Raw genomic sequence first — 57,671 nt, 5'->3', positions numbered from 1 at the left:
CGTGTGGAAGCACGGATGAGAATTCGGAAAGTACGGATACCGGCACAGAAACGCAAGAAACCAGTTCAGATACAGCTGGAGAAGAAGCAGTAGTTGAAGGAACTGTGTCAGGTGACGGCTCTTCTACCGTTGCGCCGATCATGGAAGGCATTGTTGAAGAATATGCAGGAGCTCAACCGGATGTTCAAGTGACAGTCGGTACATCAGGGACAGGCGGCGGATTTGAGAAGTTCATCCAAGGCGAAACAGATTTCTCCAATGCTTCGCGCCCAATTAAAGAAGAAGAGGCTGCCAGCCTTGAAGAAGCGGGAGTTGAGTATACGGAGTTCCAATTAGCTTTTGACGGTTTGTCCGTTGTGGTCAGCCAGGAAAATGACTGGGTGGAAGATCTGACCGTGGAAGATTTGAAAAAACTATGGATAGAAGACGGCACTTCAAAAAAATGGTCGGACCTCAATCCGGAATGGCCGGATGAAGAAGTGGTCTTTTATGCACCGGGAACAGACTCTGGAACATTTGATTACTTCAACGAAGTGATTCTTGAAGATGAAGACCTTGTCAGCTCAGCTACACTTTCTGAAGACGACAACACATTAGTGCAAGGGATTCAGGCAGATCCAAACGCTATCGGATTCTTCGGCTATGCCTATTACGTAGCGAATCAGGATACACTGAAAGTTGTTTCGATTGATGGAGTGGAGCCGAACAATGACACCATTGAATCAGGCGAATATTCCCCATTATCACGTCCATTGTTCACCTATGCGAACAATGCAGCATTGACCGAAAACGAAGCAGCTTATGATTTCATGAAATATGCACTTGAAAATGCTGGAGCTATGGCAGAAGCAGTCGGTTATGTAGCTTTGCCGCAGGAAGATTACGACAAAGGCTTAGCAGATTTAGAAGCATTGAAATAAGAACAAGATCCAGTGTAGTTTAGTCTGAGGGTGAGCAGCCACTGCTCGCCTTTTGGGGTTGAAAGGGGATTCTATATGCGACCATCTGTGCAGGAAATGATCGCGCAGTCGAACGGCAAGAAAAACAAGAAAGTGATCGAAAAGATCATTCCAATTATTTTATTTCTCATCGCTTCAGTCTCGGTTTTGACATCCATCGGCATTGTTTTGACATTGATTGTGGAGACCGTTACATTTTTCACCCGTGTTCCATTTTTTGATTTTATCTTTGGCACCACTTGGCTGCCATTTTCCAATAAAGAAGCCCAATTCGGCATTTTGCCATTAATCGTCGGTACCTTGAAAGTAACGTTGATTGCTGTCATCGTCGCAGTGCCGATCGGCATTTCAGCTGCCATCTATTTGAGTGAATACGCCAGTGAAAATGTCCGGCGTATCCTGAAACCGGTTCTTGAAGTATTGGCTGGCGTTCCGACGATTGTCTATGGATTCTTTGCATTGACTTTCGTGACGCCGGTGCTGCAGGCAGTATTCCCGGAAATCAAAATTTTCAACGCCATTTCACCGGGGATCGTTGTCGGCATCATGATCATCCCAATGATTGCGTCCTTGTCGGAAGACGCCATGTCTTCTGTACCGAAAAGCATCCGTGAAGGGGCATTGGCGATGGGCTCGACTAAATTTGAAGTAGCCTGGAAAATCACAGTGCCAGCTGCGCTTTCAGGAATTATTGCATCGGTGGTTCTTGCGGTATCCCGGGCAATCGGTGAGACCATGATCGTTTCACTTGCGGCAGGTTCCACCCCAAGGCTTGATGGGGATTTTACCGGGTCGATCCAAACGATGACCGCCTATATCGTTCAGGTTTCCAAAGGAGACGCTGGATACGGAACGACCATTTACTATTCCATTTACGCTGTAGGATTCACGCTGTTTGTCTTTACGATGGTGATGAACATCCTTGCCGGCTACGTCTCGAAACGTTTCAGGGAGGAATACTGATATGAGATACATTGAACAACAGACCGTCGTCAAACGGATGAATGGCCGATTGATTGCCAACAGCATCTTCAAATACATCTTTCTGGCAGCGACGCTGATCGCCTTATTGGCATTGGTGATTCTGCTTTACCGGATTGTGACGCAAGGGGCGGGGCACTTATCGATCGAATTTTTGACCAACTTCGCTTCCCGCTTCCCCGAAAAAGCCGGCATTAAAGCGGCTCTCGTCGGATCCTTATGGCTGATGTTAGTGGTGGCGCCGACTTCCATCATTCTTGGTGTCGGTTCAGCCATCTATTTGGAGGAATACGCAAAACAAAACCGCATCACTACGTTTATCCGCATGAATATCTCCAATCTGGCGGGGGTTCCGTCCGTGGTTTTCGGTTTGCTGGGACTGACCATTTTCGTCCGTGCACTGGCACTCGGAAACAGTGTATTAGCCGCCGGTTTTACCATGAGCCTATTGATCTTGCCGGTGATCGTCGTGGCGTCGCAGGAAGCAATCCGTTCTGTGCCGGGTGAATTGCGTGATGCCTCTTACGGCATGGGTGCAACAAAATGGCAGACCATCGTCAAAATCATCTTGCCTGCCGCAATCCCGGGCATTTTGACTGGCAGCATTTTGGCGCTGTCGCGGGCAATCGGTGAGACAGCTCCTTTGATTGTCATCGGCATTCCAGTCATCATTCAGTTTTTGCCAGCAGGTGTCATGGATACATTTACCGCGTTGCCAATGCAGATTTATGATTGGTCCAGCCGTCCGCAGCAGGAATTCCAGACAGTGGCAGCAGCTGGGATCATCGTATTGATGGCCGTCTTGCTGTTCATGAATTCCATTGCTGTCATCATCCGCAACAAATTCGATAAACGTTATTAAGGCAAATTATGTGGAAGGGGTTCTGCAAATGACCACCATGGTTACTAAGAAACCACCAATGGAGAACACAATGACCGAGTCTGCAAAAAAGGCTGTCTATGAAACAAAGCAACTCAATCTTTGGTATGGCAGCAACCATGCCCTTAAAAATATCGATTTGGAAATTATGGAAAATGAAGTGACTGCTATTATCGGGCCTTCGGGCTGTGGCAAGTCGACCTATATCAAAACCTTGAACCGCATGGTAGAGTTGGTGCCTTCAGTGAAGACATCCGGCGAAATTCTCTACCGCGGACGAAATATCTTCAACCACGACTATGGAGTGGAAGAACTTCGCACGCGGGTGGGAATGGTTTTCCAAAAACCAAACCCATTTCCGAAGTCAATTTATGACAATATTGCTTATGGGCCGCGCATCCATGGCATCAAGAATAAGAAGATTCTTGATGAAATTGTCGAGAAAAGCTTGCGCGGGGCTGCCATATGGGACGAAGTGAAAGATCGTCTGAATGAAAATGCTTATAGCATCTCCGGCGGCCAGCAACAGCGGATTTGCATCGCGCGCGCCTTGGCAATCGAACCTGACGTTATCTTGATGGACGAACCAACTTCTGCGCTCGACCCAATTTCAACCTTGAAAGTGGAGGAATTGGTTCAGGAGCTGAAAAAAGACTATAGCATCATTATTGTGACGCATAATATGCAGCAGGCCGCGCGGATTTCAGACAAAACCGCATTTTTCCTCAATGGGGAAGTGGTCGAGTATGACCATACAGACACGATCTTTTCGAATCCTTCGGACAAACGGACGGAAGATTACATTTCAGGAAGATTCGGTTAATGACAGGAGGCGGAAATTTTGTCGGTACGTGAAAAATTCGATGTTGAATTAAAGACCGCACAGGAAGAATTGATTGTTTTGAGTACGATGGCGGTCAATGCCTTGAGCAAATCCATGGAAGCATTGGTGACGCAAGACGTCGATGCAGCGCTTGAAGTGATCGAAGACGATAAAGACATCAATCAGATGGAAGAGTTCATCAACGACCGGGTTATTTTATTGATTGCCAAGCAATCTCCAGTTGCCACCGATTTAAGGCGCTTGATTGTGACGATTAAAGTGGCTTCGGATATGGAGCGTGTTGGGGATTATGCAGTCAATATTGCGAAAGAGACCATTCGCATCGGCAAGCAGGAGTTGCTGCCGCAAATCGGGCATATTCAGCAGATGCAGAAGTTGGCTGTGGCCATGCTGCGCCAGGTCATTGATGCATTTGTCGAAGAAGACATCGTCAAAGCAAAAGAAATTGCCGAACTCGACGATCAAGTAGATGAATTGTACGGTGATGTGATTCGCAGGCTGATGCGTGAAGGCGGAGAAAACCCCGAGAAGCTCAGCCAAATCACCCAATTGGCGTTTATCAGCCGCTATATGGAACGGTCGGCTGACCATGCCACCAATATTGCGGAACAACTGTTTTACCTGGTCCGCGGACAGCATTACGATTTGAATAAATAAGAGAAAGCATTATCTGCAGGCTTAGCGTTCTTTTAAATGGCCTCTGCAGTAAGAACAGTTGCCGGGAGTAAAAAGCTCCTGGCAGTTTTTTTATTTAAAAGCTTCAATTTAGTGGGATTTTACAGTAGACTTTGCTTTGAAATATGCTATAATAATTAAGTCGTATAGATCACGCTTATTTATAAATGATCTTTGAAAGAATTAGGAGGGATACCGATGCGTGTTAACATCACTTTAGCTTGTACAGAATGTAGCGAACGTAACTACAGCACTGTTAAAAATAAGCGCAACAACCCTGAGCGTCTTGAAATGAAAAAATATTGCTCACGTGAAAAGAAAATGACAGTACACCGTGAAACAAAGTAATAACATTGATTGCCAAAACCTGCAGAGGTTTTGGCTTTTTTCTTTGTAGAGGAGATGGTGCTGATATGGAAAAAATTTCACAGCGAAAAAAAGTACTCGCTTTGCTCAATCAAATGACAGAAAAAGAATATAGAAGAAAGTCTGAGGCGATAATCAGCCGGTTATTGGAGGATCCTGCATTTTTAGCAGCGGAAACCATCGGCATGACCATTTCTGCATATCCAGAAGTTGACACACTCGATTTAATGGAAAAATGCTGGGCAGCAGGCAAAAAAGTGGCGGCCCCGAAATGCCATCCGGCTACGAGGGGAATGGATTTCCGGATCATCGACAGTTTGGATCAGCTCGAAGTTGTTTACATGAAGCTGCAGGAGCCGATTGTTTCAGGAACTGTGTACATAAAACCGGAAGAAATTGATCTGTTGATCGTACCGGGTGTCGTCTTTTCGAAGGAAGGTTATCGAATTGGCTTTGGGGGAGGCTATTATGACCGTTTTTTGGCCTTTTACAAAGGGGCGACTCGCTCTTTAGCCTTCGACTGCCAGATAGCGGATGCGATACCAGTGGAAGTTCACGATATGCCTGTACAGGGAATATACACCGAAAGCGGTTTGATTGATACGGGGGCGGTGGACAAATGAAAAACTTATATGATGTTATGCAGTTACTGAAGCGCTACGGCACGATCATCTATACAGCTGACTATAAAGCGGATCTTGAACTGATGGAAGATGAAGTCAAGGAACTGTATCGCATGCAGTTTATTTCGGCTAAAGAATTCGCATCGGCCATGCTTATTCTTCGCCAGAAGAGATCAGAATATGATAAGAAATAAGTTCGGTTAACGAAACTTATTCGTAGTTCATTCGTCTAGAATAAGGGTGATTACTTCATATGCTATTAAAAATCTCTTATACTGTATTATTATGATGCAATCTCAACTACTTTTAGTCAACCGAATAAGGAGGCTGTGCGGGAATGTTGAAAAAAGAATGGCCTAAGCATTCAGTACTGGCAATAGCCATTGTCGCAACATGGCTAAAAACATACATTGTTTATAAGACCAGTTTTTCGATCACCATTGACAATGTTTTGCAGGAATTCATCTTGTTTATCAATCCTTTGAGCATGCTGTTGTTCATCTATGGGATATCACTGTTCTTTAAAAGTGAAAAAGCCAAAAATCGTTATTTGATTGCTGTAGCAGCTATTACATCGATCGTCCTTTATGGAAATGTCGCCTTTTACCGGTTTTTCAATGATTTCATCACCTTGCCGGTATTGTTTCAGACTGAAAACTTCGGCGATTTGGGATCAAGTGCGGCTGCCAGCATTTTTTGGACGGACCTCTTGTATTTTGCAGACTTGGCCATCATTTTGCTTGCGATCAAATTCATTTCAACCAAAGCGGGTATAGCTGCTTCTACATCGGTCCAGCGCAAAGCCTATTATGTCTTGGCGCTAGCGGTCCTGTTCTTTAACTTGGGGCTGGCTGAAGCGGAACGTCCTCAATTGCTGACGCGCAGCTTCGACCGGGAGATGCTGGTGAAAAACCTGGGGATGTACAATTATCATCTATACGATATTTACATCCAATCCAAATCTCAGGCCCAACGTGCTTTAGCGGACGGCTCTGAATTGGTCGAAGCCAATAACTATGTGCGCGCCAACCAAATCGACCCTTCAGAAGATATGAAAGGCATTGCCGAAGGGCGCAACTTGATTGTTGTGACATTGGAATCACTGCAGAGCTTCACCATCAACAGTGAAATGAATGGACAGACCATCACGCCATTTTTGAATTCGCTGACAGAAGATGAAGATACGATTTATTTCGAGAATTTCTACCACCAGACGGGATTGGGGAAAACTTCGGATTCGGAGTTCTTGCTTGAAAACTCCCTTTATCCATTGAGTGGTGGTGCGGTTTTCTTTACGCACAGCGGGAATACCTTCAATTCCATGGCTGAAAGCCTCGGTGAAAATGGTTATTCAACAAATGTACAGCATGCCAATACGAAGAGCTTCTGGAATCGTGATATTATGTACGAATCGATGAATATCGATAAATTTTATGATATCGAAAGCTTTGAAATTGGCGAAGGCGAAGCGGTCAACTGGGGAATGAAAGATATTCCGTTCCATGAGCAATCGGTCGAACACATGACTGAAATGCAACAGCCTTTCTACAGCCGTTTGCTGACATTGACGAACCACCATCCGTTTACATTGGATGAAGAAGATAAATTGATCGATGAATACGATTCCAATTCAGGAACCTTGAACCGTTATTTCCAAACATCGCGTTATTTGGATGAGTCAATCAAAGTCCTGTTTGAAGAGTTGAAGGAAAAAGGCCTATACGAAAATTCGATTATCGTCATGTATGGGGATCATTACGGAATTTCCGAGAACCATAACGAAGCCATGACCCAATACTTGGGAGAAGAAGTGACGGATTTCACATCTGCTGAATTGCAGAAAGTACCTTTCTTTGTCCACATTCCCGGATATGGGGAAGGCTATGTTGACGATGAAGTCGGCGGCCAGATCGACATGCGGCCGACAATCATGAATTTGATGGGCATGGACACGTCGAAAGATATTCAGTTTGGCGGCGACTTGTTCTCTGAGGAGCATGAAGAATTTGTCATCTTCCGCGATGGACGCTTTGTGACAGATGAAGTCGTTTACGCAGGAAATGTCTGCTATGACAAAGAAACCGGTGAACCGGCTGAACAGGAACTGTGTGCACCGTATATTGAGCGGGCGTTTACCGAACTCGAGTATTCCGAGTCGATCATCAATGGCGACTTGCTGCGTTTCTACGATGAAGAAGACGGGCAGTTGACCACGATTCCAGACGTCGAACTGGAACAATAAAAAGAGAGAGCGCTTTGCGCCCTCTTTTTTTTTTGAATGAAAAAAGCCGAGCGTTTGACGGCATCGGCTTTTTCTTGATTAATGAAGTGCTGGTGGATAACCTTGCGTGATAAGTGTTGCAATAGTGAAGCCGCCAAAAATTACTAACGTCCCAAAGTTAAAAAGAAAACCGAGGATTTCTTTGTTTTTAAGCGTTTGTAATGTGCCGACAGCTGCAAGAATTGCAATAAGGCCAAAAATAACTAGTAACATCCAACTCATCGATGACACTCCCTTCAACTTAAACAGCCAGTGCCGCTTTGTTCTCTTTATATTGTAAAGATATTCCGCTGTTTTGTCGAGGACAAAAAGTGTCAGTATGTTGACAGTCCTTCCGGTGCATCATGGTATAATTGGGCAGAGGTGAAAGAAAATGCTGAAAATCGACCAAATGGAGCTGGGACCTGTCCAGACCAACTGTTACATCATCTCGGATGATCAGAAAGAATGCCTGATTTTCGATCCGGGAGAAGAAAGCGCAAAGATTCAGGCGCTGGTTAAAAAGAAAAACTTAAAACCGATCGCCATTTTGCTTACGCATGCCCATTTTGACCATATCGGGGCAGTGGATGATATACGGGAACATTATTCGATTCCGGTCTACCTCCACCATCTGGAAAAGGAATGGCTAAGCCGGCCGAATTTGAACGGATCTGGAAAATACGGAGCGTTGCCGGATTACCGTATCAAAGACGCGGATGTATTATTGACTGATGAAAAACACCTGCAAATCGGCTCATTCCATATGGACATCTTCCATACGCCTGGACATTCCCCGGGAAGCGTCAGTTTCTCTTTTGGAAAAGAAGGCTTTGCCATAGTTGGAGATACACTTTTCCGCGGAAGCATCGGACGGACAGATCTTATCGACGGCTCTGAGAAAAAACTGCTGCAGTCCATCCAGGACTCGTTGCTGACACTTCCCGAGCATATGATTCTATATCCAGGTCACGGCCCGGAAACGACGCCCGAACAGGAAATGAAGAGCAATCCGTTTCTTCGTGGATTGTAAGGCATGTAACTAAAAAATAAAAGGTGCATCGGATTTCTCCGATGCACCTTTTATCATTGAATTCGTATTGATTAGTGCCCAGCACCAGGAACGTGGATGAACGTAGAGTAATAAGTGAAGCCTACGAAAAATACTGTCAAATAGGCGCCAAAAATATACAAATACATGCGTTCAGAAATATTTAAGAATCCAAGAAGAACAAAAAATCCGGTGTTAGCGACCATTAATAAAGATACTTCAACCATATCGCCTACATAAAAGAGAACTGCAAATATACCAGTCCACCATCCCATTAACTTGAACATATTATTCATGGGTAATCCCTCCTTTGCCACAACACAATAATCTCTCATTCATTATATAGGATAGGCAGTGAATGTGTAAACAGCGAGTTGGTCTTTCTTTGTGACAAACACGTGTACGGCTGTTTTCATCATTGTCAGGATTCTCACAAAAATTTGTGGATCCGATTTCAGAAGCCGTGGCTGACTGCTTCAAATCTCGGATTTGGCGTGAATCCGGGGGGCAAAATTTTATTTTGGCCAAAACTATTCCTTTCTGAAAACCAGCTGGTTATACTATGTGGGAACAGAGAGGCAGCCTTTGTTTAAACCGAAACAGGAGGTGGATATGCAATCGATTATTGAACGCCGCTGCGTTGATCTTCTGCACGATGCGGCAAAAAACAAGACCACGGACATCCACATCAAACCCGAACCAACCTGCTATTCCGTCACTTACCGTTCGTTCCAAAGCCTGCGGCAAGTGACACAACTCCCCTTTGATCTGGATGATCGCATGATCGCTTATTTCAAATACCTATCCCTTTTAGATATGAGTGAAAGAAGAAAACCCCAAACCGGTTCATTCCAACTTCCCATTGACGAACTTTCCTATTACTTTCGCATTTCAACTTTGCCTTCCGTTTTGACGAAAGAGAGCATTGTCATTCGGATCATGCCGGACGATGCTGCTCAATCCCTCGAAAAATTGGCGGCTTTCCGTGACTCTGCCCGCATACTCGAAAAATTGTCCGAAGCTTCACAAGGACTTATTTTACTGACCGGGCCAACGGGCTGCGGCAAATCGACGACACTTTATTCGTTGCTGAAACATTGCGCCGATAAATTGAACCGCAACATCATCACGCTCGAAGATCCCGTCGAACGGAAAAACCAGGCAATTCTGCAGATCCAAGTCAATGAAAAAGCCGGCCTAAGCTACGCTGCAGGGCTGAAGGCCATTTTGCGGCACGATCCTGACATCATCATGATCGGAGAGATACGTGATGCAGAGACAGCGCAGATAGCCGTGCGCGCTGCTTTGACGGGCCATCTGGTCTTTTCGACCATTCATGCCAGGCATTCGGTCGGCTGCCTGCACCGTTTGCATGATTTAGGCGTGTCATTCGAAGACATGTCACAAACTCTGATCGCCGTTTCGGCACAAAAAATCATTCCGGTGTATTCGGATACCGGCCAATCGGAATCTTGCCATCGTGCTCTCTATGAGATTTTAGAAGGCGGCAGGCTGGAAGAGGCATTAGCATCAGCCGGCCAGAAAAAACACTACACGTTGCCAGACTCACTGACATTTGACGGCCAGATCAGGGAAGGGGTGAAAATCGGTGCAATTCAAGCTTCCTTTGCGCTCAGATAAAATCCGCCTACGTGATCGGGAACAGTTTTTGACGCGTTTGGCTGTTCTCATTAAAGAAGGATACCTGCTGCCGACAGCTTTGAGCTTATTGCTTCCGATGCATACGCCGAAGCTGGAGGAAACACTGAATGGCATAACCGATATTTTAAAAGGAGGCGGCAATGCTGCTGAAATTTTAAAGTTTCTTGGCTTTAAAGACCATGTGTTGTTTCCTGTGGAAATCGCAGAATATCATGGCCGCTTGGCTGAGTCGATCGACAGCATCGCCAAAAGTTTTGCAAGGACGGAACAAGTGCAGAAAAAGCTGAAGAATATTTTGATTTACCCGGTATCCCTGCTGATTTTCACTTCAGTATTGTTTTTGTTTTTCCGCACCAGTTATGTGCCGAATCTGACAGAAATGATGGATTCGCTTCAATCAGGAGAAGAAGGATCCGGAGTACCGGCCTATTTGCTTAGCCTCCCAGATTTTTTTATTGCCATCTTTGCGTTGGCGGCTCTGTCGGTTTATATTTTCAGGCAATTGCTGAAAAGACAACCCATTGAGCGGCAAATCGAATGGTTGCTGGCGGTGCCCGTGATTGGCAGCTTCATGAAACTGTATTGGTCGCATCTTTTGGCTCGTGAACTTGGTACATTGTTGCATAGCGGAATCTCCATGCAGGAATCACTCGAACTTCTGCAACGCCAGAATTACCATAAAATCATCCAGTTCATGACACGGCTGTCCCATGAAGAGCTGATGCTGGGGCAGACGTTTTCAACATCGCTGGAACATTTTTCATTTGTTTCCAAAGACATGCCGGCATTTGTGCAGCATGGTGAATTGACCGGCTATTTGGGGAAAGAATTGCTTCTCTATAGCGAAGTGCTGATGGAACAGATCGAACAGCAGACGCAGCGAATATTGCGCATTATCCAACCGAGTTTTTTTATCATGATCGCCATCTGCATTGTGGGTGCTTACTTGGCCATCCTAATGCCGATGTATAACGTGGTCCATACCATTTAAGGAGGAAAAATATGCGCTTATTGAAAAATCAAAGAGGGTTTACGTTAATTGAAATGCTGATTGTTATGCTGATTATTACAGTCTTGATTGCTATAGCCATTCCAAATGTCACAAAACAATCTTCTGCTGTAGATGAAAAAGGCTGTAAAGCTTATGTCCAGATGGTCCAAGGGCAAGTGGAATCCTATCGTATGGACATGAAGGCGGTTCCGACACTGGCGAATCTTGTAACGGAAGGTTATTTGAAAACTGGGGAGACGGAGTGTCCGAATGGCGATGCCGTGAATATTTCGGTTGACGGAGTGGTGACCTCTACTAAATCGTCATAAAGGAGAAGGGCTTTACCTTGTTGGAAATGTTGCTTGTCTTGATGGTGTTGATGGCGATCATTGCCATAACTATTCCTGGCTATCAGGCGATGTCGGTCAAGAAAGAAGAACAGCGTTTTTTTGAAATCCTGCAGCAGGATGTTTATTATGCGCAAAGCCAGAGTTTGGACTTGAAGCAGGTGGTGAAAATCGCGTTCCGGGAAACCAAAAGATCTTATGACATCTATATGGACACCCACATACCGGGCCAGACCAGGAAACTTCCGGATTCCGTCACTTTGAAAAAGACCAGCAATCTCACGGAAATCAAATTCAATGCCAGTGGGTCAGTGGTCCAGTCGGGAACGTTCCGTTTTGGCACAAGCAGCGGAGAAAAGACAATGGTTGTCCATCTTGGAGGAGGGAGAGTGGTGTTTTCTGAATGAACGAGGAATGTCCTGGGCTGAAACCATGGTAAGCCTGTTCATGGTGTTTATCATTTTTGGCAGCCTGCTGCCGGCCATGCTCAGTGTCCAACAAAGCCTGCAGGTGAAAAAAGAACGCGTCAGTGCTTTTGAAACCCTCCATGAAGCAGCGAGGGAAATACATTCGACTGGGGCATTGCGTGGCCGCCGCAGCGTAAACGGCATCGTCTACAGCTGGGAGATGGCAGACAGCCTGTGTGTCGATTACGCGGATTTTAGAGGTCAGCAGGAGCGGCTATGCAGCGAGTAAAGCTGCTGGATGAAAGAGGGTTTTCATTTCTGACATCACTTTTCGACTTATTAGTGTTGATGACGATGCTGCCGCTGATTGTCCTGTTTTATGGATTTGCTGTCAGTTTTACAGGAGATTTGGATCCGCACCGGCTCGAATGGCAATTGTTCACAAGCGATTTGCAGGGTTATTTGAACAGCAGCGACTCGCTTGAAATCATCAACGAAGGAAACGGGGTCCGTATCATCCAGATGGGAGAGGAGTATGATATTGAAATGTACACGGACATGATCCGTAAACAGAAAGACAGAAAAGGCCATGAAGTTATGTTGACGCGCATCCGCCATTGCAGCTTTTCTTTAAATGGTGACAAGTTGAAGGTCAAAGCAGAGTTTTCCACAGGCACCTTGGAAGAGGCAGAGTATGTTTTTACGCGTCCTTAAAAATGAAAAAGGTGCTATCTATCCGATTGCCATCGTCTTTTTCATGTCCGCTCTGGTTCTGTTATCCCACACGCTCGTCCTTTATTCCGTCCAATATAAAACATACGATGGTTTGGAAAATATGCATAGACATGCTACGATACAACTACTAATAGAAATAGAGCAAAATAAAATACCTGAGTAGAGGTAAGTATCGGGTGGGTAGGATGAACAGAATTTATTTGATTGGATTCATGGGCTGCGGGAAAAGCGCGGTCGGCAGAAGGCTAAGCTTTTTGCTGAAACTGCCCTTCTACGACATGGACAAAGAGATTGTCCGGCAGGTAGGGAAAACGATTCCGGAGATTTTCGAGCAGCATGGCGAAGAATATTTCCGGCAATTGGAAACGCAGTTTTTGCGAAATTTTAAACAGGATCATTGCATCATCTCCACCGGCGGCGGCGTGACCATGCGAAAAGAAAACCAGAAAATCATGAGAAATACCGGACTCGTGCTGTTTTTGGATGCGCCGTTCCGGGAAATCTGGCGGCGGATCCACAGAGATCCAAACAGGCCGATTGTCCGCCAGTCGACGCGAGAGGAAATTGAAGCGTTGCATAAATCTCGCTACAAAGCGTATAAACAAACTGCGCATATCACTATCCGGACCGAATTCCGGACGTTGCGGCAAATTACACAATACGCTGCATTTCAAGTAAATCGACTAAAAGGCGAATGATTTGATTTTAATTAATCAAATCATTCGCCTTTAGTCCTTTTAAGGAAAAAAGATTGCGCTTTCCTTGGATCAATGTTAGGATTAACTCAAAGTTATACTATTCTGTATAACGGATTGGACCAATCAATATTGATTTGGGCGGATGAATGTATGGGGAGAGAACGCCAAGGCGTCGCCGAAGGAGCAAATAACAGAAGTTATGAATCTCTCAGGCAAAAAGACTCATACAGGACGCATCTCTGGAGAATGCTGCATGTCAGCTACCAACGAGGAAAGCCATTACGGTAAACTTTCAGGTTCCAGGACAGAGATTTCCCTTTAAAGGGAAATCTCTGTCCTTTTTTCGTGTCTGCAGTCAGGTTTGGCCGGCCGAAGGAAGTTGAAGAATGAGGAGGAAAATCATTGGCACAGTTAAAACGTACACCCTTATTTGAAACGTATTCGGAATATGGTGGAAAAACGATTGATTTTGGCGGTTGGGAACTGCCTGTGCAATTTTCAAGCATCAAGGAAGAACATGAAGCTGTCAGAACCAAAGCAGGACTTTTTGATGTATCCCATATGGGGGAAATCTTCGTTACCGGACCTGACAGCTTAACGTACCTCCAGCATCTGGTAACCAATGATGTGTCCAAAATCCAGGATGGCCAGGCACAATATACAGCGATGTGCTATGAAGATGGCGGTACAGTAGACGATCTATTGGTTTATAAATTGGCGGATCAACAATATCTTTTGGTCGTCAACGCATCTAATATCGAAAAAGATTTCGAATGGATGGAACAGGCGAAAAAAGGCGACGTTACATTAGACAACGCATCTGATCGGTACGGTCTTTTGGCATTGCAGGGGCCTCTTGCAGAAGTGGTGCTTCAGCGGCTGACAGATGAAGACCTGTCATCGATCAAGCCCTTCCGTTTCAAACAGGATGTCGATGTTGCTGGTCAGACGGTGATTTTATCGCGTACTGGTTATACCGGTGAAAATGGTTTTGAGATTTATGCTGCTCCTGAAGCGTTGACTGTTCTATGGGACAAGATCCTTTCAGAAGGAAAATCGGATGGCGTTGTGCCAGTAGGTCTTGGTGCGCGTGATACATTGCGCTTTGAGGCTGGCCTTGCTTTATATGGCCAGGAATTGTCGAAAGACATAACGCCACTTGAAGCTGGCATCAATTTTGTCGTGAAATTGAAAAAAGAGCAGGACTTTATCGGCAAACAGGCATTAGCCGCACATAAAGAAGCAGGTGTTCCACGCAAATCAGTCGGCATTGAAATGATCGATAAAGGCATTCCGCGTCATGGCTATGCGGTATATGCAGAAGACCGTAAAATCGGAGAAGTGACGACCGGCACACAATCGCCGACTTTGAAAAAAAATATCGGCCTTGCCTTGGTTTCAAGTGAGTTTGCTGAACTCGGAATTGAATTGGAAGTTGAAATTCGCAACAAACGGTTAAAAGCGAAAACAGTAGAAACGCCATTTTATAAACGATCCAACTAATCTAACTTGAAAAGGGGACAGCACCTTATGAAACATCGTTATTTACCAATGACATCTCAAGACGAAAAAGAAATGCTGGAAACAATCGGCATCGGATCAATCGATGAATTGTTTTCCGATATCCCGGAAAAAGTTCGTTTCAAAGGCGAATACAACATTAAGCCTGCTAAATCCGAGTCTTCATTGACAAAGGAATTGGCACAGCTTGCTGCTCAAAATGCCGACACCAACCGCTATGCATCGTTTTTAGGAGCTGGTGTATACGACCATTACAAACCGATTATTGTGGATCATGTAATTTCCCGTTCTGAATTTTATACGGCTTATACTCCTTATCAGCCTGAAATTTCTCAAGGCGAATTGCAGGCGATTTTTGAATTCCAGACCATGATCAGTGAATTGACAGGTATGGACATTGCCAACTCATCCATGTATGACGGCGGAACTGCGCTTGCTGAAGCTGGAATGCTTGCTGCTGGACACACGAGACGCAAAAAAATCCTGGTTTCGCGTGCAGTCCACCCGGAATCGCGTGCTGTTGTCCGAAGCTATGCACTTGGCCAGTCGATCGAGGTTGTTGAAATTCCATTGAAAGACGGACACACGGATATGGACGCTTTGACGGAAATGATCGATGAAAACGTAGCAACGGTGATGATTCAGTACCCGAACTTCTTTGGACAAGTTGAAAACCTTAAAGCGATCGAACCGATTGTCCACGGGGCCGGTGCATTGCTATCGGTTTCTTCCAACCCATTGGCACTCGGTGCTTTGACTTCTCCAGGACAGCTTGGCGCTGATATTACAGTGGGCGATGCACAGCCTTTCGGCATTCCGGAAGCTTTCGGTGGACCTCATTGCGGTTATTTCGCTGTGACGAAGAAATTGATGCGTAAAGTACCTGGCCGTTTAGTCGGTGAAACGACGGATGAAGAAGGCCGTCGTGGATTCGTTTTGACGTTGCAGGCACGCGAACAGCATATCCGCCGCGACAAAGCGACATCGAATATCTGTTCCAACCAAGCATTGAACGCATTGGCTGCATCTGTAGCGATGACAGCACTCGGCAAAGTCGGTACACAAGAAATTGCGAAGCAAAATATCGTGAAGACCCATTATATGAAGCAGCAATTGAAAAAAGCAGGCCTTGAAATTGCATTTGAAGGCGCTCATTTTAATGAAATCGTTGTGAAAACGAAAGAATCCGTTAAACAGTTGAACGATCGTCTGTTTGAAAACGGCATGATCGGCGGTTATGACCTTGGATTGAGCTATAACGAATTGAGTGGCCATATGCTGGTTGCTGTTACTGAACAACGGACAAAGGAAGAAATCGATGCATTCGTGCAGGAAATCGCTGCCAAAGTGCAGGAAGTGGGGGCTACTCATGCATAAGGACAACCAAGCGCTAATTTTTGAATTGACCAAAGAAGGCCGCGTCGGCTATAGCCTTCCGACACTTGATGTACCAGAAGTGGATTTGAGCGAACTATTGCCGGCTGACTTGATCCGTACAGAAGCGGCAGAACTGCCGGAAGTTTCCGAACTGGATATCATGCGCCATTACACGGCGCTGTCTAACCGGAACCACGGTGTGGATTCAGGCTTCTATCCGCTCGGCTCGTGCACAATGAAATACAATCCGAAAATCAACGAAACAGTAGCACGTTTCCCAGGGTTCGCGAACATCCATCCGCTGCAGGATGAAAAAACGGTTCAAGGGGCTCTTGCTTTGATGTTTGACTTGCAGGAGCATTTGAAAGAAATTACCGGTATGGATGAAGTGACGTTGCAGCCAGCTGCAGGTGCACATGGTGAATGGACCGGATTGATGATGATCCGTGCCTACCACGAAGCGCGCGGTGACTTTAAACGGACGAAAGTCATTGTTCCCGATTCAGCGCACGGCACAAACCCGGCTTCAGCAACCGTTGCCGGTTTTGAGACCGTGACCGTCAAATCAAGTGACCAAGGACTAGTAGACCTGGAAGATTTGAAACGCGTGGTTGGAGAAGACACAGCAGCATTAATGCTGACAAACCCGAATACGCTCGGCTTGTTTGAAGAGCAGATTCTGGAAATGGCTGCGATCATTCATGAAGTCGGCGGCAAGCTGTATTACGATGGCGCCAACTTGAACGCAGTTATGTCTAAAGCACGCCCGGGAGATATGGGCTTTGATGTGGTTCACCTGAACTTGCACAAGACCTTCACCGGACCTCATGGCGGTGGTGGACCTGGTTCAGGCCCTGTCGGCGTTAAAAATGATCTGTTGCCGTACTTGCCGAAACCGGTACTGGTGAAAAAAGATGATGCTTATACGTTCGATTACGACCGCCCGGATTCCATTGGCCGAGTCAAACCGTTCTATGGCAACTTCGGCATCAACGTACGTGCCTACACGTATATCCGCTCTATGGGACCAGATGGCCTAAAGGCAGTTACCGAATATGCTGTACTAAATGCCAATTACATGATGCGCAGGCTGCAGCCTCATTTCGATTTGCCGTATGACCGTCACTGCAAGCATGAATTCGTCTTAAGCGGCCGCCGCCAGAAGAAACTGGGTGTCCGTACATTGGATATGGCGAAACGCCTGCTTGATTTTGGCTACCATCCACCGACAATCTACTTCCCGTTGAATGTGGAAGAAGGCATGATGATCGAGCCTACTGAAACAGAATCCAAAGAAACTTTGGATGCATTTGTCGATGCGATGATTCAGATTGCGAAAGAAGTCGAAGAAAACCCTGAAATCGTCCAAAATGCACCGCATACCACTGTCATCAACCGTTTGGATGAAACAAAAGCGGCGCGCCAGCCTGTGCTCCGTTATTATAAAGCTGAATAAAGTACGATAATTTCCAGCTGTATCGTTCGGTTGCTGCAGGGAAATGAATAAAAAGCGTGGAAGCCACTTGGCTTCCACGCTTTTCTAATGGAACACTCTCAACATCGTCGCTTTATTGGGGAAGTTATGTTTGTCGACGAGATAACTACCCCGAAGCCTGTAAATCGCTTTGTGTGCGCTTCAAGAAGCCGCTAACCGCATTATTTAAGTGAGGGGTAAGATGGAGAGCTCTTGTCTACTATTTATTAGCCTAGCAAATAGAGAAAACCCTTCCGGTTAAGAAAGGGTTTTTGAAGCCTAGGATTTGGATTTGATTTTTCCGGTCCATTGCTTGAAACCGCCTTGAAGCTGGAACAATTGATTGTAGCCTTTTTTCTTAAGGAAAATAGCTACCCGTCCACTGCGTGCTCCGTTTTGGTCATACAGGTAAACCGGCTTGTCTGAACGGATTTCCTTATAGCGTTGGCGCAATTGCGTTTGCGGAATATTGCGCGCTCCCAGAATATGGCCAGCAGCAAAATCTTTCGGTTCGCGCACATCAATCAATTGTGCTCTGCGGTAGCCTTCGATAAATTGCTCCTGTGTCAGGTTAGTGACAGCTTTTTTGATGCGGAAATAAGAAATGACCGCGTAAATGATGATTGCCAATACGATGGCGATCGTGATGTACAGAAATTCCAATGTTCTTGCCCCTTTCTCATCTTCCTTTATTATAAGAGAAGAGATGACGGATATTCAATGCCAATGTTACACTAATTATCGGAAATAGGAGGCGATCTTGTGAAATATCCAAAATGGATTTTTATAAATTCCGGTGCCGGCAGTCCAGCGTTCAACATGGCGCTTGATGAAGCCTTGCTGGCATGGCATAGTGAAGGGCTTATTCCGCCCGTCATCCGTTTTTACAGCTGGCAGCCTGCTGCCTTATCGATCGGTTATTTTCAGAACGTAGAAAAAGAAATTGATATGGAAGCCGTCGACCGGCTTGGCCTTGGATTTGTCCGTCGGCCTACAGGAGGCAGAGGTGTTCTCCATGAGCATGAACTTACATATAGCATCATCGTCAGTGAAGATTACCCGGAGATGCCCGAAACCGTAACAGAAGCTTATCGCGTATTGAGCGAAGGGTTGTTGGAAGGGTTTAAAAATTTGGGGTTGGACGCCTATTTCTCGGTGCCGGATACAGAAGAAAAACGGGCCGATTTGAAAAAACCGAAATCAGCGGTTTGTTTCGATGCACCGAGCTGGTATGAAATGGTCGTAGAAGGAAAGAAAGTAGCGGGCAGTGCCCAAACGCGCCAAAAAGGCGTCATCCTGCAACATGGTGCTATACTGATAGATCTGGATACCGAGAAGCTATTGTCGGTTTTCAAGTTTTCCAGTGAAGCTGCCAAAGAGCGCATGCGCAGCAAAATTCCGGAAAAAGCAGTATCGATCAATTCGCTCCGTGAAAAACCAGTGACGCCGGATGAGTGTATCCGTGCGTTTAAAGCCGGTTTCGAACAGGCCTTGTCGATCAGTCTGGAATCCTATAATTTGACCGTACAACAATTGGCGGATGTCAAGGCTTTGGAAAAAATAAAATATGGAAATTCGGAATGGAATTTTCGCGCGTGAGAGTCTTTAGGCTCATTTTGTAGATTTCCAAAGCTGGAAACGTTGGTAAATAAAGCTTTTCATTGCTTCAATCATTTCCATCATAAAATTGTTATTGAAAAGAAGTTTCAACATATAGTATGATGGGAATTGAATTAATACTATATATAGTATCTAACTCCATATAACACAAAGGAGGAATTGTCAAATGGTTTCCGCCACACAATCCCAATATTCGTTGAATGCAAGAGCTTTAAACAAAGATATCGAATCGTTTCCCCAGGTACATGCAATTACTCCTGACATGAAACTGACGCATAAAGGTGTATCGCGCCTCGTGATGATCGACCGTTATTCCTTTAAGGACACGGAGAAGAAAACACTCAAGGCAGGCGATTTTGTTGTATTGACTGTCAAAGAAGATCCGAAATTCCCGGCGCGCGGCCTTGGCTACATCGTTTCCATCGATCACCAGGCCAATAAAGCACAGGTTTGGATCGAAGAAGATTACAGAAGTGCAATCGACAAACCGGAAGAGCAGCAGGTAGGCATCGTCAATCGCCCGATCGACGTGATTGAAAAACCGCTTGAAGTGTTTTACGAGCAGATCGCCAAACGCAATGCAACGGGGCTTGCCTCTGTAGAAGAAACAGCTGAAAAGCGCCAGGAATGGTTTGAAAAATTCTATCAGCAATTGGTTGGATTGAAATTCATTCCGGCTGGACGTGTCCTATACGGAGCGGGTGCTGATACGGACGTAACGTACTTCAACTGTTACGTAATGCCATTCGTGGCAGATTCACGTGAAGGCATTTCCGATCACCGCAAACAAGTGATGGAAATCATGAGCCGCGGCGGCGGTGTCGGAACAAATGGTTCGACACTTCGCCCGCGCAACACCTTGGCACGCGGTGTCAACGGCAAATCATCAGGTTCTGTTTCGTGGCTGGATGATATCGCTAAATTGACGCATCTTGTTGAGCAGGGCGGTTCACGCCGAGGCGCACAGATGATCATGCTGGCTGACTGGCATCCGGATATTGCGGAATTCATCATTTCGAAAATGCAGAACCCGCGCATCCTTCGTTATTTGATTGAGAACACAGAAGATGAGACCATCAAAAAATTGGCTCACGACAAATTGAAATTCAAACCTTTGACAGAGCAGGAAGATGCAATGTACCAAGGGATCCTGAATTACCGTGCGATTCCTGGAATGGGCGGATTCAATGAGAAAATCATGCGCGATGCTGAAACCAAGCTGCGTGATGGCGGAACTTATTCAGTCCACAACGAAGAATTCCTGACAGGCGCCAATATTTCCGTCACATTGACCAGCGATTTCATGACAGCAGTGGAAAATGATGCAGACTTCGATCTGCGCTTCCCTGCAGTAGAGTCGTATTCAAAAGAAGAGATGGCTGTCTACAATGAAAAATGGCAGGAAGTCGGCGATGTCCGTGAATGGGAACGCATGGGCCATGGCGTCCGTGTTTACCGCACGATGAAAGCACGCGAACTGTGGAACCTGATTAATATTTGTGCTACCTATTCAGCAGAACCGGGTATTTTCTTCATTGACAATGCCAATGAAAAAACCAATGCAGCAGCTTACGGGCAAAAAGTCGTAGCGACCAACCCTTGCGGCGAGCAGCCATTGGCGCCTTATTCTGTTTGTAACCTGGCTGCCGTCAACTTGGCGCAGTTTGCAGATCCGAAAACGAAGACGGTCGATTTCGAAGCGTTGAAAGAAACGGTTCGTGTCGGTGTCCGCATGCAGGACAACGTCATCGATGCAACTCCTTACTTCCTGGAAGAAAACCAGGTTCAGGCACTTGGTGAACGCCGTGTTGGCTTGGGAGTCATGGGGCTTGCAGATTTATTGATCTATTGCGATAAAGAATACGGTTCTCCGGAAGGCAACGAGCTTGTAGATGAAATCTTCAAGACGATTGCTACGGCTGCTTATGAAATTTCGACAGACTTAGCAGCAGAACGCGGCAGCTTCCCGTTCCTCATCGGCAAAACTGATGAAGAGACGGCAGCACTCCGCAAAGCTTTCACAGAAACAGGATTTATGCAGGGAATGCCGGAACATGTTCGCGAAGCAGTACTTGAAAAAGGTATCCGCAACTCGCATCTGTTGACGGTAGCTCCAACAGGATCCACTGGGACGATGGTTGGCGTATCAACCGGACTTGAACCTTATTATTCATTCACATACTACCGCAGTGGACGCCTTGGCAAATTTATCGAGGTGAAAGCAGACATCGTCAGTGAATACCTGAAAAACAACCCTGAGGCTGATGAAGAAAACCTGCCGAAGGCATTTGTGACATCGATGGACTTGGCGCCTGAAGCACATGCGGATGTTCAGTGCATCATCCAGCGCTGGATCGACTCATCCATTTCGAAAACTGTCAACGCTCCAAAAGGTTATACAGTCAAACAGGTGGAAGGCGTCTATGAGCGTCTCTACAAAGGTGGCGCTAAAGGCGGAACGGTTTATGTCGATGGCAGCCGTGATTCACAAGTCTTGACGCTGAAGGCCGAAGAAAACACATTTGAAGAAGAGCAACAGCCGGAAGAGACTGGCAAACGTCCGATCGTCTTGATCGACACAATTCAGGATCTCCGTTCAACCAATGTCACCATCGGTTCAGAAGTAGGCGATACATGCCCGGTTTGCCGAAAAGGGACAGTCGAAGAAATGGGCGGCTGCAACACATGCACCAACTGCAACGCTCAGCTGAAATGCGGATTGTAAAATGACCAGCGCGATGGCCGAATAGCCATCGCGCTTTTTTATGGTTTGTTTCTGGATGGTGCTTGAATTTTTGACTGCTTCCGCTTTTCTATTGTCCAGCTGCAGCGCCCAGATTCTAGGGTCATAAGCCATTCCGGCTGTGCGGCAAAGAGCGCCGCTTCGCCGATCTGTCTTATGCCCGTCGAATCTACACGGTCGCTTCCGCTTTTCTGTTAAAAAGTTGCTCGATTGTTCCGATATGTTAAAATAATGAAGAATGTGTCAGGGGAAGGGGAAAGCTGAATGCGTGTGCTGATCTTGAACGGCCCTAATTTAAATCGCTTGGGCAAGCGGGAGAAAGAAGCGTATGGAACGTTTACGCTGGAGGAATTGGAACAGGAACTGGTGGAGTTTTCTTATCACCATCATATTGAATTGATTTGCCGCCAGTCGAATCATGAAGGGGAATTGATCGACTGGATTCACGGAGCGGGCGATGATGGCCTATCCGGCATTGTCTTGAATGCTGGAGCATATACCCATACAAGCATCGCTATTCGTGACGCCATTGCTGCGATTCAAGTGCCAGTAATCGAAGTACATATATCGAATGTCCACAAACGCGAGGAATTTCGCCATCATTCCTACATTGCGCCGGTCACGATCGGGCAAATTGTGGGATTCGGCCAAGATGTCTACAAATTAGCATTGCATGCATTGATCTTAAAACAGGAGAGAGGATGAACACATTGAAACTTCAAAAATTACGTGCTGAAATGAAACAACGGGATGTGGAGGCGCTGCTCGTCACCAGTCCTTTCAACTTGCGTTACATCACCGAATTTACGGGTACTGCAGGGCTGGCGATTGTAACTGCGGAACAAGCGGTTTTCATCACGGATTTCCGTTATACAGAACAGGCTGGAGAACAAGTCAAAGAATTTGATGTAATCCAGGCTGAAAAAAACCTGATGGATGAAACGGTAAAGTCAGTAAAATCTCTGGGCATCCGTACGCTTGCTTTTGAACAGGACTATATGACTTATTCGACAGTTGTGCAATACAAGTCAAAAATCGACGCCGACCTGGAACCTGTCAGCAACTTGATTGAAAAGATCCGAATGATCAAGACACCGGATGAAGTAGCTATTCTGAAAGCAGCGGCCAAAATTGCAGATGATGCATTCGAACACATTTGTGGATTTATCCGTCCGGGATTGACGGAACTTGAAGTATCCAATGAGCTGGAATTCTTCATGCGCAAACAGGGTGCGACTTCGTCGAGCTTTGACACCATTGTGGCTTCAGGGCTGCGCTCAGCGCTTCCGCACGGTGTGGCAACGGATAAAGTCATTGAAAAAGGAGACATGATCACGCTTGATTATGGTGCACTCTACAACGGCTATATCTCAGATATTACCCGTACGGTCGCAGTCGGAGAACCTTCTGCACAGATGAAGGAAATTTATGATATTGTATTGAAGGCGCAGGAACTGGGCGTAGAGAAAATTGGACCAGGCATGAGCGGCATCGAAGCGGATGCCATTGCACGTGATTACATCAAGTCCAAAGGCTACGGTGAAGCATTCGGCCATTCTACTGGCCATGGCATCGGTTTGGAAGTCCATGAAGGCCCAGGGTTGTCATTCAGATCGGAAACGGTGCTCGAACCGGGCATGGCTGTGACGGTGGAACCGGGGATTTATCTGCCAGGAGTTGGCGGAGTTCGCATTGAAGATGATATACTGGTAACCGAGTCAGGAAATGAACGATTGACTAACTCCACAAAAGAGCTTCGCATTTTATAACAAACGGAGGAACTATTATGATTTCAGTAAACGATTTTAAAACAGGTGTCACAATTGAAGTGGATGGCGGAATTTGGCGCGTTATGGAATTCCAACACGTAAAACCAGGCAAAGGCGCTGCATTCGTGCGGTCGAAACTTCGCAACTTGCGTACAGGAAGTGTCACTGAAAAAACTTTCCGTGCCGGTGAAAAAGTCGCAAAAGCACAGATTGACAACAACAAAATGCAGTATTTGTATGCCAATGGCGATATGCATGCCTTTATGGATACAGAAACCTACGAACAGATTGAGTTGCCTGAAAAGAACATTGAATACGAATTGAAGTTTCTTCAAGAGAACATGGAAGTCCAAGTGATCCAATTCCAAGGAGAAGTGCTTGGCGTTGAGTTGCCGAACACGGTAGTTCTGGAAGTGGCTGAAACTGATCCGGGCATCAAAGGCGACACAGCCAGCGGCGGATCAAAACCAGCAAAACTTACAACGGGATTGACTGTTCAAGTGCCATTCTTCATTAATGAAGGCGACCATTTGATCATCAATACAACAGATTCTTCATACGTTTCAAGAGCTCAATAATGATGAAAAGACCTCTAACAAAGAGGTCTTTTTTTAAAAAGTCAGATTAAGTGTTTCAAAATAGACTGAAAAAGTCTAAAATAGAAGAGTAGTTGAATAAATACATAATTAGGGGAGTCGGACGAATATGAAAATTCAAGAAATTCGCGAAATTATCAAATTGGTGGATGGATCATCTATTGAAGAGTTCTCTTATGAATTTGAGGGCGTTAAAGTCAAGATGAAAAAGAGTGGTTCAGGCAAAGTTCAGCCAAGCGCCAGCTCATCCATCCAAACATCCCCAGCATCAAAAGCAGTAGAAGCACCAAGTGCTCCAGCACCGGCAAAAGAGCCGAAAGCTGAAGAACTGGTATCAGAAGAAGCACCGGAAATTCCAGCGGACAACGAGTCGGAGTACCACAAAATCCTTTCTCCAATGGTCGGTACGTTCTACGAATCTCCATCACCGGACGAAGATGCTTATGTTCAAGTGGGAACTAAAGTTACTGCAGACCAAGTAGTCTGCATCGTCGAAGCAATGAAGTTATTCAATGAAATCGAAGCTGAAGTAGATGGGGAAATTGCTGAAATTCTTGTAAAAGACGGCCAGCTTGTAGAATACGGCCAGCCTTTATTCCTCGTGAAAGCAAACTGAGGAAAGGGGAGATGGCGATGAAGACGATGAAAAAAGTATTGATTGCAAACCGTGGAGAAATCGCGGTACGGATCATCCGTGCCTGCAAGGAAATGGATATCAAAACGGTTGCTGTATATTCTGAAGCCGATAAAGAGGCGCTTCATGTTGAACTGGCAGACGAAGCGTATTGCATCGGTCCAAAATTATCGAAAGATAGCTATCTGGACTTTTCCAATATCATGTCGGTTGCGAAACTGACTAATTGCGATGGGATTCACCCGGGTTATGGCTTTTTAGCAGAGAATGCGAGCTTTGCAGAACTTTGTGAAGCTTGTGACATCATGTTCATCGGCCCGACAGCGGATGCAATTTCCCGTATGGGTACTAAAGACGTGGCACGTGAAACGATGCGCAAAGCGGGAGTTCCAGTTGTTCCAGGTTCGACTGGCATTGTAGCCAGCGAAGAAGACGGATTGCGCATCGCTGATGAAATCGGTTTTCCGGTCATCATCAAAGCGACAGCAGGCGGCGGCGGTAAAGGAATCCGTGTGGCACGCACACGCGAGGATTTCATCACCGGCTTGAATATGACGCAGAAAGAAGCGGCAGCGGCTTTTGGCAATCCGGGAGTTTACATCGAGAAATTCATCGAAGATTTCCGCCATATTGAAATTCAAGTGCTTGCTGATTCCCATGGCAATGCGATTCATTTAGGCGAGCGCGATTGTTCAATCCAGCGCCGCATGCAAAAATTGGTTGAAGAAGCGCCATCACCGGCTTTGTCTCCTGAATTGCGTGAAGAGATGGGCGATGCAGCTGTAAAAGCGGCTTTGGCTGTCAATTACCGCGGAGCGGGCACAGTGGAGTTCATTTTTGATGCGGTCAACCAGAAGTTCTATTTCATGGAAATGAACACGCGCATTCAAGTAGAGCATCCGGTAACGGAAATGATTACTGGAATCGACTTGATCCAGCAGCAATTGCGTGTGGCATCAGGCGAAACACTCGCTTATAAACAAGAAGATGTTACGTTTAAAGGCTGGTCGATCGAATGCCGCATCAATGCGGAAAATCCAGCTAAAAACTTTATGCCTTCAGCGGGCAAAATCGATATGTACTTGCCTCCGGGCGGTTTAGGTGTCAGAATTGATTCAGCTATGTATTCAGGCTATACGATTCCGCCTTATTATGATTCGATGGTTGCCAAGCTGATTACTTTCGCTGATACACGTGAAGAAGCGGTAGCGAAGATGAAGCGCGCATTGGACGAATTTGTAATTGAAGGCGTGTTTACGACGATTCCATTCCATTTGAAATTAATGGATCACGAAGTATTCAAATCAGGAGATTTCAATACGAAATTCCTGGAGAAATATGACGTGCTGGGATCTTAAGGAGGAAGTTTTCAAATGGCTGAAAAAACAGCACCTTATGTACGAATGAAATCACACGGAGCACAAGACCTCGGCAACATCGAAGTGGCTCCGGAAGTTTTGGAAATCATCGCCAGCATTGCAGCAACGGATATTGAAGGAGTCGCCAGTATGCGCGGCAACTTCGCTTCCGGAGTTGTTGAACGCTTGGGGAAAAAAGTGCATGGCAAAGGCATCAAGACAGACCTATCAGAGGAAGGTCTTGCCATTGATGTTTATTGTGTCATCAACTATGGTGTTTCCATACCGAAAACCGCTCTAAAAATTCAGGAGCAGGTTCGGCAGACGCTTGAAAATATGACGTCTCTTCAAACACAAGAAGTGAATGTCCATATTACCGGCGTCAATTTCGAAGCACAAGCAGCGGAATGATCAGTAAGGCTGTCCTGGAGTCCTGTTATGGCTTCAAGGACAGCCTTCTCTTTGTTTTAGCTGGCCGCTCCAGACTGAATCCGGCAGCGCAATACCCCTCCAGTAGTCGGTGCTGGGCTATTGACCGAACATTTCAAACATGGAAGTTCAGCCCGAATACCTGTATAATGGGTGATAATTAGCTGTGAAAAGGAGATCGGATATATTATGAAACGACACGAAGCACGCGAAAAAGCGCTTCAGACCTTATTTCAATTAGAAGGTACTGAACTGACGATTGATGAGGCCATGGATCATGTAATGGCTGGAGAAAATGATAATTTCTATAGCTTGTTGGTACAGGGCACCCACGCCAATATGGCGGAAATCGATGAAAAATTGGTTGGCCATCTTGAAAATTGGTCACTCGAACGTTTGCCGAAAATTGAACGGACCATTCTGCGTATGGCTATTTTTGAGTTGGGCTATATGGAAGATGCCCCATCACGTGTGGTCATGAACGAAGCGATTGAACTATGCAAAACATTTGGAGACGATAAATCCAGCCGGTTTGTCAATGGTGTCCTTTCTAAATTCACAGACGAAACAGCAAATTAATTGGAGGGATTTACGTGGCTGCAAAATTGATAGATGGAAAAGCGGTAAGCCAGAAAATTAAAATGCAAGTGAAAACACGCGTAGAAAAATTAGCGCAACAGGGAATTGTCCCAGGGCTGGCCGTAGTGCTGGTCGGGGAAGATTCTGCGTCCCTTACATATGTGAAAAACAAGAAAAAAACGTGTGAAGCACTGGGAATGCGATCGGACCTTCATCAATTTCCGGATACATTAACTGAACAAGAGCTTTTAGCGAAAATCGATGAATTGAACAGCGATCCGGGAATTCACGGCATTCTGGTCCAATTGCCGTTGCCGCAGCAAATTGATGAATTCAAAGTCATCACGGCCATCAGCCCAGAGAAAGATGTGGATGGGTTCCATCCGATTTCTGTCGGCAATATGATGATCGGCAAGGATGCCTTCCTTCCTTGTACACCGCACGGCATCATGGAGTTATTGGCCCATTACGGCATCGATCCCGCCGGCAAGCATGCGGTGGTCATCGGCCGCAGCAATATCGTCGGCAAGCCGATTGGACAGTTATTGCTTCAAAAAGATGCAACCGTGACGTATTGCCATTCGAAAACGAAAGATTTGGCGAATTTCACAGCGCAGGCGGATATCCTAATTGCCGCGATCGGCAGAGCTAAATTCATTGACCGAACGTTCATCAAACCGGGTGCAGTCATCATCGATGTCGGCATGAACCGCGATGAAAACGGCAAGTTGTGCGGTGACGTCGACTTTGAGGATGTTCAGGAAACGGCTTCTTTTGTAACACCGGTACCAGGCGGAGTTGGGCCGATGACGATTGCCATGCTGATGGAAAATACGCTTGAATCAGCTGAAAAAGGGTTAGCAAAGACAAAACAGGCATAAGCATGTAAAATAAATAGCAATAGGGCTGTTTTTCGAAAGAAAGACAGCTTTTTAAATTCACAGACAGGGGTTGAAAGTGTGTCAACCGACCCGTATTTAAGTGTCAAAGCGTTAACCAAATACATAAAAAAGAAATTTGATGCCGATCCTCACCTGCGTGATGTTTACGTTAAGGGTGAGCTTTCGAACGTCAAAATCCATACCAGCGGGCATATTTATTTTACGCTGAAGGATAATGCGGCCCGTTTGCCAGGCGTCATGTTTTCGGCAAATGCCAAATCGGTCAAGTTTAAACCTGAAAGCGGCATGACTGTGCTGATCCGCGGAGATGTCACGGTTTACGAAGCATCCGGCCAATACCAATTGTATGCGCAGTCGATGCAAGCGGACGGCATTGGCGATTATTACTTGGCTTTTGAACAGTTAAAAGAAAAACTTGCCAAAGAAGGCTTGTTTAATGCCTCCTATAAAAAGCCGCTGCCGCGTTTCCCTAAACGGATTGCAGTAGTGACGGCACAGACCGGCGCTGCCGTTCGAGACATCATCATCACGCTTCACCGTCGCTACCCATTGGCAGATGTCGTGCTGTATCCGACACTGGTACAGGGAAGTGGTGCGACGCAATCCATTGTCCAATCGATACAGGCGGCCAACAAAGGTGATTTCGATGTCATGATTGTCGGACGGGGTGGCGGGTCGATTGAAGATTTATGGGCATTCAATGAAGAAGCGGTCGCACGGGTGATTTTTGATTCCCGAATTCCGGTCATTTCTGCCATTGGCCATGAAACCGACACGACCATTGCAGACTTTGTCTCGGACCTACGGGCACCAACGCCGACGGCCGCTGCGGAACTGGCTGTGCCAAGCCAGGCGGAACTGCTGGAACGCATAGCGAGTTACCGCAGCCGCATGTACCGGATGGTTTCAGGAAGCGTCAATCAGCAAAAAATAGCCTTGAACCGGTTAGCGACATCATTCCCGTTGGCTTATCCTGAGCGCCTGTACCGGCCGTTCATCGAACGTGTCGAACGCGCTGCAGAATCCTTGCAAAGGGAATCCCTGCAGCATTTGAAGCGTTCTCAGGAACGCCATAAAACACTTGACCAGCAATTGAAATCGCGTATGCCGCTGCAGCGGATCCGCCAATCCGAAACGGAAGTGGCGGAACTGGCGAGACGGCTTGATTACCAAATGAACCAATTGCTGAAAAACCGATCGCAGCAGCTGTCTTCAGCAATCCGGACGCTTGATGCACTGAGTCCATTGAAGATTATGGACCGTGGCTATTCGATTCCTTATATAGAAGGAAATGTCGTCAAAAGTGTAACGCAGGTGAAAACAGGCGATCGTCTGACCATTGCCATGCAGGATGGAACTGTAGAAACCACTGTCAATGAAATAAATCCAGCAAATGAAGGAGACTAAAACGATGGCTGAAAAGAAAATCATGTTCAATGATGCAATGGAGCAACTTGAAGAAATCGTCCGCCAGCTCGAACAAGGAGATGTGCCACTGGAACAGGCACTGACTCTCTATCAAAAAGGCATGGAGCTTTCGAAAGTCTGCCACGATAAACTTCAGAATGCAGAAAGCCAATTGGTGACCATGATGAAGGACGGCAAAGAAGTGCCGGCTGACATAGAAATGGATGGGAATGCGAAATGAATCTGACTGAATTCCGAGCTCATTATGAACCGCTTATCCAACAGGAAATGGCACATTTAATTTTGTCTTTGTCAATTCCGGATTCCTTAAAGGATTCCATGCATTATTCATTGCAAGCGGGCGGAAAACGCATCCGCCCGATTCTGCTGTTGGCTGTACTTCACGAACTGAGTGGTGAAGAACATCCCGATGCATTAAAAGTGGCAGCTGCCATTGAAATGATCCATACATATTCGCTCATCCACGATGATTTGCCAAGCATGGATGACGACGATTTGCGCCGCGGCATGCCGACCAACCACAAAGTATTTGGGGAAGCTGTAGCGATTTTGGCAGGAGACGCGTTGTTGACTTACAGTTTTGGCATTGTCGCACGCCTTCAACACGTTTCCAGTGACGATAAAATACGTTTGATTGACTTGATGAGTGTTTCTTCTGGAGCTGAAGGAATGGTCGGCGGCCAGATATTGGATATTGAAGGCGAAGAAAAGAAATTGACGCTGGAAGAACTGGAACAAGTCCATCGATTGAAAACTGGGGCTTTGCTGACCTACAGCATTTTGGCTGGCGGCATTTTAGCGCAGGCATCCAACGAAGAAATTATGGCACTCAGCCGATTTGGCGAACACCTTGGCCTTGCGTTCCAGATTCAAGACGACATACTGGACGTTACCGGTACCTCCCAGGAACTGGGTAAAACTGCCGGAAAAGATGAAACGAGTGAAAAAAGTACGTATCCAAGTCTGCTGACATTGCCGAAAGCAAAAGAAAAACTCGATTTTCACGCATCAGAAGCCATTAAGGCACTTGAATCGCTGGAAGGCGAAAAATCATTGCTTCTGCAATTGACCCAATTGATTGTCCAAAGAAAAAGCTGAATTGTGAGGCTCTGATTTGTACATTCGCTGTAGACTGATATAATATGAACAGACAGTCAGAAGGAAAAATTTCAATAAAAAGGTGCGTGATGGCAATGGATCTTCATTCGATTACTGGTCCATCTTTCTTAAAAGAGCTGACAACTAAGCAGCTTGAAGTATTAAGTGAAGATATTCGACGGTTTCTAATAGAGAACTTATCAAGAACAGGCGGACATATCGGTCCGAATCTTGGCGTGGTGGAACTGACAGTTGCGCTGCATAAAGTATTCGACAGCCCGTCTGACAAATTTATATGGGATGTGGGACATCAATCGTATGTCCATAAAATCCTGACAGGAAGAGCTGGCCAATTTGATACTTTGCGCCAATTTAAAGGCCTTTGCGGCTTCCCGAAACGCAATGAAAGCGACCATGATGTTTGGGAGACCGGACACAGTTCAACTTCATTGTCGGCAGCTATGGGAATGGCAGCAGCCCGTGACATCAAAAAAGACAGCAATCATGTCATTCCGATCATCGGTGACGGAGCGCTTACGGGCGGTATGGCTTTTGAAGCATTAAATCATATCGGCCATACGAAAACGGACATGATCGTTATCTTAAATGACAACGAAATGTCCATCGCTCCGAATGTTGGAGCGATGCATAGCATGCTTGGCCGTATGCGGACAGCAGGCAAATACAACAAAGTCAAAGACGATCTTGAATACCTGTTGAAGAAAGTGCCGGCAGTCGGCGGGCGATTGGCGTCAACGGCTGAACGTGTAAAAGACTCGTTGAAATATTTAGTGGTTTCCGGTATGTTTTTCGAGGAAATGGGCTTTACATATTTGGGGCCGATTGATGGACACGATTTGGAAGAATTGGAAGACAACCTGCGTTATGCCAAGAAGACGAAAGGCCCTGTCCTGCTTCATGTCGTTACGAAGAAAGGCAAAGGTTTCTTGCCGGCTGAACAGGATACAATCGGCACTTGGCATGGAACAGGCCCTTACAAGATGGAGACTGGCGATTTGGTGAAATCATCTTCAAAAGCTCCTTCATGGAGCGGCTTGGTGGCAGAAACTGTCCGCAAACTGGCACGCACTGATGAACGGATTGTGGCTATTACACCGGCAATGCCGGTCGGTTCGAAATTGGAAGGTTTTGCTTCCGAATTCTCAGACCGCATGTTTGATGTCGGCATCGCGGAGCAACATGCGACAACGATGGCTGCAGGACTTGCAACACAGGACATGAAACCATTTTTAGCGATTTACTCGACATTCCTTCAACGTGCCTACGATCAGGTGGTCCATGATATCTGCCGCCAGAATTTGAACGTCTTTATTGGAATTGACCGTTCGGGGTTGGTCGGAGCTGATGGCGAAACACACCAAGGTGTATTCGACATCGCCTTCCTGCGCCATTTGCCGAATATGGTCATTATGATGCCGAAAGATGAGAACGAAGGCCAACATATGGTCAAAACTGCCATCGATTACAATGGCGGTCCTATTGCCCTCCGCTATCCGAGAGGCAACGGTTTAGGTGTGCCAATGGACGAAGAGCTGAAAGCATTGCCGATCGGCTCATGGGAAGTCCTGCAAGAAGGAACCGATGCCGTAATCCTGACATTCGGTACCACCATTCCGATGGCCTTGCATGCGGCCGAACAATTGCTTGAACAAGGCATTTCGGCACAAGTGGTCAATGCCCGGTTCATCAAACCAATGGATGAAGCGATGCTGCATACTATTTTCGAACGGAATATCCCGGTTGTTACGATTGAAGAAGCAGTTCTTCAAGGTGGATTCGGCAGTGCCGTTCTGGAATTTGCGCAAGAAAATGGCTACCGCGAGACTGTCATCGATCGTTTGGGAATACCGGACCACTTTATCGAACATGGCGACGTCTCTGAATTGATGGACGAAATCCATCTGAACAGTGATGAAGTTGTACGTGTCGTAAAAAAATGGACACAATCCAAAACGCAGGCAGGTTCAACTATTCTATGAACAAACCAAAAAAAGAGCGAGTAGATATCCTGTTGGTTGAGCGGGGTATTTGTGAAACACGCGAAAAAGCAAAACGTGCCATTATGGCAGGAATCATCTATTCAGGATCTGAGCGGATGAACAAACCGGGGGAAAAAATTCCGGAGGACGCACCGCTTCAGATGAAAGGCAATGATTTGAAATACGTCAGCCGAGGAGGCTTGAAGCTTGAGAAAGCATTGCAGCAGTTTGATTTGTCGGTTGACGGCAAATTGATGCTGGATATCGGCTCATCGACAGGCGGCTTTACGGATTGTGCCCTTCAAAATGGCGCCAAACATTGCTACGCGCTGGATGTCGGCTATAATCAATTAGCGTGGAAAATTCGGCAGGATGAGCGGGTCACAGTAATGGAACGGGTTAATTTCCGCCATTCCAAACCTGAAGATTTCGTTCAGGGTCTGCCGGAATTCGCCACGATTGATGTGTCCTTCATTTCTTTGCGCATCATTTTTCCAGTCTTGAAACAAGTTTTGGTGCCAGGCGGAGACGTGATTGCGCTTGTGAAGCCCCAGTTTGAAGCCGGCAGGGAGAATGTTGGGAAAAAAGGCATTATTCGCGACCCGAAAATCCATCAGGATGTATTGGTCAAAGTGGGCAAGTTTGCAGTCGAATCAGGATTTCATGTGAAAAACATGTCGTTTTCACCGATTACCGGAGGAGAAGGCAATATCGAATTTTTATTCCATCTTCAATCCAGTGCTGAAGGCCAGGAAATAGCCGGAGTTTCCGAAACGTTGATTGATGAAACAGTCAAAGCAGCACATGAATTGTTGTAAACACATTCCAAAAGGAATGTGTTTTCTTGTCTAATGTATGTTATAACTGTAGAATATTAAGTATATGGAATAATTATTCATTCAAGGGGGAACACCATGAATAAAGGACAGCGCCACATTAAAATACGTGATCTTATTTCGAATCGTGAAATTGAAACACAGGACGAGCTGGTGGATTTATTGAAGTCAGCGGGTTATGAAGTAACGCAAGCGACTGTATCGCGTGATATCAAAGAATTGCATCTGGTGAAAGTCCCATTGCAGGATGGACGCTACAAATACAGCCTGCCAGCAGACCAGCGCTTTAATCCTATGCAGAAACTGCACCGTGCTTTGACGGACGCTTTTGTCAGCATCGATGGAGCCAGCCATTTCCTGGTTATGAAAACATTGCCCGGTAATGCCCATGCAATCGGTTCACTGATCGACCATTTGGACTGGGAAGAGATTCTCGGGACCATTTGCGGCGACGATACCTGCCTAATTATCTGCAGAGATACTGAACATCGTGAAATTCTAAAACAGCGTTTAATCGAAATGCTTTAAGAAGAGGTGAACGGATATGCTTCGGGAATTAGATATACGCAATTTTGCCATTATCGACGCCCTGACCGTCAGTTTTTCTGAAGGGCTGACTGTTTTGACAGGGGAAACCGGTGCCGGTAAATCCATTATCATTGATGCCGTGCATCTTTTGGCCGGTGGACGGGGAAGCCAGGAATTTATTCGTCATGGTGCCAAAAAAGCAGAAATAGAAGGTTTATTTTCTTTGGACGACGATCAGCATCCGGTCTTCCGCAGATTAGAGGAATTCGGAATCACATGGAGTGATGGCGACATTTTGCTGCGCCGGGAATTGAACGATAAAGGAAAGAATGTTTGCCGCATCAACGGCAAACTGGTAACTATTTCCATTTTGCGCGAAGTCGGAGCTGCGCTCATCGATATCCACGGACAGCACGAAACCCAGGAATTGATGGATGAAAAACAGCATTTGTACCTGCTGGACCAATTTGCCGGCAAAAGCCTGGCTAAGTCCAAGGAAAGCTATCACCATACTTTCGATAAATACACCAAATTGAAGCGTGAGTTTTCTTCCTATACGGAAAATGAACAGCAGATTGCCCAGCGCATCGACTTGCTGACTTTTCAGCTGCAGGAAATCGAAGCAGCGGAGTTGGTCATCGGTGAAGAAGAGGAATTGGTGGCAGAACGCAAAAAACTGCAGAATTTCAATAAAATCTACGAGTCGATCTCAGCTGCCCATGAAGCGATCCAAGGTGAGAGCAAAGGGCTGGACTGGATAGGTTCTGCCATGTCAGAACTGGAGCATGCTGCATCGGTGGATGAAACGTTTACCGGATCTTCCGAGACTCTCTCTGGAGCATTTTATCTGATTCAGGACACAGGAACGGAAATCAAGCGCATTTTGGATGATATGGAATTCGATCCTGCCCGTTTAAATGACATTGAACAGCGTCTCGCTGTCATTCAATCGTTAAAAAGAAAATATGGTGCATCCTTAGAAGACATTTTGCTGTATCATGAAAAGCAGACAGATGAATTGGATAAATTGGTCAATCGAGATCAGCGCTATCAATTGGATCAGGAAAAGCTGAAGGAATTGACCGATGATTTGCGAGTCGAAGCCGAAGAGCTGACGATTCTGCGCAAAAAAGCTGCGAAAAGCCTCGGCAAAGCCATCATGGAACAATTGAAGGAATTGCATATGGCAAAAGCCTCGTTCGAAGTGAATTTCGGGATTTTGCCGAATGGCCGATTCGACAGGAATGGCCATGACTCAATTTCCTTCTATATTTCCACCAATTTGGGTGAACCGCTCAAGCCGTTGACGAAAGTAGCTTCAGGCGGCGAATTGTCCCGTATGATGCTGGCTTTGAAAACCATTTTCTCCAAGCACCAAGGAATTACGTCCATTATCTTTGATGAAGTGGATACAGGTGTCAGCGGCCGGGTCGCTCAAGCGATTGCCGAGAAGATTGCAGCGATCTCTGTGCATTCCCAGGTCTTGTGCATTTCCCATTTACCGCAAGTTGCTGCAATGGCAGACCAGCATTTGTTTATCGAAAAGAAAGTCGACAAACAGCGGACGACCACTGCGGTCACCGAGTTAGATGGACGCGAACGAACAGAAGAGATGAGCCGGATGCTGTCAGGCGCTGAAATAACGGACCTGACACTGCAGCATGCAGAGGAATTGCTGTCGCTTGCAGCCGATCGTAAGCTCTTGATGAAATGAGCCGGTCCGGCAGCCGGGTAGTAGGGCCCGCTGTTGGATTGTAAATGTGAAAACAGAAGAGTCAGTCACCAAGGAGAGAGCCAAATGGATAAAATTAAAATCGCAATTGCAGATGATAATCGCGAATTGGTCGGACTGATGGAAGATTATTTAAATGCACAACCCAATATGGAAGTGGTGGATGTTGCCTATAACGGCAAGACCTGCATCGAGATGCTGCAAAAGCAAACGGTCGATATCTTATTGCTGGACATCATCATGCCCTATCTGGACGGTATCGCTGTTTTGGATGCGCTCAAGGAAAATGGGGATTTGAAAGAGATTGACGTTATTATGCTGTCTGCTTTCGGACAGGAATCCATCATGAGCCAGGCAGCCGATTACGGGGCTTCCTATTTCATTATGAAGCCTTTTGAAGCCAACCGCCTGGCCGTACAAATCAACCATATCATGAATGCGCGGAGCAACGCGGCAGGACCGCCTGAAGGCCGTTTGACGCAAGAAGACCGAATTACCAATATGGTCAAAGAAATTGGCATCCCTCCTCATTTAAAAGGATATAGTTATTTGAAGGAAGCCATCACTTTAGTATTAGAGCAGCCAGAGGTACTCAATAAAGTCACGAAAGTACTGTATCCTGGAATCGCCTCTAAATTCGATACAACATCAGCGCGGGTCGAAAGATCGATTCGCCATGCCATTGAACAAGTGTGGAATCGCCACGAAACCATTGACCACATCGCCAAAATTTTCGGATACAGTGTAGCGCATTTAGAATCGAAGCCGACTAATTCTGAATTTATCGCAATGGTCGTAGATAGTTTGCGGCTTGAAATGCGAAATGAATCAGACCAATAGAATTTTTTAACTTTCTTATCGCTTAAACAGCGGCAAGAAAGTTTTTTATTTATCTGGAGGATAACGCCGAAGGTCCCTTGCTGCACTTGAATTCGATGGAAATACGCTTACTTTTAGACAGGAAATCCAGGTTTAGCTTCTGTGGATTAGAGGAAAAGGTTAAGACGCTGCTTTATTGCAAGCAGTAGAAGACTTCAATGAAACGATTACAGCAAAATGGAAAGAGGCGAATGCACGTGCAAATGATCAGGCAAATTGATGACTACTTTTTGGGCAATGGAGAAGGGACAGTTGTCGACCGGCTGTATTTTTACGGGGTATATTGTGCAACTTTAGGCATCGCATTTTTTACCATGCTGTCGTTAGTATAGATGTCCAGGCATGATCCATAGGAAAAGCAAGCCAGTGAGAATATGCTCATTGGTTATTTTTTATGGGAAAAAGCAGAACAACGTGTTATATACATAAAGGAAAAAACTTGCCAAATACATGGAAAATCGATGAGCTATTTGGTATAGTGGTACTTATTGCGCTGAATAAAAAAATGAAATTTGCTGAAGGAGTTTTTGCATGATTAAACGGAGTGTCTATTTGGTTTCCGCTATTATTTTAATGGCTGTTATCGCATTTGGAGCATTGAAGTTTTGGGATAAGGACAAACTGTCCGGCAGTTCGATATCTGCTGAAACTTCTTCGGAAGAGGCGCTTGAGACAAGCGTCAAAAAGGTGGAAGGGCTGGAATTTGCCCAATCTGTTCCAGAAGATGCTTCAGAAGCCACAGTGATGGCCATGATGCACAAGATGACCCATCAAAAAGTTATCGCTTCTGAAAAATGGGGAATCATCCAAATGGACCAAGAATCCATTTCCAAAGCAAAACAGCTTTTGCAGGCATCTGATTTCAATTCCAAAGAAGAGTTGCTAGAAATCATCAACCGGTGGGAAAAAGGCAAATTCGATCAAGTGGATGATGACCATAACTTCATTTGGGAACTCCAAGGCGGCAGCATTGGCCGAGCGACAGGCATTTTGACAGAACAACAAGAACAGCAATTCATTGAAAATAATTTCAGCAATTAAAATTTCGGAATCCGGCCTGAAGCCGGATTTTTCTTGTTCCCAGCTTTAAATGTAATATCTTACATAAGGTTAAATGAACAAAATCCAAACCCGTAACAAGAAAACAACAACCGGCAAGGCTTTTAGTCTGTTGCAATAAATGTTAAAATGGTTGGGAAACTATTTAGAAGTCAGCTGGATTGGCAGAATATGATCTTGTTGAGTTAAGCGGATTTCAAAAATGGAAGAGGATGATTTAATGTCTGAAGTCAAAGTGTATGCACACCGAGGCGCTTCAGGATATGCACTGGAAAATACATGGTCAGCTTTTTACAAAGCCTGTGAATTTGGTGTTGGCATCGAATTGGATGTCCAGATCACCAAAGACGGCGTTGTTGTCGTTTACCATGACGATAATCTGCGGCGCTTGACTGGCGTCGATGCTGGAATTGAAACGCTCGATTACGAAGAAATAAAGGATCTGCCTGTCGGCCGGAGGTGGCTGCGCAAATTTCAGCACCATCAGATGCCGCTGGCTTATGAAGTTTTTCAATGGGCAAAGAAAAAGAACATCCCGTTGAATATTGAACTGAAAAGCTCGTTTGCGAAAAATGCCAAGGGGCCACAGATACTCGCTGCTATGCTGGAAGGGATGAAAGAGATCCATCTGTCCTCCTTTAATGCAGAGTTATTGAAGGAAATGAAAAAGTTGATGCCTTCCACGGAAATGGCGTGGATCATCAAGAAAAATGTCCAGTTGTCCCGAATTAAAGAATTGGAATGGGTGGATAGCATTCATCTTCATAAACGGCTTCTTGCAAAATCCGTTAAAGCAGATGTGTTGAAACTTGATAAGAATGTCCGTTTATATGGAGTTCTGGGGTCAGAACCCCTTATGAAACGATTGGATCCGCAATTGGTAGGAATCATTACCAATTATCCGGATCGTGTTAAACGAAAAATTGCGTCTTCCCTTATCGGGTAGACGCAATTTTTTTATTTCTGGAATCTTTTCGACACGGTTCCTTTTTTTCGATCACGGTTCAGCAGGAAACCAGCAAAAAAGCCGATTCCGAGAACCACAAAAATAGTTCCTAAAGTAAATTGAATCCAAAGAGCCGGATAAGGCTCGAGCAATTTATTGAACAAGGTATCGCGCATCAATTTGATGCCGTATGCCGCCATGATTCCAGGGATCAGCAAAATAATAAATGCTACTAAACGTCCCATAATTCCACATCCTTCTTCATCTATTGTTTCCAATTCGGTTAAAGTTGTCAAGAAATCCTTCCTGCGTTACCCTTAAATTATATTGCAATTACTTGCAAAACATCGGAAATGAGGTTGAACTATCTTGCAAAACGTATTGATCATTGGAGGAGGCGTTGGAGGATCAGCTATCCTCAATACGCTAATGGAAACGGATTACCTGCATGTCTATGGAGTTGTGGATTTAAATCCGAATGCTTCAGCCATTAAAACAGCAGCATCCCGCGGCATTCCAACCGCTGAAGACTACGCGAAATTCGACAAGCAACAGGTGGATATTGTTTTTAATGTAACGGGAAGTGATCAGCTTTATCAGGAATTGAAGGACTATTATTTGGAGAAAACGGTTGTCATTCCGGGGAGCTTGGCAAATGTCTTTGTCCGGCTGCTGGAAGAGAAAGAGCATTTCATCACGCAACTCAGCAAAGATAGCCACAGGGAAAAAATCATTTTCAATTCCATAGAAGAAGGCATGATCGGCATCGATAAAACAAGCCGCATCACTTTTATCAACAAAAGCGCAGCAAGAATGCTGGGGGTGCAGGTGGAAGAAACTATCGGACGGCACATTCATGAATTCATTTCACTCAGCGAATTGCCAAGAATCTACGAAACCGGCCGGATTGAACTGAATAAAGAGCTGGAACTGATGAATGGAGCAACGATTGTCACCTCACGCTTTCCGATGATCGATGAAAATGGAGAGACAATCGGTGCATTTGCAGTATTCAAGGACATTACGGAAGTGGTGTCGCTGGCAGAGGAAATTACAGATTTGAAGGAAATACAGACCATGCTGGAAGCCATCATCCAATCGAGTGACGATGCCATTTCAGTCGTTGATGAGAAAGGCAATGGCTTGCTGGTCAACCCTGCCTATACGCGAATTACCGGATTGCAGATGGAAGACGTCATCGGCCAACCGGCCTCTGCGGATATTTCGGAAGGGGAAAGTATGCACTTGAAAGCGCTGCAGACCCGTAAACCGGTTCGGGGCGTCAATTTGAAGGTGGGCCCATCAAACCGGGAAGTCATCGTCAATGTCGCTCCAATAATCGTCGACAATAAATTAAAGGGCAGCGTCGGGGTCATTCATGATACCACCGAGATCCGCTCATTGATGAAAGAGTTGGACCGCGCCCGCAGCATCATCCGGACATTGGAATCGAAATATACCTTCGATGACATCATCGGCTTGTCTTCGGAAATGCAATTGTCTCTTCAGCAGGCGAAACTGGCGGCACAGACTTTGGTGACGGTTTTGCTGCGCGGGGAATCCGGTACAGGCAAAGAACTTTTTGCGCATGCCATCCATAGCGCGAGTGAACGGAAATTCAACAAATTCGTGCGTGTCAATTGTGCAGCGCTTTCTGAAGAATTGCTAGAAAGTGAACTGTTCGGTTATGAAGAAGGGGCGATTCCCGGCATCAAGACTGGAGAAAAGCGCGGGTTGTTCGAAGAAGCGAATAACGGCAGTATTTTCCTCGATGAGATCGGTGAATTGTCTTCTTCGCTGCAAAGCAAGCTGTTGCGCGTGCTGCAAGAACATGAAACGTTGAGGATTGGCGGCGGCAAACCGATTCCTGTCAATGTCCGTGTTATCGCTTCGACAAATGCCAATATGGAAAAAGCTTTGCTGGACGGCAAGTTTCGTGAAGATCTTTACTATCGCCTTAACCGGATGCCGATCCTCATCCCGCCTCTGCGAAACCGCAAGCAGGACATTCCAAGAATCGTTGAACGGCTATTGCTGAAGCTGAACCAGGAATATGGCCGAAGTGTTGAGTCTGTGTCAGACAAAGCTCTGCAGTATTTGCGCGTCTACGATTGGCCGGGGAATGTCAGAGAACTAGAGAACGTCCTCAGCCGCGCCATGATTTTTATGCAGATGAACGATAAAGTGTTGACCGAAGAACATATCCCTTTGAATATGCTAAAAGTTGCGGAAGCCAAAAATGAAGTCGTTATCCAGTCTTCGGCCCCGCTTCAGGAACAGTTGGATACAGTTGAACGAGGAATTCTTCACCGTGCATTGCAGCAATACAACGGCAATAAATCGAAGACAGCCAAGCAATTGGAAATCTCTTTGCGGACCTTGTATTACAAATTAGAAAAATACGGTTTAATGTAACGACTTTGCAATTTATTGCAGGGTTTTGCAAGAATTTGCAATAAAATATGGTTAAAACTGCAAATAAAACGCTTTCATCTCTTATATATCCTCATTTGTTCTGTTTTAATTAAGAAGAATGAGGTGAGCATCAATGGCCACATTAACACAATTGATCGAAAATGTTCCAACAGATTCAAATCTCACTGTCGCTGTTGCTGCAGCTGCTGATTCGGCTGTCCTGGAAGCGGTGAGTATGGCCGTTGCCCGAAACATGGTGCGTTTTCGCTTATACGATGATGAATCGGCAACAACAGCAATGATGCGGGAGCATTTCCCTCAATTGCTGGATCATCCGGATATTCAGCTTCATCATGTCAGCAGCCTGGAAATGGCTGCTGAAGAAGCCGTGAAATCGGTGTACAGAAATGACTCCGATATCTTGATGAAAGGCCAGATTGCAACCGCCATACTGCTGAAAGCAGTGTTGCATCCGGATTACGGCTTAAGAACCGGAAGAGTCATGTCCCAAATTGCCGCTTTTGAAGTAGCTGGATTCGACCGGCTGATTTTCGTCACGGATGCGGGCATGAACATCAATCCGGACTTACCTCAAAAAGTACAAATTATCCAAAATGCTGTCCAGATTGCACGTTCAGTCGGAGTAGTTATGCCGATTGTCGCGCCATTAGCAGGAGTGGAAGTCATCAATCCGAATATGCAGGCCACGCTGGATGCAGCCGCATTGACCGCAATGAACCGCCGCGGCCAAATAAAGAATTGTATCGTGGACGGCCCTTTCGCCCTCGACAATGCAATTTCCATTGATGCAGCCAAACATAAACGGATTGCCGGCGACAACGCCGGCAAAGCCGACATTCTACTGGTTCCTACTATTGAATCGGGCAATATCCTGTATAAGTCGCTGGTATTCTTTTCAAATGCAAAAGTCGGCAGTATTGTTGCGGGTGCGAAAGCGCCAATTGTTCTGACGTCCCGTGCCGACAGTGCCGAAAGCAAATTATATTCATTGGCTTTGGCAATTTGTTCATCATTAACATAAGGAACAACTACTAGGAGGAATTGAAATGGAAATTTTCAGCAGAATGGAACAACATGATTACGAACAATTAATTTTTTGCCAAGATAAAAACTCAGGGCTTAAAGCCATTATTTGTATCCACGATACGACGCTTGGACCGGCACTTGGCGGCACGCGCATGTGGAATTATGCAACTGAAGAAGAAGCAATTGAAGACGCAATCCGCCTAGGGCGCGGAATGACCTATAAAAATGCTGCAGCTGGCCTAAACTTGGGCGGCGGAAAAACAGTTATCATCGGTGACCCGTTAAAAGACAAGAATGAAGAAATGTTCCGCGCTTTCGGACGCTTTATCCAAGGGTTGAATGGCCGTTACATAACTGCTGAAGATGTTGGAACTACAGTTGCGGATATGGATTTGATCCATGAAGAAACAGATTACGTTACTGGGATTTCGCCAGCTTTCGGTTCTTCAGGCAATCCATCTCCTGTTACTGCATACGGGGCCTACATCGGCATGAAAGCTGCTGCACTTGAAGCTTTCGGCGATGATTCTCTTGAAGGCAAAACAGTTGCAGTACAGGGAGTAGGGAATGTTGCTTACCCGCTTTGCGAATACCTTCATAAAGAAGGCGCGAAATTGATCGTTACGGACATCAACGAAGAAGCAGTGCAACGTGCAGTCACTGCATTTGGCGCAACAGCAGTTGCACCAAATGACATCTATTCACAGGAAGCGGATATTTTTGCACCATGTGCAATGGGCGCTATCATCAATGATGACACGATTCCCCAATTGAAAGTGAAAGTGGTTGCCGGTTCTGCCAACAACCAATTGAAAGAAGAACGCCATGGCGATGAACTTGAAGCACGCGGCATCGTTTATGCTCCTGACTTTGTTATCAACTCTGGCGGCGTCATCAACGTTGCGGATGAATTGTATGGCTACAATAACGAACGTGCAATGAAACGTGTAGAAACAATTTATGACAGCATCACAAAAATCTTTGAAATTTCTAAACGCGACAACGTACCAAGTTACATTGCGGCAGACCGCATGGCTGAAGAACGCATTGAGCGCGTCCGCAAATCACGTTCGCAATTCTTAAGAAACGAACACAATATTTTAAGCAGAAGATAAACTTCAATCAGCAGGAGGTTTCTTTTACGACCACTGTAAAAGAGCAGCTTTCCTCTGAGAAGTTTCCCATAAACACCGCTTCGGCTGCTTTGGGCACCGCTCCCGTGAGAAGCCAGGCATCTGATGCCTGGCTTCTTGCTTGGCTTAAACAGCAAACTGCCGGAAGCATTGCTCGAAAAGAAAGAACAGTTTATAAAAAGGAAAACCAATAAACGTTATTTTAGAAAGAAATGGAGGGGTGGATGTGCAAAAACAGCAAAATCGTATCCTGGCCATCAACCCTAAAACCACTTCGACTAAAATAGGTGTTTTTGACAACGATATCTTAATTATGGAGAAAACCATTCTCCATACGGCAGAAGATTTAGGGAAGTCCGCTGATATTTTCAGTCAATATCCCTTCAGGAAACAAACCATTCTGGAGGCGTTGGACGAAGAAGGCATGAATGTTTCCAAGTTGTCCGCGGTCTGTGGAAGAGGCGGCTTGCTGCGCCCCATCGAAGGTGGAACCTACACGGTGAACGAACAGATGCTTGAGGATTTGCGGCAAGGCTATGCAGGTCAGCATGCATCCAACCTGGGAGGAATTTTGGCTTCGGAAATTGCAGATGGGTTAAACATTCCCGCATATATCGTCGACCCGGTAGTGGTTGATGAAATGGAGCCGATTGCCCGGATATCCGGTTTTGCGTCCATTGAACGCAAGTCCATTTTCCATGCACTCAACCAAAAGGCCGTTGCCCGGCGATACGCCAGCAAAGTTGGACGCTCTTATGAAGAGGTCAACCTGATTGTCGCTCATATGGGTGTCGGCATCACGGTAGGTGTACATCAAGGAGGCCGCGTTATTGATGTCAACAACGGTCTGCATGGCGATGGTCCATTCAGTCCTGAACGGGCAGGGGCCGTACCGGCAGGCGATTTAGTGGAATTGTGCTTTTCCGGACAGTTTAACCGGCAGGAAATGATGATGAAGTTGGTCAGACAAGGTGGATTGACGGCCTATCTGGATACCAATGATGTCGTGAAAGTTGAACAACGCATAAAAAAAGGTGATTCTCAAGCGGATTTGGTTTATCAGGCAATGGCCTATCAGATCGCCCGCGAAATCGGCGCTGCCAGCGCGGTATTGAAGGGGCAAATAGATGCGATCATTTTGACTGGGGAACTTGCGCATGGTGAAAGCTTTGTTAAAGCAATCACAGAACGGGTCAACTGGATTGCCGATGTGGACATCCAGCCGGGTGAAAATGAGCTTCAGGCTTTGGCTGAAGGAGCGGTCCGCATATTGAATGGGGAAGAACGGGTCAAGCATTATTCATTTTAACCAGAGTAAAGACTTCAATCAGCAGGAATTGATTTTCCATGGATTGAAGTGGGATAAAGGAGGAAGAAATCATGGCTCAAAATTATGATGTCGTCATTCTAGGCGGCGGGACCGGCGGTTATGTAGCGGCCATTCGGTCGGCACAACTCGGTTTAAAAACAGCGATTGTTGAAAAAGGCGAACTGGGCGGCACATGCTTACATAGAGGCTGCATTCCAAGTAAAGCATTGCTCCGCAGTGCGGAAGTCTATTCAACAACAAAACATCATGCGGCTGACTTTGGTGTTGAAACCGGCGAAGTTTCACTGGATTTCGCACGTGTCCAACAGCGCAAGCAGGGAATTGTCGATCAATTGCATGCAGGCGTACAGGGATTGATGAAAAAAGGGAAAATCGATGTCTATGAAGGCATCGGCAGAATTCTTGGACCATCCATTTTTTCTCCAAACGCGGGTACCATTTCCGTTGAGATGAAAAATGGAGAAGAAAATGAAATGCTGATTCCAAGCAATGTCATCATTGCAACCGGATCACGCCCCCGTACATTGCCTGGGCTGACAATTGATGGCGAATTCGTCATGAGTTCCGACGAAGCTTTGAAAATGGAAAGTCTGCCAAAATCAATCCTGATTGTCGGCGGTGGTGTCATCGGCATCGAATGGGCGTCCATGCTCAATGATTTCGGCGTTGATGTAACCGTTATCGAATATGCAGAACGAATCATCCCGACGGAAGATAAAGATATCTCCAAAGAAATGTTGAAGCTATTGAAGAAAAAAGGCATTAAGTTTGCGACAAGTGCAAAAGTGATGGCGGATACATTGGAAACAGGTGAGAATGGTGTAACGATCCAGGCAGAAATCAATGGCAAGAACGAAAGTTTTTCCGCTGAAAAAATGCTGGTTTCTGTCGGCCGTCAGGCGAATGTCGAAAATATCGGCATCGAAAATACGGATATCATCATTGAAAACGGCTTTATCCAAGTGAAAAAAACTTTCCAAACAAAAGAATCCCATATCTATGCAATCGGTGACGTGATCGGTGGGCTGCAATTGGCGCATGTTGCTTCGCATGAAGGGATCACAGCGATTGAACACATCAAAGGCAACAACCCGCACGCCATCAATTACGATTTGGTTTCACGCTGCATTTATTCCAATCCGGAAGCAGCAAGCGTCGGAATTACGGAAGATCAGGCAAAAGAAAAAGGGCATGACGTCAAAGTCGGCAAGTTTTCTTTCAAAGCGATCGGTAAAGCATTGGTCTACGGCGAATCTGATGGATTTGTCAAAATCATTGCCGACAAAGAAACGAACGATATCCTGGGAGTCCATATGATTGGCCCGCATGTCACAGACATGATTTCTGAAGCAGGGCTGGCCATGGTTCTGGACGCGACCCCGTGGGAAATTGCGGATACGATCCACCCGCACCCGACTCTTTCAGAGGTCATGGGAGAAGCGGCGTTGGCCGTTGACGGAAAAGCAATCCATAGTTGAAGGAGGAAAAAACAATGGCTTCAAAACACGAAGAAATCGGTTTAACAAATGATGATTTATTGAAAATGTACGAAACGATGTTAATGGCACGCCGTGTAGATGAACGCATGTGGCTCTTGAACCGTGCCGGGAAAATTCCTTTTGTGATTTCATGCCAGGGGCAGGAAGCGGCTCAAGTGGGTGCTGCCTTCGCTCTTGACAACTCAAAAGACTATATCGCTCCTTATTACCGTGATATCGGTGTGGTCCTGCATTTTGGCATGACGCCAAAAGATTTGATGCTGTCGGCTTTTGCCAAAGCGGAGGATCCGAATTCAGGTGGACGGCAAATGCCTGGCCATTTTGGGCAGAAGAGCAACCGCATCATTACCGGTTCTTCGCCTGTAACGACTCAATTGCCTCACGCAGTAGGCGTAGCTTTAGCTGGAAAAATGAAGAAAAAAGACTTTATTACGTTCACGACGCTCGGTGAAGGCTCTTCCAACCAAGGTGATTTCCACGAAGGGATGAACTTTGCCGGTGTCCATAAATTGCCGGTCGTCATCATGGTCGAAAACAATAAATATGCGATTTCGGTGCCGGTTGAACGCCAATTGGCGAGCAAGAATGTTTCGGACCGTGCAATCGGTTATGGCATGCCAGGTGTGACGATTGACGGCAATGACCCGATTGAAGTATACAAACATGTCAAAGAGGCTGCCGACCGTGCGCGCCGCGGCGAAGGCCCTAGTTTGGTCGAAACCGTTTCCGAGCGGATGACCGCCCACTCATCAGATGATGACCATCGCCAATACCGCTCAGCAGACGAATTGGCTGCGCAAAAATCGACGGATCCAATCCTGACATTTGGAGCGTACTTGAAAGAGCATGGCATCATGGACGACGAGCTTGAAAAAGACATCAACGACCGAATCATGGTAACAGTCAATGAAGCGACTGATTACGCTGAAAATGCACCTTATGCAGAACCTGAACATGCAATGAAATATGTCTATGCCGAAGAAGGAGGAGACGAATAATGGCTATTATGTCTTATATTGATGCCATCACGCTTGCCATGAAAGAAGAAATGGAACGTGACGAAAACGTCTTTGTTCTTGGAGAAGATGTCGGTAAAAAAGGCGGCGTCTTTAAAGCGACGCAAGGCCTCTACGACCAATTCGGTGAAGACCGCGTCTTGGATACACCGCTTGCGGAATCGGCGATTGCCGGTGTTGGAATTGGCGCAGCAATGTATGGCTTACGGCCGATTGCAGAAATGCAATTTGCGGATTTCATTATGCCGGCTGTCAACCAAATCATTTCTGAAGCATCCCGCATCCGTTACCGTTCGAACAACGACTGGTCATGTCCAATCGTCTTCCGTGCACCTTTTGGCGGAGGGGTACACGGAGCTCTTTACCACTCCCAGTCAGTGGAAGCGATTTTCGCCAACCAGCCTGGATTGAAAATTGTCATTCCTTCCACTCCATATGATGCAAAAGGCCTTTTGAAAGCAGCGATCCGCGACGAAGATCCGGTTATGTTCTTCGAACACAAACGGGCATACCGCTTGATCAAAGGCGAAGTGCCGGAAGAAGACTACACCATTGAAATCGGCAAAGCGGACGTTAAACGCGAAGGCGAAGACATCACTGTCATTACTTACGGCTTAGCAGTTCACTTTGCGCTGCAGGCTGCCGAACGTTTGGCAGAAGACGGCATCTCTGCACATATCCTCGATTTGCGTACGATTTATCCGTTGGACAAAGAAGGCATCATCGAAGCCGCTAAGAAAACCGGCAAAGTGCTATTGGTCACAGAAGACAATAAAGAAGGAAGCATCATCGGAGAAGTAGCGGCAATCATTGCTGAAAACTGCCTATTCGACTTAGACGCTCCAATCAAACGTCTTGCTGGGCCGGATATCCCGGCAATGGCTTATGCGCCAACCATGGAGAAATTCTTCATGATCAACCCGGACAAAGTAGAAAAAGCGATGAGAGAATTAGCTGAGTTTTAAAACGAAAAGCGTAAGTGCCCGCCAACAGAAGCTAACCTAAAAGCGCGACATCGTGTCGCAACGGTTAGCTGACCTGCATCCTGCAGGCCCTCGACAGGCATAAGACAGACCAGCAGTGTGGCGTTCTTTGCCACACAGCTGGGTTGGCTTATGACCCTAGAATCTGGGCACTGAAGCTGGACAATAAGAAAAGCGAAAGCAGCCGTCAGCAGAAGCTAACCTAAGAACGCGACATCGTGTCGCAACGGTTAGCTGACCCGCATCCTGCGGTCCCTCGACGGGCACTGAAGCTCCAATAGAACGATCAAACACCATCAAGTAAAGGAGGAACTCCCTTGGCTATTGAAAACATTAAAATGCCTCAGCTGGGTGAAAGTGTTACAGAAGGCACTATAGAAAAATGGATCGTCCAGCCAGGCGACCATGTGAATAAATACGATCCGCTTGCTGAAGTCAATACAGACAAAGTGACTGCGGAGGTTCCATCTTCGTTTACCGGCACAATCAAGGAATTGATTGCTTCAGAAGGCGAAACTTTAGCGGTAGGCGAAATCGTCTGCACGATTGAAACCGAAGGCGGCGACGCGGCTCCTGTAAAAGAAGCAAAACCTGCCAGCAGCGAGAAAGCGACCGAAATGCCGGCAGCCGGCGCAAAACCGACGGAAAAACTAGAAGGGACGAAAGGATCTTCGCAACCGGTTAAAACTTCAGGGGCGAAAGGGCGCTACTCACCAGCTGTTTTGCGTCTTGCTCAAGACAATGACATCGATTTGTCACAAGTTGAAGGCTCTGGCAACGAAGGGCGCATTACACGCAAAGATTTGATGGCATTGATCGACAGCGGCAATATTCCAAAAGCGGGAGAAGCTCCGGCGGCACAACCTCAGGCTCAGCAGCAGGAACAGCCACCAGCACCTAAGGAAACGCCTGTCCAGGAAGCTCCGAAAGCAGCAGCTGCACCGATTGAAAGTGCTCCGGGAGATATCGAAATCCCAGTAACCGGCGTCCGCCGGGCGATAGCTGCGAATATGCTGAAGAGCAAACACGAAGCACCGCATGCATGGATGATGGTCGAAGTGGATGTCACCAACCTTGTCCAGTACCGCGACTCCATCAAAGGCGAATTCAAGAAAAAAGAAGGCTTCAATATTACTTACTTTGCTTTCTTTGTCAAAGCTGTGTCACAGGCATTGAAAGAATTCCCGATGATGAACTCGATGTGGGCTGGAGACAAAATCATCCAGAAGAAAGACATCAATATTTCCATCGCTGTCGCTTCAGATAGTGCTTTATTCGTACCGGTCATCAAGAATTCTGATGAAAAATCAGTGAAAGGCATCGGCAAAGAAGTTAATGAATTGGCACTTAAAGCACGCTCTGGAAAATTGAAATCCACGGATATGCAGGGCGGTACTTTCACCGTCAACAACACCGGATCGTTCGGTTCTGTTCAGTCTATGGGAATCATTAACCACCCACAGGCAGCTATCATGCAAGTGGAATCGATCGTCAAACGCCCAGTCATTATGGACAACGGCATGATTGCTGCACGCGACATGGTCAATCTTTGTTTGTCACTGGATCATCGTGTACTTGATGGTTTGGTATGCGGCCAATTCCTTGCGCGCGTCAAAGAAATATTGGAGAATATGTCCAAAGAAAATACGTCTGTATATTAAGAAAAGCTGGAGTCTTCGGACTTCCAGCTTTTTTTCCTCTTTAATGTCTGTCGTGAGTCGGGTAAAATGAAACTAGAAAGCCTTTAAGGAGGGAACAGTTTGACAATCGAATCGATGAAAAAGACGAAATTTCCAATCCGTACATATACTGAATGGCAAGAAGCGGCAGTAAAAGCGATTAAAGGCAAGCCGTTTGAAGAAACATTAAAGACCCCCACAATTGAAGATGTAACACTGGAACCTCTTTATACCAAAGACATGCTTGAACAATTAGGCAGCTATATCACAGCTCAAACAGCAGCTGTCCAACAAGGAAAACATCAGCCAAATTGGCTCGTGTCCCAGGAAGTGATGGCGGATTCGGCGGAAGAATATTTGGCCTTGATGAAAGATGATATCCTTCGCGGCAATGAAACTGTTGTCTATAAAGGATTCCGTAAGTTTGACTGGACAGATGCCCAATTGGCTGAATTGGCAGAAATGATTGTCCAATATCCTTTGTACTTTAAACTGACAGGGGACGATAAAGACATTCTGCGTGTTTTCGATTTTGTAACTCCAGAACAATTGCCGAAACTCAAAGGGGTTATTTTCTCTGAAGAACCTGTTGAGGCACCGGCAAGTATTCGTACACAGGTTGTAGACACGATTCCAATCCACCATGCTGGCGGAACCGTGATCCATGAACTTGGAGTCGCACTCAGCATCTTGTCTGAGCGTATGTCAGAAGACAATTTCAAAGAAAGTGCTGAAAATAGCTGGATCCGCTTTGCGGTGGATACACAATTTTTCCAGGAAATCGCTAAATTGCGTGCCTTCCGCGTATTATGGCAAGCCTTCAGTTCTGCATATGGCGAAGAAGCTCCGACAATTCCATTGTTTACGGAAACGTCTGTCCGTTCCTACTCTAAACTGGATCCTTATGTGAACTTGCTGCGTGCAGGAAATTCTACATTTGCATCAGTATTGGGAGGAACCGATGCCCACAGCGTACATCCACATGACTTTTTGACAGAACCGGATCCTTCAAGCCGGCGCATTGCCCGCAATGTCCAATTAGTCATAAAAGAAGAAGCCCATGTGTCGCATGTGATCGACCCAGCAGCAGGCTCTTACTTTATCGAAACGCTGACAAAAGAATACGTTGAGGCAGCATGGAGCTATTTTCTTGAAATTGAAGAAGCTGGCGGCTATTCAGAAGTCATCAAATCAGGCTGGCTGACAGATGACATCCAGGCGAAATGGGTGGAGCGCGAAAAAAATGTGGCTACCCGCAAACAATCGCTGATTGGAACCAATGTCTATGCCAATCCTCAAGAGCCGGTAAAAGATGCGAAAATCGATGATGGCCACCTTGAATACATGACAGCGAAACGTCTGGCGACGCCATTTGAAAATCTACGTGCCCAGAGCAAAGTAACAAGTCTTAAGTCAGCAATCATCCTTATCGAACCATTGAAGAAAATCAAGCCTCAAGTAGATTTCGTTTCCGGCTTTTTAGCAGTTGGCGGAATCGAAGCATTAGTCAGCCCGCATTTGGCTACGGCTGAAGAAGTTAATCAATTTCTAGCTGACGAGAAAATGGACTATGCCATCTTGTGCGGATCAAAAGAAGCTGTATCAGCACTTGTGCCAGGATTGGACAGTCAAGCCAGCATCGATCTTGCAGGCAAATATCCGAAAGAGCAATTAGCAGAATGGGCAACCTATGGCATTAAAGATACCGTGTATTCCGGCAAGCAGATGACCGCGAAACTGGAGAAAATTCTCGCTCTAGGAAAGGAGGCGCTATAAGATGGCTAAACCCGATTTTTCAAAAGTCACACTCGACCAATTAGCTATTGCTTCACAGACAGTTCAGCAGCAAAGCGCCTTTACCACCAATGAAGGCATTGACATCAAACCGACATATACAAAAAAGGACATAGATTTCCTTGAAGAAAGCCTGCCTGGATTTGCACCGAATGTCCGCGGACCTTATCCGACCATGTATGTGTCGCGTCCTTGGACTGTACGCCAATATGCCGGTTTTTCAACAGCGGAAGAAAGTAATGCGTTTTACCGACGCAATTTAGCGATGGGGCAAAAAGGCTTGTCTGTTGCTTTTGACCTTGCGACTCACCGCGGCTATGATTCCGATCACAAACGAGTTGTTGGAGATGTCGGCAAGGCCGGCGTTGCAATAGACAGTGTTGAAGACATGAAAATCCTATTCGATGGCATCCCATTGGATCAAATGTCCGTATCGATGACAATGAACGGCGCCGTAGTGCCGATCATGGCATTCTTTATTGTGGCAGCAGAAGAGCAGGGTGTGTCTCCGGAACAATTGGCCGGAACCATCCAAAATGACATTCTTAAAGAATACATGGTCCGCAATACGTATATTTATCCGCCGGCCATGTCGATGCAGATCATTGCAGATATTTTCAAATATACATCCGACCATATGCCGAAGTTCAACTCCATTTCGATTTCGGGCTATCACATCCAGGAAGCTGGAGCAACCGCCGATCTTGAATTGGCCTATACACTAGCGGACGGGCTTGAATATGTCCGTACCGGGCTTGCAGCAGGCATCGACATCGATCATTTCGCGCCGCGCCTATCCTTCTTCTGGGGCATTGGCATGAACTATTTCATGGAAGTTGCGAAAATGCGTGCCGGCCGTGAGATCTGGGCGAAAATGATGAAAACCTTCGATCCGAAAAACAGCAAAGCTTTGGCATTGCGTACGCACTCCCAAACATCCGGCTGGAGTTTGACGGAACAGGATCCATTTAATAATGTCACCCGTACCTTGATTGAAGCGAATGCAGCAGCTATGGGGCATACACAATCACTGCATACCAATGCGCTCGACGAAGCGATTGCCTTGCCGACTGATTTCTCGGCACGCATCGCCCGCAATACACAATTGTTCCTTCAGGAAGAAACCATGATGACGAATGTCATCGATCCATGGGGCGGCTCTTATTATGTCGAATCGCTGACCAAGGAATTGACGGAAAAAGCTTGGGCATTGATTGAAGAAGTTGAAGAATTGGGCGGTATGGCAAAAGCCATCGAAACCGGCTTGCCGAAAATGCGCATTGAAGAAGCAGCGGCGAAAAAACAGGCACAAATCGATTCCAATGAAGAAGTGATCATCGGGGTTAACCGTTATCGCCTGGACCAGGAAGATCCGATTGATATTTTGAACATCGACAACACGATGGTCCGCAAAACACAGATTGAACGCTTGGAACGCATGAAAGCAGAGCGTGACAGCGATAAAGTGGCAGACGCGCTGGAAGCATTGACAAAAGCGGCACAAAGCGGAGAAGACAATATTTTGGCTTGCGCCGTTGAGGCAGCACGTCACCGTGCCTCATTAGGTGAAATCTCCGATGCCATCGAGAAAGCATCCGGAAGACATAAGGCGGTGATTCGTTCAGTGAGCGGAGTTTACAGTTCGAATTTCTCTAACCAGAAGGAAATGGAAATCGTCAAAGAAATGACGGAAGACTTTATTGAAAACGAAGGACGCCGCCCGCGTATCCTGATTGCCAAAATGGGGCAAGACGGACATGACCGCGGAGCGAAAGTCATAGCAACAGCGTTTGCTGATTTAGGCTTTGATGTGGATATCGGGCCATTGTTCCAAACGCCGGCTGAAACTGCACAACAGGCAGCAGAAAATGACGTCCACGTTATCGGCGTAAGTTCGCTGGCAGCTGGGCATATGACATTGGTTCCGGATCTGAAAGCGGAACTGGCGAAAATTGGCCGCGAAGACATTCTGATTGTGGTTGGTGGAGTTATACCGGCACAGGATTATGAATTCCTTCGCAATAATGGGGCCAGCGCAATTTTCGGTCCGGGGACAGTGATTCCGGTAGCGGCACAGAAAGTCATCGAAGAGATTTACGTGCGACTTGGTTACGAGGAAGTGGCAGACTGATGAGCCGCAAGAAAAATTCCAGGCATGTGATGGAGGGTGTTCAAGCTGCACATGACGGCATGAAAGCCTTGCCTCGGAAAAAGTTCAAGAAACCGGCTGATGCAACCATGGATATCCAGGCTATTGCGGCTGGAGTCCGGAGTGGTTCGCGTCTGTACTTGGGCAAAGCGATCACTTTGCTGGAAAGTTCGAGTGCCGAACATAAGAAAAATGGCCAGGAACTGCTCAACCAATTGCTGCCATTCACCGGCAATAGTATCCGCATCGGCATCACCGGTGTTCCCGGTGCCGGGAAAAGCACCTTCATAGAAACGTTTGGTGAAATGCTGACTGGGCTTGGGCATCGGGTCGCCGTTTTGGCGATCGATCCGAGTTCGTCGCTTACCGGCGGCAGCATTCTTGGAGACAAGACGCGGATGGAACAATTGGCTCGAAATCCCAAAGCATTCATCCGCCCTTCCCCTACAGCAGGAACACTTGGCGGTGTCCATAAAAAGACCCGCGAAACGATGTTGTTATGCGAGGCTGCAGGATACGATGTCATCTTGGTGGAGACGGTTGGGGTTGGACAAAGCGAAACACTGGTCCGTGGAATGGTCGACATGTTCCTGTTGTTGGTGTTGACGGGTGCCGGAGACGAATTGCAGGGCATGAAAAAAGGCATCCTGGAGTTGGCGGATGCCATCATTGTCCACAAAGCGGATGGGGAAAACGCCCAGTTGGCGAAAAAGACCGTTTCAGAATACAAACAGATGATGCATTTCCTGCAACCGGCCACGGACAGTTGGAAAACGCGTTCGCTTGCGGCGTCCTCTGTGGAAGAAACGGGAATTCCCGAAGTCTGGAAAATGGTCAAGGAGTTCGAAGATACGGTGAAAGTCAGCGGCTACTGGAAAAAACGCCGTCAGGAACAGACCAAGGACTGGTTCCGCTCGATGATCACGGATGAACTGCATAGCCGTTTTTTCGATCACGCAGAACGACGCCAATTGGTCAAAACATTGGAAACGCAGGTGTTGAACGACGAATTGACCGTGGCACAGGCAATTATGCAACTGTTTGAGTAAGCTTTTTTGCAAGTGGGATAAACACCTGCTATGATAAAAGAAGCGACAATAAGGAGTGATATTTGATGAGCATGGATTTTAATTTTCTGATGAACGATATAGCTACACAAGCCCGCCAGGAATTGATTGATGGTGGATACACACAGCTTGAAACACCTGAAGCGGTGAATGAAGCATTTTCTCAAAAAGGCACAAGCCTTGTCATGGTCAACTCTGTATGTGGATGTGCAGGCGGCATCGCCCGTCCAGCAGCCTTGCATTCGATTCATTACGACAAACGCCCGGATAACCTGTATACGGTTTTCGCTGGTCAAGACAAAGAAGCGACAGCTCAGGCACGTGCGATTTTCGGGGACGATCACTTGCCATCATCTCCCTCTTTCGTGTTCATGAAAGATGGAAAAATGGTTGATGAAATTGGCCGCCATGAAATTGAAGGCCATGACCCAATGTCTGTCATTACGCATATCCAAGCCATTTTCGAACAGCATTGCGATGAAGTTTAAGAAGGAATGCCTCTTTTAGGGGCATTTTTTTCATGCCGAAATTTGGAGGGGGAAGATGAAGCTGAATTTGAGGTCTTATTCAATTGGCTACCGCACGATGAAGACTGCTTTAGGTGTGGCAATCGCTATAACCATGGCACAATGGCTGCAGTTGGATTATTATGTATCTGCCGGCATCCTGACCATCCTCTGCATACAACCGACCAAAAAGAAATCGATACGGGCCGCTTTTTCCCGATTTATTGCGAGCATTATCGGGATTGCCTACGCTTTCATCTTTTTTGAAGGCATCGCCTATCATCCGGTCATGCTCGGCATTCTGATTGTGCTCTTTATTCCTTTATTGGTGACATTGCGGTTTCAGGACGGCTTTGTCTCGAGTTCAGTCATTTTGCTGCATTTATATGATGCAAAAAATTTGAATTTTGATTTGCTGACCAATGAGTTGATTTTGATGCTGGTTGGTTTCGGTACAGCATTGGTGGTCAATATGTACATGCCGAGCATTGAGAAGAAACTGGATAATTACCGGCACGAAATTGAAAATTTATACGCTTCCATTTTCCGTGAAATCGTCATTTATTTGCGGGAAGGTGAATCTGGTTGGAGCGGCAAAGAATTGATGGATGCCAGGAAATTGCTGGAGAAGGCGAAAGCGCTGGCTTACCAGGATGTCGAGAATCACATCACCCGACATGAAAATAAATACTATCATTATTTTGAAATGCGGGAGCAGCAGTTGGAAATCATCGAGCGTATCTTGCCGAAAATCACCGCACTGCCTGTGATTGTAGACCAAACAGACCTGGTCGCGGATTTCCTGGAAGATTTGGCGGAACACGTCCACTCCGGCAATACAGCATACCGCTATATTTCGAAGCTGGACATCGTGAAAGAAAATTTTGCCAAGCTGCCATTGCCGGACAGCCATAAGAAATTTTTGGCCATGGCCGAACTATATCAAGTCATTCAGGAAATGGAAAAGTATTTGGAAATCAAGCAGTCATATAAAGGCTTTCATACAAGAAAAGCGGAAGCAGCTGTCAGTAGAAGCTAACCTAAGAACGCGACTTCCTGTCGCAACGGTTAGCTGACCCGCATCCTGCGGGCCTCCGACAAGCGCTGGAAGCCTTACCGGTAATGGCGTTCTTTGCCATTGCTGGTAAGGCTGAAGCGACTCGAGTGGCTGGCTGCTGGAGCTGGACAATAAGAAAAGCTGAGGTGCCCGTGTAGCTCTGCAGGGCATAAGACGGACCGGCGAAGCGGCGCTTTTTGCCGCACAGCCGGGTTGGCTTATGACCCAAAGAGCTGGCTGCTGGAGCTGGACAATATGAAAAGCGGAAGCAGCCGTTTAGATCTGTTTGCTGGAGCAGGATTGATACATTTTCAACCATAAAAGACAGCTGGAGCAAAAAGCTCCAGCTGTCTTTTATCACTCTATTAAATTACAAAGCTCAATCCCATCAATAAACTGGATAACAGCATGATGGCAATCATCGCGTAGACGATAAACTTACGGAAAGCTGCGTTTCTCATTAATAATAAACTCCTTTATCAATCAAATCTTTGAATGAATCATACCATATTTCCCAACATATTTGAAGAGAGGCAGATATAGAATTCACAATATTCGCTAAGAGCCTAGAGTTTTTGGCTCTGTATCTGTACAATAAGAGAGAAGCTAAAAAAGGAAGTGAAAAAAGGATGAAGAAAGTAGACCATATTGGAATCGCTGTACGGGATCTGAATGCTGTCCTCCCTTATTATACGGACACACTTGGGCTTCCGCTTATGAAGATCGAAGAAGTTGAGTCGCAGAAAGTGCGGGTTGCATTCATCGATGCCGGCAATGTCAAATTGGAATTGTTGGAAGCGATGGATGATCAGAGCGCCATTTACAAATTTTTAGAAAAAAAAGGTGAAGGCATTCACCATATCGCTTTTGGTGTCGAAAACATCGAACAGCGTATGGAAGAATTGCGCGACAAGGGCGTCCGCCTTTTGAGCGACAAGCCGAACCCTGGAGCTGGCGGAGCCATGGTGGCATTTTTGCATCCGAAATCATCGAATGGAGTATTATACGA

60 protein-coding genes and 2 riboswitches (2 of these 62 running past the window's edge) are annotated in these 57,671 nt (G+C 46.2%); of the genes, 55 read left to right on the top strand and 5 right to left on the bottom strand.

All coding sequences use genetic code 11. The annotated features are described in order from the left end of the window. From H9630_RS12830 to H9630_RS12790, 9 genes are all read left to right on the top strand, one after another. Positions 1–920, top strand: the 3' portion of a protein-coding gene (locus H9630_RS12830) for a PstS family phosphate ABC transporter substrate-binding protein (RefSeq protein ID WP_191715869.1). Its footprint begins 61 nt before the window's first position; 920 of the gene's 981 nt are visible here — the last part of the coding sequence; its start codon lies beyond the left edge, outside the window; its stop codon occupies positions 918–920. Positions 921–995: 75 nt separating this feature from the next. Then, positions 996–1,922 carry a phosphate ABC transporter permease subunit PstC gene (gene pstC, locus H9630_RS12825; protein ID WP_191715868.1) on the top strand — a complete coding sequence of 309 codons (927 nt, stop codon included), beginning with the start codon at positions 996–998 and terminating at the stop codon, positions 1,920–1,922. A gap of 1 nt (position 1,923) precedes the next feature. Then, positions 1,924–2,802, top strand: a complete 879-nt coding sequence (pstA, locus tag H9630_RS12820) for a phosphate ABC transporter permease PstA (RefSeq protein WP_191715867.1) — start codon at positions 1,924–1,926, stop codon at positions 2,800–2,802. A gap of 37 nt (positions 2,803–2,839) precedes the next feature. Then, positions 2,840–3,643: a phosphate ABC transporter ATP-binding protein PstB gene (gene pstB / locus H9630_RS12815; protein WP_225218560.1), complete on the top strand. Its 804-nt coding sequence runs from the start codon at positions 2,840–2,842 to the stop codon at positions 3,641–3,643. Positions 3,644–3,661: 18 nt separating this feature from the next. Further along, entirely contained in the window at positions 3,662–4,321 is a 660-nt protein-coding gene (gene phoU, locus H9630_RS12810; protein ID WP_191715865.1) for a phosphate signaling complex protein PhoU, read from the top strand. Positions 4,322–4,537: 216 nt separating this feature from the next. Continuing rightward, positions 4,538–4,687 (top strand): 50S ribosomal protein L33, encoded by a 150-nt coding sequence (gene rpmG, locus H9630_RS12805; RefSeq protein ID WP_006830468.1) that lies wholly within the window; start codon positions 4,538–4,540, stop codon positions 4,685–4,687. Positions 4,688–4,752: 65 nt separating this feature from the next. Continuing rightward, entirely contained in the window at positions 4,753–5,328 is a 576-nt protein-coding gene (locus H9630_RS12800; protein ID WP_191715864.1) for a 5-formyltetrahydrofolate cyclo-ligase, read from the top strand. After that, on the top strand, positions 5,325–5,522 hold the full coding sequence (locus tag H9630_RS12795; RefSeq protein ID WP_191715863.1) for a YqgQ family protein: 198 nt from the start codon (positions 5,325–5,327) through the stop codon (positions 5,520–5,522). Before H9630_RS12800 ends, H9630_RS12795 begins: the two co-directional genes overlap by 4 nt. Positions 5,523–5,665: 143 nt before the next feature. Beyond that, a complete protein-coding gene (locus H9630_RS12790; RefSeq protein ID WP_191715862.1) occupies positions 5,666–7,570 on the top strand; it encodes an LTA synthase family protein in 1,905 nt (634 codons plus the stop codon). A gap of 78 nt (positions 7,571–7,648) precedes the next feature. On the opposite strand, the gene H9630_RS12785 is transcribed toward H9630_RS12790, so the two are convergent. Next, positions 7,649–7,831, bottom strand: a complete 183-nt coding sequence (locus H9630_RS12785) for a DUF2759 domain-containing protein (protein ID WP_191715861.1) — start codon at positions 7,829–7,831, stop codon at positions 7,649–7,651. 151 nt (positions 7,832–7,982) lie between these two features. On the opposite strand from H9630_RS12785, the gene H9630_RS12780 reads away from it, so the two are divergent. Continuing rightward, entirely contained in the window at positions 7,983–8,621 is a 639-nt protein-coding gene (locus tag H9630_RS12780) for an MBL fold metallo-hydrolase (protein ID WP_191715860.1), read from the top strand. Between the two features lie 71 nt (positions 8,622–8,692). Here the strand turns inward: H9630_RS12780 and H9630_RS12775 are convergent, their stop codons facing one another. After that, positions 8,693–8,935 carry a DUF2626 domain-containing protein gene (locus tag H9630_RS12775; RefSeq protein WP_006830462.1) on the bottom strand — a complete coding sequence of 81 codons (243 nt, stop codon included), beginning with the start codon at positions 8,933–8,935 and terminating at the stop codon, positions 8,693–8,695. A gap of 316 nt (positions 8,936–9,251) precedes the next feature. On the opposite strand from H9630_RS12775, the gene comGA reads away from it, so the two are divergent. The 10 genes from comGA (at position 9,252) to gcvPB (ending at position 17,833) form a co-directional block, all read left to right on the top strand. After that, positions 9,252–10,280 carry a competence type IV pilus ATPase ComGA gene (gene comGA, locus H9630_RS12770; protein WP_191715859.1) on the top strand — a complete coding sequence of 343 codons (1,029 nt, stop codon included), beginning with the start codon at positions 9,252–9,254 and terminating at the stop codon, positions 10,278–10,280. Next, a complete protein-coding gene (gene comGB, locus H9630_RS12765) occupies positions 10,249–11,292 on the top strand; it encodes a competence type IV pilus assembly protein ComGB (protein ID WP_191715858.1) in 1,044 nt (347 codons plus the stop codon). The genes comGA and comGB overlap by 32 nt, the downstream gene beginning before the upstream one ends. 11 nt (positions 11,293–11,303) lie before the next feature. After that, positions 11,304–11,621 (top strand): competence type IV pilus major pilin ComGC, encoded by a 318-nt coding sequence (gene comGC / locus H9630_RS12760; RefSeq protein WP_191715857.1) that lies wholly within the window; start codon positions 11,304–11,306, stop codon positions 11,619–11,621. Next, the gene (gene comGD, locus H9630_RS12755) at positions 11,612–12,046 is read left to right on the top strand and encodes a competence type IV pilus minor pilin ComGD (protein ID WP_318247999.1); all 435 of its coding nucleotides are present in this window, start codon (positions 11,612–11,614) and stop codon (positions 12,044–12,046) included. Before comGC ends, comGD begins: the two co-directional genes overlap by 10 nt. 7 nt (positions 12,047–12,053) lie before the next feature. Continuing rightward, positions 12,054–12,335, top strand: a complete 282-nt coding sequence (locus H9630_RS12750; RefSeq protein ID WP_225218537.1) for a hypothetical protein — start codon at positions 12,054–12,056, stop codon at positions 12,333–12,335. Next, complete coding sequence (gene comGF, locus H9630_RS12745) at positions 12,323–12,760, top strand: competence type IV pilus minor pilin ComGF (RefSeq protein ID WP_191715856.1); 438 nt, start codon at positions 12,323–12,325, stop codon at positions 12,758–12,760. Before H9630_RS12750 ends, comGF begins: the two co-directional genes overlap by 13 nt. A 206-nt stretch (positions 12,761–12,966) precedes the next feature. Beyond that, a complete protein-coding gene (locus tag H9630_RS12740) occupies positions 12,967–13,479 on the top strand; it encodes a shikimate kinase (RefSeq protein ID WP_191715855.1) in 513 nt (170 codons plus the stop codon). A 142-nt stretch (positions 13,480–13,621) separates the two neighbouring features. After that, a riboswitch (glycine riboswitch) is annotated at positions 13,622–13,713 on the top strand. 1 nt (position 13,714) lies between these two features. Beyond that, a riboswitch (glycine riboswitch) is annotated at positions 13,715–13,791 on the top strand. A 90-nt stretch (positions 13,792–13,881) separates the two neighbouring features. After that, positions 13,882–14,982 (top strand): glycine cleavage system aminomethyltransferase GcvT, encoded by a 1,101-nt coding sequence (gene gcvT, locus H9630_RS12735; RefSeq protein WP_191715854.1) that lies wholly within the window; start codon positions 13,882–13,884, stop codon positions 14,980–14,982. A 27-nt stretch (positions 14,983–15,009) separates the two neighbouring features. Further along, positions 15,010–16,377, top strand: a complete 1,368-nt coding sequence (gcvPA, locus tag H9630_RS12730; protein WP_191715853.1) for an aminomethyl-transferring glycine dehydrogenase subunit GcvPA — start codon at positions 15,010–15,012, stop codon at positions 16,375–16,377. After that, positions 16,370–17,833, top strand: a complete 1,464-nt coding sequence (gcvPB, locus tag H9630_RS12725; protein ID WP_191715852.1) for an aminomethyl-transferring glycine dehydrogenase subunit GcvPB — start codon at positions 16,370–16,372, stop codon at positions 17,831–17,833. The genes gcvPA and gcvPB overlap by 8 nt, the downstream gene beginning before the upstream one ends. A gap of 297 nt (positions 17,834–18,130) precedes the next feature. On the opposite strand, the gene H9630_RS12720 is transcribed toward gcvPB, so the two are convergent. After that, entirely contained in the window at positions 18,131–18,514 is a 384-nt protein-coding gene (locus H9630_RS12720; RefSeq protein ID WP_191715851.1) for a rhodanese-like domain-containing protein, read from the bottom strand. Between the two features lie 99 nt (positions 18,515–18,613). Here H9630_RS12720 and H9630_RS12715 point away from each other — a divergent pair, with 99 nt between their 5' ends. The 21 genes from H9630_RS12715 (at position 18,614) to H9630_RS12620 (ending at position 38,987) form a co-directional block, all read left to right on the top strand. Then, on the top strand, positions 18,614–19,450 hold the full coding sequence (locus H9630_RS12715; RefSeq protein ID WP_191715850.1) for a lipoate--protein ligase family protein: 837 nt from the start codon (positions 18,614–18,616) through the stop codon (positions 19,448–19,450). Between the two features lie 187 nt (positions 19,451–19,637). Beyond that, positions 19,638–22,196: a vitamin B12-dependent ribonucleotide reductase gene (locus tag H9630_RS12710; RefSeq protein ID WP_191715849.1), complete on the top strand. Its 2,559-nt coding sequence runs from the start codon at positions 19,638–19,640 to the stop codon at positions 22,194–22,196. 282 nt (positions 22,197–22,478) lie between these two features. Continuing rightward, entirely contained in the window at positions 22,479–22,919 is a 441-nt protein-coding gene (aroQ, locus tag H9630_RS12705; RefSeq protein WP_191715848.1) for a type II 3-dehydroquinate dehydratase, read from the top strand. After that, positions 22,916–23,983: a M24 family metallopeptidase gene (locus tag H9630_RS12700; RefSeq protein ID WP_284700308.1), complete on the top strand. Its 1,068-nt coding sequence runs from the start codon at positions 22,916–22,918 to the stop codon at positions 23,981–23,983. The genes aroQ and H9630_RS12700 overlap by 4 nt, the downstream gene beginning before the upstream one ends. Positions 23,984–24,000: 17 nt before the next feature. After that, on the top strand, positions 24,001–24,561 hold the full coding sequence (gene efp / locus H9630_RS12695) for an elongation factor P (RefSeq protein WP_191715847.1): 561 nt from the start codon (positions 24,001–24,003) through the stop codon (positions 24,559–24,561). A gap of 127 nt (positions 24,562–24,688) precedes the next feature. Continuing rightward, positions 24,689–25,195, top strand: coding sequence for an acetyl-CoA carboxylase biotin carboxyl carrier protein (gene accB, locus H9630_RS12690; protein ID WP_191715846.1), 507 nt, complete (start codon positions 24,689–24,691; stop codon positions 25,193–25,195). 26 nt (positions 25,196–25,221) lie between these two features. Continuing rightward, positions 25,222–26,571 (top strand): acetyl-CoA carboxylase biotin carboxylase subunit, encoded by a 1,350-nt coding sequence (gene accC, locus H9630_RS12685; RefSeq protein ID WP_191716062.1) that lies wholly within the window; start codon positions 25,222–25,224, stop codon positions 26,569–26,571. A gap of 15 nt (positions 26,572–26,586) precedes the next feature. After that, positions 26,587–26,982 carry an Asp23/Gls24 family envelope stress response protein gene (locus H9630_RS12680; RefSeq protein WP_191715845.1) on the top strand — a complete coding sequence of 132 codons (396 nt, stop codon included), beginning with the start codon at positions 26,587–26,589 and terminating at the stop codon, positions 26,980–26,982. Between the two features lie 207 nt (positions 26,983–27,189). Next, the gene (nusB, locus tag H9630_RS12675; protein WP_191715844.1) at positions 27,190–27,579 is read left to right on the top strand and encodes a transcription antitermination factor NusB; all 390 of its coding nucleotides are present in this window, start codon (positions 27,190–27,192) and stop codon (positions 27,577–27,579) included. 14 nt (positions 27,580–27,593) lie between these two features. Beyond that, entirely contained in the window at positions 27,594–28,460 is an 867-nt protein-coding gene (gene folD / locus H9630_RS12670; protein WP_191715843.1) for a bifunctional methylenetetrahydrofolate dehydrogenase/methenyltetrahydrofolate cyclohydrolase FolD, read from the top strand. A 78-nt stretch (positions 28,461–28,538) separates the two neighbouring features. Then, the gene (gene xseA, locus H9630_RS12665) at positions 28,539–29,888 is read left to right on the top strand and encodes an exodeoxyribonuclease VII large subunit (protein WP_191715842.1); all 1,350 of its coding nucleotides are present in this window, start codon (positions 28,539–28,541) and stop codon (positions 29,886–29,888) included. Positions 29,889–29,892: 4 nt separating this feature from the next. Continuing rightward, positions 29,893–30,129, top strand: coding sequence for an exodeoxyribonuclease VII small subunit (gene xseB / locus H9630_RS12660; RefSeq protein ID WP_142827851.1), 237 nt, complete (start codon positions 29,893–29,895; stop codon positions 30,127–30,129). After that, the gene (locus tag H9630_RS12655) at positions 30,126–31,007 is read left to right on the top strand and encodes a polyprenyl synthetase family protein (RefSeq protein ID WP_191715841.1); all 882 of its coding nucleotides are present in this window, start codon (positions 30,126–30,128) and stop codon (positions 31,005–31,007) included. The genes xseB and H9630_RS12655 overlap by 4 nt, the downstream gene beginning before the upstream one ends. 95 nt (positions 31,008–31,102) lie before the next feature. Beyond that, the gene (gene dxs / locus H9630_RS12650; RefSeq protein ID WP_191716061.1) at positions 31,103–33,007 is read left to right on the top strand and encodes a 1-deoxy-D-xylulose-5-phosphate synthase; all 1,905 of its coding nucleotides are present in this window, start codon (positions 31,103–31,105) and stop codon (positions 33,005–33,007) included. Continuing rightward, positions 33,004–33,825, top strand: coding sequence for a TlyA family RNA methyltransferase (locus tag H9630_RS12645; RefSeq protein ID WP_191715840.1), 822 nt, complete (start codon positions 33,004–33,006; stop codon positions 33,823–33,825). Before dxs ends, H9630_RS12645 begins: the two co-directional genes overlap by 4 nt. Positions 33,826–33,921: 96 nt before the next feature. Continuing rightward, positions 33,922–34,371: a transcriptional regulator AhrC/ArgR gene (ahrC, locus tag H9630_RS12640; RefSeq protein ID WP_142827854.1), complete on the top strand. Its 450-nt coding sequence runs from the start codon at positions 33,922–33,924 to the stop codon at positions 34,369–34,371. 16 nt (positions 34,372–34,387) lie between these two features. Further along, positions 34,388–36,085: a DNA repair protein RecN gene (gene recN / locus H9630_RS12635; RefSeq protein ID WP_191715839.1), complete on the top strand. Its 1,698-nt coding sequence runs from the start codon at positions 34,388–34,390 to the stop codon at positions 36,083–36,085. Between the two features lie 84 nt (positions 36,086–36,169). Beyond that, positions 36,170–36,943, top strand: a complete 774-nt coding sequence (gene spo0A / locus H9630_RS12630) for a sporulation transcription factor Spo0A (protein WP_191715838.1) — start codon at positions 36,170–36,172, stop codon at positions 36,941–36,943. A 236-nt stretch (positions 36,944–37,179) separates the two neighbouring features. Next, entirely contained in the window at positions 37,180–37,314 is a 135-nt protein-coding gene (locus tag H9630_RS18880) for a hypothetical protein (RefSeq protein ID WP_255548253.1), read from the top strand. Between the two features lie 199 nt (positions 37,315–37,513). Beyond that, positions 37,514–38,023: a DUF6241 domain-containing protein gene (locus tag H9630_RS12625; RefSeq protein ID WP_191715837.1), complete on the top strand. Its 510-nt coding sequence runs from the start codon at positions 37,514–37,516 to the stop codon at positions 38,021–38,023. Between the two features lie 238 nt (positions 38,024–38,261). Then, positions 38,262–38,987 carry a glycerophosphodiester phosphodiesterase gene (locus H9630_RS12620; RefSeq protein WP_191715836.1) on the top strand — a complete coding sequence of 242 codons (726 nt, stop codon included), beginning with the start codon at positions 38,262–38,264 and terminating at the stop codon, positions 38,985–38,987. Positions 38,988–38,998: 11 nt separating this feature from the next. Here H9630_RS12620 and H9630_RS12615 read toward each other — a convergent pair whose 3' ends face one another. After that, entirely contained in the window at positions 38,999–39,232 is a 234-nt protein-coding gene (locus tag H9630_RS12615; protein WP_191716060.1) for a DUF2627 domain-containing protein, read from the bottom strand. Positions 39,233–39,356: 124 nt separating this feature from the next. Here H9630_RS12615 and H9630_RS12610 point away from each other — a divergent pair, with 124 nt between their 5' ends. The 13 genes from H9630_RS12610 to H9630_RS12550 all read left to right on the top strand — a co-directional run bounded on the left by H9630_RS12610 (position 39,357) and on the right by H9630_RS12550 (position 56,644). After that, complete coding sequence (locus H9630_RS12610) at positions 39,357–41,402, top strand: sigma-54 interaction domain-containing protein (RefSeq protein WP_191715835.1); 2,046 nt, start codon at positions 39,357–39,359, stop codon at positions 41,400–41,402. 133 nt (positions 41,403–41,535) lie between these two features. Then, positions 41,536–42,444 (top strand): phosphate butyryltransferase, encoded by a 909-nt coding sequence (gene yqiS, locus H9630_RS12605; protein ID WP_191715834.1) that lies wholly within the window; start codon positions 41,536–41,538, stop codon positions 42,442–42,444. A 25-nt stretch (positions 42,445–42,469) separates the two neighbouring features. Beyond that, positions 42,470–43,564, top strand: coding sequence for a Leu/Phe/Val dehydrogenase (locus H9630_RS12600; RefSeq protein ID WP_191715833.1), 1,095 nt, complete (start codon positions 42,470–42,472; stop codon positions 43,562–43,564). Between the two features lie 244 nt (positions 43,565–43,808). Beyond that, positions 43,809–44,891, top strand: a complete 1,083-nt coding sequence (gene buk, locus H9630_RS12595) for a butyrate kinase (RefSeq protein WP_191715832.1) — start codon at positions 43,809–43,811, stop codon at positions 44,889–44,891. A 71-nt stretch (positions 44,892–44,962) separates the two neighbouring features. Further along, positions 44,963–46,390 carry a dihydrolipoyl dehydrogenase gene (gene lpdA / locus H9630_RS12590; protein WP_191715831.1) on the top strand — a complete coding sequence of 476 codons (1,428 nt, stop codon included), beginning with the start codon at positions 44,963–44,965 and terminating at the stop codon, positions 46,388–46,390. Between the two features lie 14 nt (positions 46,391–46,404). Further along, a complete protein-coding gene (locus H9630_RS12585) occupies positions 46,405–47,409 on the top strand; it encodes a thiamine pyrophosphate-dependent dehydrogenase E1 component subunit alpha (protein ID WP_191715830.1) in 1,005 nt (334 codons plus the stop codon). Then, the gene (locus tag H9630_RS12580) at positions 47,409–48,392 is read left to right on the top strand and encodes an alpha-ketoacid dehydrogenase subunit beta (protein ID WP_191715829.1); all 984 of its coding nucleotides are present in this window, start codon (positions 47,409–47,411) and stop codon (positions 48,390–48,392) included. Before H9630_RS12585 ends, H9630_RS12580 begins: the two co-directional genes overlap by 1 nt. Positions 48,393–48,727: 335 nt before the next feature. Beyond that, complete coding sequence (locus tag H9630_RS12575) at positions 48,728–50,071, top strand: dihydrolipoamide acetyltransferase family protein (RefSeq protein ID WP_191715828.1); 1,344 nt, start codon at positions 48,728–48,730, stop codon at positions 50,069–50,071. 99 nt (positions 50,072–50,170) lie between these two features. Continuing rightward, entirely contained in the window at positions 50,171–51,865 is a 1,695-nt protein-coding gene (locus H9630_RS12570; RefSeq protein WP_191715827.1) for a methylmalonyl-CoA mutase family protein, read from the top strand. A gap of 1 nt (position 51,866) precedes the next feature. Then, positions 51,867–54,014, top strand: coding sequence for a methylmalonyl-CoA mutase (gene scpA, locus H9630_RS12565; protein ID WP_191715826.1), 2,148 nt, complete (start codon positions 51,867–51,869; stop codon positions 54,012–54,014). Continuing rightward, positions 54,014–55,081 carry a methylmalonyl Co-A mutase-associated GTPase MeaB gene (gene meaB, locus H9630_RS12560; RefSeq protein ID WP_191715825.1) on the top strand — a complete coding sequence of 356 codons (1,068 nt, stop codon included), beginning with the start codon at positions 54,014–54,016 and terminating at the stop codon, positions 55,079–55,081. Before scpA ends, meaB begins: the two co-directional genes overlap by 1 nt. 65 nt (positions 55,082–55,146) lie before the next feature. Next, positions 55,147–55,587: a BrxA/BrxB family bacilliredoxin gene (locus H9630_RS12555; RefSeq protein WP_191715824.1), complete on the top strand. Its 441-nt coding sequence runs from the start codon at positions 55,147–55,149 to the stop codon at positions 55,585–55,587. Between the two features lie 55 nt (positions 55,588–55,642). Then, positions 55,643–56,644, top strand: a complete 1,002-nt coding sequence (locus tag H9630_RS12550; RefSeq protein ID WP_191715823.1) for an aromatic acid exporter family protein — start codon at positions 55,643–55,645, stop codon at positions 56,642–56,644. A gap of 383 nt (positions 56,645–57,027) precedes the next feature. Here the strand turns inward: H9630_RS12550 and prli42 are convergent, their stop codons facing one another. Next, positions 57,028–57,123 carry a stressosome-associated protein Prli42 gene (prli42, locus tag H9630_RS12545; RefSeq protein ID WP_185960040.1) on the bottom strand — a complete coding sequence of 32 codons (96 nt, stop codon included), beginning with the start codon at positions 57,121–57,123 and terminating at the stop codon, positions 57,028–57,030. 168 nt (positions 57,124–57,291) lie between these two features. Here prli42 and mce point away from each other — a divergent pair, with 168 nt between their 5' ends. After that, positions 57,292–57,671 carry the 5' portion of a methylmalonyl-CoA epimerase gene (gene mce, locus H9630_RS12540; protein WP_191715822.1) on the top strand. 19 nt of this gene lie beyond the right edge of the window, so 380 of the gene's 399 nt are visible here — the first part of the coding sequence; its start codon is at positions 57,292–57,294; its stop codon lies beyond the right edge, outside the window.

The sequence above is a fragment of the Planococcus wigleyi genome, from assembly GCF_014836985.1.
GTDB classification, from domain to species: domain Bacteria; phylum Bacillota; class Bacilli; order Bacillales_A; family Planococcaceae; genus Planococcus; species Planococcus notacanthi.
This window is presented reverse-complemented; position numbering and strand designations above follow the sequence as displayed.

What these genes read in the sequence shown, in the direction of transcription:
- pstC (WP_191715868.1), top strand. Translation starts at nt 996, where the DNA reads ATGCGACCATCTGTGCAGGAAATGATCGCGCAGTCGAACGGCAAGAAA.
- pstA (WP_191715867.1), top strand. Translation starts at nt 1,924, where the DNA reads ATGAGATACATTGAACAACAGACCGTCGTCAAACGGATGAATGGCCGA.
- pstB (WP_225218560.1), top strand. Translation starts at nt 2,840, where the DNA reads ATGGTTACTAAGAAACCACCAATGGAGAACACAATGACCGAGTCTGCA.
- rpmG (WP_006830468.1), top strand. Translation starts at nt 4,538, where the DNA reads ATGCGTGTTAACATCACTTTAGCTTGTACAGAATGTAGCGAACGTAAC.
- H9630_RS12800 (WP_191715864.1), top strand. Translation starts at nt 4,753, where the DNA reads ATGGAAAAAATTTCACAGCGAAAAAAAGTACTCGCTTTGCTCAATCAA.
- H9630_RS12795 (WP_191715863.1), top strand. Translation starts at nt 5,325, where the DNA reads ATGAAAAACTTATATGATGTTATGCAGTTACTGAAGCGCTACGGCACG.
- H9630_RS12790 (WP_191715862.1), top strand. Translation starts at nt 5,666, where the DNA reads ATGTTGAAAAAAGAATGGCCTAAGCATTCAGTACTGGCAATAGCCATT.
- H9630_RS12785 (WP_191715861.1), bottom strand. Translation starts at nt 7,831, where the DNA reads ATGAGTTGGATGTTACTAGTTATTTTTGGCCTTATTGCAATTCTTGCA.
- H9630_RS12780 (WP_191715860.1), top strand. Translation starts at nt 7,983, where the DNA reads ATGCTGAAAATCGACCAAATGGAGCTGGGACCTGTCCAGACCAACTGT.
- H9630_RS12775 (WP_006830462.1), bottom strand. Translation starts at nt 8,935, where the DNA reads ATGAATAATATGTTCAAGTTAATGGGATGGTGGACTGGTATATTTGCA.
- comGA (WP_191715859.1), top strand. Translation starts at nt 9,252, where the DNA reads ATGCAATCGATTATTGAACGCCGCTGCGTTGATCTTCTGCACGATGCG.
- comGC (WP_191715857.1), top strand. Translation starts at nt 11,304, where the DNA reads ATGCGCTTATTGAAAAATCAAAGAGGGTTTACGTTAATTGAAATGCTG.
- H9630_RS12750 (WP_225218537.1), top strand. Translation starts at nt 12,054, where the DNA reads ATGTCCTGGGCTGAAACCATGGTAAGCCTGTTCATGGTGTTTATCATT.
- comGF (WP_191715856.1), top strand. Translation starts at nt 12,323, where the DNA reads ATGCAGCGAGTAAAGCTGCTGGATGAAAGAGGGTTTTCATTTCTGACA.
- H9630_RS12740 (WP_191715855.1), top strand. Translation starts at nt 12,967, where the DNA reads ATGAACAGAATTTATTTGATTGGATTCATGGGCTGCGGGAAAAGCGCG.
- gcvPA (WP_191715853.1), top strand. Translation starts at nt 15,010, where the DNA reads ATGAAACATCGTTATTTACCAATGACATCTCAAGACGAAAAAGAAATG.
- gcvPB (WP_191715852.1), top strand. Translation starts at nt 16,370, where the DNA reads ATGCATAAGGACAACCAAGCGCTAATTTTTGAATTGACCAAAGAAGGC.
- H9630_RS12710 (WP_191715849.1), top strand. Translation starts at nt 19,638, where the DNA reads ATGGTTTCCGCCACACAATCCCAATATTCGTTGAATGCAAGAGCTTTA.
- aroQ (WP_191715848.1), top strand. Translation starts at nt 22,479, where the DNA reads ATGCGTGTGCTGATCTTGAACGGCCCTAATTTAAATCGCTTGGGCAAG.
- H9630_RS12700 (WP_284700308.1), top strand. Translation starts at nt 22,916, where the DNA reads ATGAACACATTGAAACTTCAAAAATTACGTGCTGAAATGAAACAACGG.
- efp (WP_191715847.1), top strand. Translation starts at nt 24,001, where the DNA reads ATGATTTCAGTAAACGATTTTAAAACAGGTGTCACAATTGAAGTGGAT.
- accB (WP_191715846.1), top strand. Translation starts at nt 24,689, where the DNA reads ATGAAAATTCAAGAAATTCGCGAAATTATCAAATTGGTGGATGGATCA.
- accC (WP_191716062.1), top strand. Translation starts at nt 25,222, where the DNA reads ATGAAAAAAGTATTGATTGCAAACCGTGGAGAAATCGCGGTACGGATC.
- H9630_RS12680 (WP_191715845.1), top strand. Translation starts at nt 26,587, where the DNA reads ATGGCTGAAAAAACAGCACCTTATGTACGAATGAAATCACACGGAGCA.
- nusB (WP_191715844.1), top strand. Translation starts at nt 27,190, where the DNA reads ATGAAACGACACGAAGCACGCGAAAAAGCGCTTCAGACCTTATTTCAA.
- xseB (WP_142827851.1), top strand. Translation starts at nt 29,893, where the DNA reads ATGGCTGAAAAGAAAATCATGTTCAATGATGCAATGGAGCAACTTGAA.
- H9630_RS12655 (WP_191715841.1), top strand. Translation starts at nt 30,126, where the DNA reads ATGAATCTGACTGAATTCCGAGCTCATTATGAACCGCTTATCCAACAG.
- dxs (WP_191716061.1), top strand. Translation starts at nt 31,103, where the DNA reads ATGGATCTTCATTCGATTACTGGTCCATCTTTCTTAAAAGAGCTGACA.
- H9630_RS12645 (WP_191715840.1), top strand. Translation starts at nt 33,004, where the DNA reads ATGAACAAACCAAAAAAAGAGCGAGTAGATATCCTGTTGGTTGAGCGG.
- ahrC (WP_142827854.1), top strand. Translation starts at nt 33,922, where the DNA reads ATGAATAAAGGACAGCGCCACATTAAAATACGTGATCTTATTTCGAAT.
- recN (WP_191715839.1), top strand. Translation starts at nt 34,388, where the DNA reads ATGCTTCGGGAATTAGATATACGCAATTTTGCCATTATCGACGCCCTG.
- spo0A (WP_191715838.1), top strand. Translation starts at nt 36,170, where the DNA reads ATGGATAAAATTAAAATCGCAATTGCAGATGATAATCGCGAATTGGTC.
- H9630_RS12625 (WP_191715837.1), top strand. Translation starts at nt 37,514, where the DNA reads ATGATTAAACGGAGTGTCTATTTGGTTTCCGCTATTATTTTAATGGCT.
- H9630_RS12620 (WP_191715836.1), top strand. Translation starts at nt 38,262, where the DNA reads ATGTCTGAAGTCAAAGTGTATGCACACCGAGGCGCTTCAGGATATGCA.
- H9630_RS12615 (WP_191716060.1), bottom strand. Translation starts at nt 39,232, where the DNA reads ATGGGACGTTTAGTAGCATTTATTATTTTGCTGATCCCTGGAATCATG.
- yqiS (WP_191715834.1), top strand. Translation starts at nt 41,536, where the DNA reads ATGGCCACATTAACACAATTGATCGAAAATGTTCCAACAGATTCAAAT.
- H9630_RS12600 (WP_191715833.1), top strand. Translation starts at nt 42,470, where the DNA reads ATGGAAATTTTCAGCAGAATGGAACAACATGATTACGAACAATTAATT.
- lpdA (WP_191715831.1), top strand. Translation starts at nt 44,963, where the DNA reads ATGGCTCAAAATTATGATGTCGTCATTCTAGGCGGCGGGACCGGCGGT.
- H9630_RS12585 (WP_191715830.1), top strand. Translation starts at nt 46,405, where the DNA reads ATGGCTTCAAAACACGAAGAAATCGGTTTAACAAATGATGATTTATTG.
- H9630_RS12580 (WP_191715829.1), top strand. Translation starts at nt 47,409, where the DNA reads ATGGCTATTATGTCTTATATTGATGCCATCACGCTTGCCATGAAAGAA.
- scpA (WP_191715826.1), top strand. Translation starts at nt 51,867, where the DNA reads ATGGCTAAACCCGATTTTTCAAAAGTCACACTCGACCAATTAGCTATT.
- meaB (WP_191715825.1), top strand. Translation starts at nt 54,014, where the DNA reads ATGAGCCGCAAGAAAAATTCCAGGCATGTGATGGAGGGTGTTCAAGCT.
- H9630_RS12555 (WP_191715824.1), top strand. Translation starts at nt 55,147, where the DNA reads ATGAGCATGGATTTTAATTTTCTGATGAACGATATAGCTACACAAGCC.
- H9630_RS12550 (WP_191715823.1), top strand. Translation starts at nt 55,643, where the DNA reads ATGAAGCTGAATTTGAGGTCTTATTCAATTGGCTACCGCACGATGAAG.
- prli42 (WP_185960040.1), bottom strand. Translation starts at nt 57,123, where the DNA reads ATGAGAAACGCAGCTTTCCGTAAGTTTATCGTCTACGCGATGATTGCC.